The sequence below is a fragment of the Streptomyces griseiscabiei genome, from assembly GCF_020010925.1.
Lineage (GTDB): Bacteria > Actinomycetota > Actinomycetes > Streptomycetales > Streptomycetaceae > Streptomyces > Streptomyces griseiscabiei.
This window is the reverse complement of sequence record NZ_JAGJBZ010000006.1, coordinates 1-57,671: the sequence shown is the minus strand read 5'-3', so window position 1 is coordinate 57,671 and position 57,671 is coordinate 1. Positions and strand designations below refer to the sequence as shown.

Annotated in this window: 43 protein-coding genes, 1 tRNA gene and 1 riboswitch; of the genes, 19 read left to right on the top strand and 25 right to left on the bottom strand. The window is 71.5% G+C overall.

Annotation, left to right across the window (positions count from 1 at the left end):
- Positions 1–310 precede the first annotated feature (310 nt).
- Complete coding sequence (locus tag J8M51_RS44840) at positions 311–1,081, top strand: ABC transporter ATP-binding protein (protein WP_216590625.1); 771 nt, start codon at positions 311–313, stop codon at positions 1,079–1,081.
- A 90-nt stretch (positions 1,082–1,171) separates the two neighbouring features.
- Entirely contained in the window at positions 1,172–3,712 is a 2,541-nt protein-coding gene (locus J8M51_RS44835) for an ABC transporter permease (protein WP_267300059.1), read from the top strand.
- Positions 3,713–3,775: 63 nt separating this feature from the next.
- Here J8M51_RS44835 and J8M51_RS44830 read toward each other — a convergent pair whose 3' ends face one another.
- The 15 genes from J8M51_RS44830 to J8M51_RS44760 all read right to left on the bottom strand — a co-directional run bounded on the left by J8M51_RS44830 (position 3,776) and on the right by J8M51_RS44760 (position 21,824).
- A complete protein-coding gene (locus J8M51_RS44830) occupies positions 3,776–5,086 on the bottom strand; it encodes a class I SAM-dependent methyltransferase (protein ID WP_086760638.1) in 1,311 nt (436 codons plus the stop codon).
- Between the two features lie 284 nt (positions 5,087–5,370).
- On the bottom strand, positions 5,371–6,756 hold the full coding sequence (locus J8M51_RS44825; protein ID WP_086758149.1) for an NAD(P)/FAD-dependent oxidoreductase: 1,386 nt from the start codon (positions 6,754–6,756) through the stop codon (positions 5,371–5,373).
- 434 nt (positions 6,757–7,190) lie between these two features.
- Entirely contained in the window at positions 7,191–8,132 is a 942-nt protein-coding gene (locus J8M51_RS44820) for a Ppx/GppA phosphatase family protein (RefSeq protein WP_086758151.1), read from the bottom strand.
- Entirely contained in the window at positions 8,129–8,671 is a 543-nt protein-coding gene (locus tag J8M51_RS44815; protein WP_086758152.1) for a DUF501 domain-containing protein, read from the bottom strand. The genes J8M51_RS44820 and J8M51_RS44815 overlap by 4 nt, the downstream gene beginning before the upstream one ends.
- 64 nt (positions 8,672–8,735) lie before the next feature.
- Positions 8,736–9,233, bottom strand: coding sequence for an FtsB family cell division protein (locus tag J8M51_RS44810; RefSeq protein WP_086758154.1), 498 nt, complete (start codon positions 9,231–9,233; stop codon positions 8,736–8,738).
- A 160-nt stretch (positions 9,234–9,393) separates the two neighbouring features.
- A complete protein-coding gene (gene eno, locus J8M51_RS44805) occupies positions 9,394–10,674 on the bottom strand; it encodes a phosphopyruvate hydratase (protein ID WP_086758163.1) in 1,281 nt (426 codons plus the stop codon).
- A 402-nt stretch (positions 10,675–11,076) separates the two neighbouring features.
- Positions 11,077–11,781 carry a LysM peptidoglycan-binding domain-containing protein gene (locus J8M51_RS44800; RefSeq protein ID WP_086758156.1) on the bottom strand — a complete coding sequence of 235 codons (705 nt, stop codon included), beginning with the start codon at positions 11,779–11,781 and terminating at the stop codon, positions 11,077–11,079.
- 4 nt (positions 11,782–11,785) lie between these two features.
- A riboswitch (cyclic di-AMP (ydaO/yuaA leader) is annotated at positions 11,786–11,966 on the bottom strand.
- Positions 11,967–12,141: 175 nt separating this feature from the next.
- Positions 12,142–13,221, bottom strand: a complete 1,080-nt coding sequence (locus J8M51_RS44795; RefSeq protein WP_086758157.1) for a transglycosylase family protein — start codon at positions 13,219–13,221, stop codon at positions 12,142–12,144.
- Positions 13,222–13,426: 205 nt separating this feature from the next.
- A complete protein-coding gene (locus tag J8M51_RS44790) occupies positions 13,427–14,824 on the bottom strand; it encodes a cytochrome P450 family protein (protein WP_256965358.1) in 1,398 nt (465 codons plus the stop codon).
- The gene (locus tag J8M51_RS44785; RefSeq protein WP_086758159.1) at positions 14,821–15,366 is read right to left on the bottom strand and encodes a hypothetical protein; all 546 of its coding nucleotides are present in this window, start codon (positions 15,364–15,366) and stop codon (positions 14,821–14,823) included. The genes J8M51_RS44790 and J8M51_RS44785 overlap by 4 nt, the downstream gene beginning before the upstream one ends.
- Before the next feature lies 1 nt (position 15,367).
- Positions 15,368–16,348 carry a nucleoside triphosphate pyrophosphohydrolase gene (locus J8M51_RS44780; RefSeq protein ID WP_267300192.1) on the bottom strand — a complete coding sequence of 327 codons (981 nt, stop codon included), beginning with the start codon at positions 16,346–16,348 and terminating at the stop codon, positions 15,368–15,370.
- Positions 16,349–16,587: 239 nt separating this feature from the next.
- A complete protein-coding gene (locus tag J8M51_RS44775; protein WP_216591050.1) occupies positions 16,588–17,259 on the bottom strand; it encodes a SurA N-terminal domain-containing protein in 672 nt (223 codons plus the stop codon).
- Between the two features lie 206 nt (positions 17,260–17,465).
- A complete protein-coding gene (locus tag J8M51_RS44770; RefSeq protein ID WP_267300190.1) occupies positions 17,466–18,959 on the bottom strand; it encodes a serine/threonine-protein kinase in 1,494 nt (497 codons plus the stop codon).
- A 44-nt stretch (positions 18,960–19,003) separates the two neighbouring features.
- Positions 19,004–19,633 (bottom strand): hypothetical protein, encoded by a 630-nt coding sequence (locus J8M51_RS44765; protein WP_086759944.1) that lies wholly within the window; start codon positions 19,631–19,633, stop codon positions 19,004–19,006.
- 163 nt (positions 19,634–19,796) lie between these two features.
- Positions 19,797–21,824 carry an N-6 DNA methylase gene (locus J8M51_RS44760; RefSeq protein WP_086759946.1) on the bottom strand — a complete coding sequence of 676 codons (2,028 nt, stop codon included), beginning with the start codon at positions 21,822–21,824 and terminating at the stop codon, positions 19,797–19,799.
- Positions 21,825–22,034: 210 nt separating this feature from the next.
- Here J8M51_RS44760 and J8M51_RS44755 point away from each other — a divergent pair, with 210 nt between their 5' ends.
- Positions 22,035–22,781: a hypothetical protein gene (locus J8M51_RS44755; RefSeq protein WP_086759948.1), complete on the top strand. Its 747-nt coding sequence runs from the start codon at positions 22,035–22,037 to the stop codon at positions 22,779–22,781.
- Positions 22,782–22,814: 33 nt separating this feature from the next.
- Here the strand turns inward: J8M51_RS44755 and J8M51_RS44750 are convergent, their stop codons facing one another.
- Both J8M51_RS44750 and J8M51_RS44745 read right to left on the bottom strand, forming a co-directional pair.
- Positions 22,815–23,534 carry an HNH endonuclease family protein gene (locus tag J8M51_RS44750; RefSeq protein WP_086759950.1) on the bottom strand — a complete coding sequence of 240 codons (720 nt, stop codon included), beginning with the start codon at positions 23,532–23,534 and terminating at the stop codon, positions 22,815–22,817.
- Between the two features lie 122 nt (positions 23,535–23,656).
- A complete protein-coding gene (locus J8M51_RS44745) occupies positions 23,657–24,577 on the bottom strand; it encodes an SCO6745 family protein (RefSeq protein ID WP_086759952.1) in 921 nt (306 codons plus the stop codon).
- A gap of 137 nt (positions 24,578–24,714) precedes the next feature.
- Between J8M51_RS44745 and J8M51_RS44740 the strand changes: the two genes are divergently transcribed.
- Positions 24,715–25,377 carry a TetR/AcrR family transcriptional regulator gene (locus tag J8M51_RS44740; RefSeq protein ID WP_086759954.1) on the top strand — a complete coding sequence of 221 codons (663 nt, stop codon included), beginning with the start codon at positions 24,715–24,717 and terminating at the stop codon, positions 25,375–25,377.
- A 48-nt stretch (positions 25,378–25,425) separates the two neighbouring features.
- On the opposite strand, the gene mfd is transcribed toward J8M51_RS44740, so the two are convergent.
- Positions 25,426–28,983 carry a transcription-repair coupling factor gene (gene mfd, locus J8M51_RS44735; protein ID WP_086759956.1) on the bottom strand — a complete coding sequence of 1,186 codons (3,558 nt, stop codon included), beginning with the start codon at positions 28,981–28,983 and terminating at the stop codon, positions 25,426–25,428.
- Positions 28,984–29,362: 379 nt separating this feature from the next.
- Here mfd and J8M51_RS44730 point away from each other — a divergent pair, with 379 nt between their 5' ends.
- Entirely contained in the window at positions 29,363–30,826 is a 1,464-nt protein-coding gene (locus J8M51_RS44730) for a DUF2079 domain-containing protein (RefSeq protein ID WP_216591056.1), read from the top strand.
- Positions 30,827–30,943: 117 nt separating this feature from the next.
- Here the strand turns inward: J8M51_RS44730 and J8M51_RS44725 are convergent, their stop codons facing one another.
- Positions 30,944–33,523: an ABC transporter permease gene (locus J8M51_RS44725; RefSeq protein WP_086761165.1), complete on the bottom strand. Its 2,580-nt coding sequence runs from the start codon at positions 33,521–33,523 to the stop codon at positions 30,944–30,946.
- The gene (locus tag J8M51_RS44720) at positions 33,520–34,308 is read right to left on the bottom strand and encodes an ABC transporter ATP-binding protein (RefSeq protein WP_086761167.1); all 789 of its coding nucleotides are present in this window, start codon (positions 34,306–34,308) and stop codon (positions 33,520–33,522) included. Before J8M51_RS44720 ends, J8M51_RS44725 begins: the two co-directional genes overlap by 4 nt.
- A 500-nt stretch (positions 34,309–34,808) precedes the next feature.
- Here J8M51_RS44720 and J8M51_RS44715 point away from each other — a divergent pair, with 500 nt between their 5' ends.
- The 3 genes from J8M51_RS44715 (at position 34,809) to J8M51_RS44705 (ending at position 38,728) form a co-directional block, all read left to right on the top strand.
- Positions 34,809–36,356, top strand: a complete 1,548-nt coding sequence (locus J8M51_RS44715) for an MFS transporter (RefSeq protein ID WP_267300189.1) — start codon at positions 34,809–34,811, stop codon at positions 36,354–36,356.
- 168 nt (positions 36,357–36,524) lie between these two features.
- Positions 36,525–37,082: a DUF485 domain-containing protein gene (locus tag J8M51_RS44710; protein WP_267300058.1), complete on the top strand. Its 558-nt coding sequence runs from the start codon at positions 36,525–36,527 to the stop codon at positions 37,080–37,082.
- Entirely contained in the window at positions 37,079–38,728 is a 1,650-nt protein-coding gene (locus J8M51_RS44705) for a sodium/solute symporter (protein ID WP_086763046.1), read from the top strand. The genes J8M51_RS44710 and J8M51_RS44705 overlap by 4 nt, the downstream gene beginning before the upstream one ends.
- A gap of 198 nt (positions 38,729–38,926) precedes the next feature.
- On the opposite strand, the gene J8M51_RS44700 is transcribed toward J8M51_RS44705, so the two are convergent.
- From J8M51_RS44700 to J8M51_RS44690, 3 genes are all read right to left on the bottom strand, one after another.
- Positions 38,927–39,802 carry a cellulose-binding protein gene (locus tag J8M51_RS44700; RefSeq protein ID WP_216588793.1) on the bottom strand — a complete coding sequence of 292 codons (876 nt, stop codon included), beginning with the start codon at positions 39,800–39,802 and terminating at the stop codon, positions 38,927–38,929.
- Positions 39,803–40,023: 221 nt separating this feature from the next.
- Positions 40,024–42,828, bottom strand: coding sequence for an SUKH-4 family immunity protein (locus tag J8M51_RS44695; RefSeq protein ID WP_086757086.1), 2,805 nt, complete (start codon positions 42,826–42,828; stop codon positions 40,024–40,026).
- 7 nt (positions 42,829–42,835) lie between these two features.
- Positions 42,836–43,870: an SMI1/KNR4 family protein gene (locus J8M51_RS44690; protein ID WP_086757087.1), complete on the bottom strand. Its 1,035-nt coding sequence runs from the start codon at positions 43,868–43,870 to the stop codon at positions 42,836–42,838.
- A gap of 334 nt (positions 43,871–44,204) precedes the next feature.
- Here J8M51_RS44690 and J8M51_RS44685 point away from each other — a divergent pair, with 334 nt between their 5' ends.
- Both J8M51_RS44685 and J8M51_RS44680 read left to right on the top strand, forming a co-directional pair.
- Entirely contained in the window at positions 44,205–44,705 is a 501-nt protein-coding gene (locus J8M51_RS44685; RefSeq protein WP_086757089.1) for a YwqJ-related putative deaminase, read from the top strand.
- Between the two features lie 139 nt (positions 44,706–44,844).
- The gene (locus J8M51_RS44680) at positions 44,845–45,339 is read left to right on the top strand and encodes an SUKH-3 domain-containing protein (RefSeq protein ID WP_086757090.1); all 495 of its coding nucleotides are present in this window, start codon (positions 44,845–44,847) and stop codon (positions 45,337–45,339) included.
- A 141-nt stretch (positions 45,340–45,480) separates the two neighbouring features.
- Here the strand turns inward: J8M51_RS44680 and J8M51_RS44675 are convergent, their stop codons facing one another.
- Positions 45,481–46,830: a sensor histidine kinase gene (locus J8M51_RS44675; protein WP_216588795.1), complete on the bottom strand. Its 1,350-nt coding sequence runs from the start codon at positions 46,828–46,830 to the stop codon at positions 45,481–45,483.
- Positions 46,831–46,997: 167 nt separating this feature from the next.
- Here J8M51_RS44675 and J8M51_RS44670 point away from each other — a divergent pair, with 167 nt between their 5' ends.
- The 7 genes from J8M51_RS44670 to J8M51_RS44640 all read left to right on the top strand — a co-directional run bounded on the left by J8M51_RS44670 (position 46,998) and on the right by J8M51_RS44640 (position 52,590).
- Complete coding sequence (locus tag J8M51_RS44670; RefSeq protein WP_086759030.1) at positions 46,998–47,705, top strand: helix-turn-helix domain-containing protein; 708 nt, start codon at positions 46,998–47,000, stop codon at positions 47,703–47,705.
- Positions 47,706–47,728: 23 nt separating this feature from the next.
- Positions 47,729–47,803, top strand: a tRNA-Gln gene (locus tag J8M51_RS44665).
- 121 nt (positions 47,804–47,924) lie between these two features.
- Positions 47,925–49,373 carry a bifunctional UDP-N-acetylglucosamine diphosphorylase/glucosamine-1-phosphate N-acetyltransferase GlmU gene (gene glmU, locus J8M51_RS44660; protein WP_086759027.1) on the top strand — a complete coding sequence of 483 codons (1,449 nt, stop codon included), beginning with the start codon at positions 47,925–47,927 and terminating at the stop codon, positions 49,371–49,373.
- A 110-nt stretch (positions 49,374–49,483) separates the two neighbouring features.
- Positions 49,484–50,458 carry a ribose-phosphate diphosphokinase gene (locus J8M51_RS44655; RefSeq protein ID WP_086759025.1) on the top strand — a complete coding sequence of 325 codons (975 nt, stop codon included), beginning with the start codon at positions 49,484–49,486 and terminating at the stop codon, positions 50,456–50,458.
- Positions 50,459–50,693: 235 nt separating this feature from the next.
- On the top strand, positions 50,694–51,287 hold the full coding sequence (locus J8M51_RS44650; protein WP_086759024.1) for a 50S ribosomal protein L25/general stress protein Ctc: 594 nt from the start codon (positions 50,694–50,696) through the stop codon (positions 51,285–51,287).
- A gap of 86 nt (positions 51,288–51,373) precedes the next feature.
- Positions 51,374–51,976 carry an aminoacyl-tRNA hydrolase gene (gene pth, locus J8M51_RS44645; protein ID WP_086759022.1) on the top strand — a complete coding sequence of 201 codons (603 nt, stop codon included), beginning with the start codon at positions 51,374–51,376 and terminating at the stop codon, positions 51,974–51,976.
- A gap of 92 nt (positions 51,977–52,068) precedes the next feature.
- Positions 52,069–52,590, top strand: coding sequence for a hypothetical protein (locus J8M51_RS44640; protein WP_398858141.1), 522 nt, complete (start codon positions 52,069–52,071; stop codon positions 52,588–52,590).
- 203 nt (positions 52,591–52,793) lie between these two features.
- Here the strand turns inward: J8M51_RS44640 and ppc are convergent, their stop codons facing one another.
- Positions 52,794–55,526, bottom strand: a complete 2,733-nt coding sequence (ppc, locus tag J8M51_RS44635) for a phosphoenolpyruvate carboxylase (protein ID WP_086761478.1) — start codon at positions 55,524–55,526, stop codon at positions 52,794–52,796.
- A 386-nt stretch (positions 55,527–55,912) separates the two neighbouring features.
- Between ppc and J8M51_RS44630 the strand changes: the two genes are divergently transcribed.
- Positions 55,913–56,944, top strand: a complete 1,032-nt coding sequence (locus tag J8M51_RS44630; RefSeq protein WP_086761476.1) for an acyl-CoA desaturase — start codon at positions 55,913–55,915, stop codon at positions 56,942–56,944.
- The gene (locus J8M51_RS44625; RefSeq protein ID WP_086761473.1) at positions 56,941–57,618 is read left to right on the top strand and encodes a TetR/AcrR family transcriptional regulator; all 678 of its coding nucleotides are present in this window, start codon (positions 56,941–56,943) and stop codon (positions 57,616–57,618) included. Before J8M51_RS44630 ends, J8M51_RS44625 begins: the two co-directional genes overlap by 4 nt.
- The last annotated feature ends 53 nt before the right edge of the window (positions 57,619–57,671 follow it).

The window sequence follows — 57,671 nt, the reverse complement described above, 5'->3', positions numbered from 1 at the left end:
CACGGAACACGCCATCCGCACTTGCCAGTAGCCTTTCGGACGGCTCGACCGGGCGTGTGCGGAATGACGGAATTTCACCGCCCGAACGAGCGCCCACACCGGACCCACACGCGGTGACGCGGTGACTCGTGTCGGTGATGACCCCCCGCGGCGGGTCGGACTCCCCCGTCATCCCCAGGTATGACGCGACGCCCCCCGGTCCGTCAGAAGTCTGCCCCCGGAACCGGAACAGCGGCTGACTACACGGCGCCCCCGCGTCGCGACGATGGAGGCATAGCAAACGCCGTCGCCCCGCTAGGAGTTCCCACCCGTGACCACCACTCCCCTCGCCGACCGGGCCACCGCCGTGGCCGCCCGCGCCACGGAACTGTCGAAGGTCTACGGACAGGGCGAGACCCGGGTGGTCGCGCTGGACCAGGTCTCCGTCGACTTCCGGCAGGCCCAGTTCACCGCGATCATGGGCCCCTCGGGGTCCGGCAAGTCCACGCTGATGCACTGCGTCGCGGGTCTGGACACCTTCTCCTCGGGCTCCGTCCGTATCGGCGACACCGAGCTGGGGTCCCTGAAGGACAAGCAGCTCACCAAGCTCCGCCGCGACAAGATCGGCTTCATCTTCCAGGCGTTCAACCTGCTGCCGACCCTCACGGCACTGGAGAACATCACCCTCCCGATGGACATCGCGGGCCGTAAGCCCGACAAGCAGTGGCTGGACACGGTGATCGGGATGGTGGGACTCGCCGACCGGCTCGGCCACCGGCCCGCCCAGCTCTCCGGCGGCCAGCAGCAGCGCGTGGCCGTGGCGCGGGCGCTCGCCTCCCGGCCGGACATCGTCTTCGGCGACGAGCCGACCGGAAACCTGGACTCCCGTTCGGGCGCCGAGGTGCTGGGCTTCCTGCGCAACTCCGTACGGGAGTTGGGGCAGACCGTGGTGATGGTGACGCACGACCCGGTGGCCGCGGCCTACGCGGACCGGGTCGTCTTCCTCGCCGACGGACGGATCGTGGACGAGATCCACGAGCCGACGGCCGACTCCGTCCTGGACCGCATGAAGAGGTTCGACACCAAGGGGCGTACGAGCTAGGGCGGTTCGCCCCCGAGGCGCCCGCCGCCCCGACGCGCCCGTCCGCACCACCCCCAACTCCCACCCCGACCCCGAAACAGGGACCCCTTCATGTTCCGTACCGCCCTGCGCAACGTGCTCTCGCACAAGGCCAGGCTGCTCATGACCGTGCTCGCGGTGATGCTCGGCGTCGCCTTCGTGTCGGGCACGCTGGTCTTCACCAACACCATCTCGGACGCGCTCCAGAAGAGTTCGGCCAAGGGCTTCGACCACGTGGACGTCTCCATCGGGCCGGGGTACCGCCCGAACGAGGGCGACACCGTGGCGGAGCAGCCGAAGCTGACGCCCGAGGTGCTGAAGAAGGTCGAGAGCGCGCCCGGCGCCGAGTCGGCGATCGGTGTGGTGAGCGGGTTCACCGCCCTCGCCGACAAGAACGGCAAGCTGATCGGCGGCGGATTCCAGTCGCAGGGCGGCAACTTCTGGGGGAAGGACGACCCCCGGTACCCGATCCGGGACGGCGGTCGCGCGCCCGAGGGCGCCGACGAGATCGCCATCGACGCGAAGACCGCGAGCCGCGCCGGGTACAAGGTGGGCGACACCGTCCGGATGTCCGTCGACGGCCCGGTCCTCACCCCCACCGTCAGCGGGATCTTCACCACGGACGACGGCAATGTCGCGGCCGGCGGCAGCCTCGCCCTGTTCGACACGGCGACCGCGCAGAAGCTCTTCCACAGTGACGGCGAGTACGACGAGATCGCCGTGACGGCGGCGCCCGGCACCAGCCAGGCCCAGTTGCGGCAGGCCATCGACCGGATCCTGCCCGAGGACACCGCGTCCACGATCACCGGGCAGCAGCTCGCCGACCAGCAGGCCACGCAGATCGCCGCCGAGATGAGCGGTCTGAAGAACGGACTGCTGGTCTTCGCCGGCATCGCCCTGTTCGTGGGCACGTTCATCATCGCCAACACCTTCACGATGCTCGTCGCCCAGCGCACCAAGGAGCTGGCGCTGCTGCGCGCGGTCGGTGCCTCCCGCCGTCAGGTGACGCGGTCCGTGCTGATCGAGGCGCTCGTGGTGGGTCTGGTCGCCGCGGTCACCGGTCTGGCCGCCGGTGTCGGCATCGGCGCCGGGATGCGGGCCCTGATCGGCACCCTCGGCGAGACCGTCCCCGAGGGCCCGCTGGTGGTCTCCCCCGGCACGGTCGCCACCGCCCTGCTGGTCGGCGTGCTGATCACCATGCTGGCCGCCTGGCTGCCGGGCCGCCGCGCGGCGAAGATCCCGCCGGTCGCCGCGATGAGCAGCGTCCACGCGAAGGCCACGGCCAAGTCGCTCGTCGTACGGAACACGATCGGCGCGCTGTTCTCCGGCGCGGGTGTCGCCACCGTCCTGTACGCCACCACGATGGACGGCTCGGACGGTCAGGCCCCGATGGGCTTCGGCGCGGTCCTGCTGATCATCGGCGTCTTCGTCCTCACCCCGCTCCTCTCCCGCCCGATGATCGCGGCGGCTGCGCCCCTGATGCGCGTCTTCGGGATCTCCGGCAAGCTCGCCCGGCAGAACTCGGTGCGCAACCCGCGCCGTACCGCCGCGACCGCCTCGGCGCTGATGATCGGTCTGACGCTGATCACCGGTATGACGGTGATGGCGGGCAGCCTGCAGCAGTCCATCGCCAAAATGGCCGCCGACGCGATCAAGGCCGACTACGTCGTCTCGATGGCCAACGGCAACTTCCTCTCCCCCGATGTGGAGAAGAAGCTCTCCACCACCGAGGGCGTCACCGCCGTCTCCCCGCTGCGCAACGCGGAGTCCCGGATCGGCGACGAGACCGAGTACCTCACCGGCGTCAACGGCTCGGCCATCGGCAAGCTCACCGACTTCCCCATCGACAGCGGCACGTTCAAGGTGGACGGCTCGGACGTCGTCGTGGACGCGGAGACCGCCGACCGGCGCGGCTGGAAGGCCGGTTCGGAGTTCACCGCCGCGTTCGAGGGCGGGGAGAAGCAGAAGCTGACGGTCGCCGGGGTCTACCAGAGCAACGAACTGATGCGGGGCATCCTCCTGGACAACGCCACGCTCACCGGGCGGCTGCCGGCCGCCGCCGCCCCGGCCGACATGATGGTCATGGTGAAGACCTCGGCCGGTGCCTCCGACGCCACCAAGGACCGGCTGGAGAAGGCCCTCGGCGAGAACCCGGCGATCAAGGTCCAGAGCGGGCAGGACCTCTCCGACGACATCGCGAAGATGTTCACGCTGATGCTGAACATGCTGTACGGCCTGCTGGCCATGGCCGTGATCGTCGCCGTCCTCGGGGTCATCAACACCCTGGCCATGTCGGTGTTCGAGCGGTCGCAGGAGATCGGCATGCTCCGCGCGATCGGCCTCGACCGGCGCGGCATCAAGCGGATGGTCCGGCTGGAGTCCCTGGTCATCTCGCTCTTCGGCGGAGTCCTCGGCATCGGCCTCGGCGTCTTCTTCGGCTGGGCCGCCGGCGAGCTCGTCGCCAGCCGTATGCCGACCTACGAACTGGTCATCCCCTGGGCCCGGATGGCCGTGTTCCTGCTGCTCGCCGCCACGGTCGGCATCCTGGCCGCGCTGTGGCCGGCCCGCCGCGCGGCGAAGCTGAACATGCTGGCGGCGATCAAGTCGGAGTAGCCGCGGGCGCATCGGCGTACGTACGGGGGCGTGTGCATGCCGCACACGCCCCCGTACGGGCGTTCAGGCCCCCCGGGTCCCCCAGGTCCGGGCCCTGAGCGGGAGGCCCGACGCGCCCCCTTCCGGGGGCCGTACGGCCAGGACCTGGTTGACGCCCAGGTGGTTGCGTTCGAAGCCGAGGGCGGAGGCGGCCATGTAGAGGCGCCAGACGCGGGCGCGGCCGGGTCCGGCCAGGGCGACCGCCTCGGCCCACCGGGCTTCCAGGCGGGTGACCCAGGCGCGCAGGGTGAGGGCGTAGTGCTCGCGCAGGGACTCCACGTCACGGACCTCGAACCCGGCGCGTTCGAGCTGGGTGACGGTGGTGCCGACCGGGGCGAGTTCGCCGTCCGGGAAGACGTACGCGTCGATGAAGCCGTCGACGGAGTACGTGCTCTCGTCGCGCTGCGGGCGCCGGGAGATCTGGTGGTTGAGCAGCCGTCCGCCGGGGGCGAGCAGCCGGTACAGGTCCTCGGCGTACGCCAGGTACCTGTCGGCGCCGACGTGTTCGGCCATACCGATGGAGGAGATCGCGTCGTAGGGCCCGTCGGTGACGTCTCGGTAGTCCTGGACGCGGATCTCGACGCGGTCGGTCAGGCCCTCCTCGGCGACGCGTTTACGGGCGTACGCGGCCTGCTCCTGGGAGAGGGTCACGCCGACGACGCGGACGCCGTACTCCCGGGCGGCGTGCACGGCCATGGAGCCCCAGCCGCAGCCGACGTCGAGGAGCCGGGTGCCCGGGGCCAGACCCAGTTTCCGGCAGACGAGGTCGAGCTTGTCGTGCTGGGCGGCTTCGAGCGTGGCGGTGCCGTCGGCGGCCGGCCAGTAGGCGCAGGAGTACACCATCGACGGGCCGAGGACCAGCTCGTAGAAGTCGTTGCCCACGTCGTAGTGGTGGCTGACGGCCCGTCTGTCGGTGCGCCGGGTGTGCCGATGGCGGCTGCGGACCTCCTCGCGGGGCGGTTCGGGCGGGACGAGGACGGCGGGCCCGGCCAGCTTCAGCAGCTCCTTGACGGCCGCCCGCGCCTCCGGCTCGCGCAGGGCGTCGGTGAGGCTCCGGGCGTCCTCGTCCCGCTCCCACACATGGCCGGCCATCAGGTCCAGTACGGCGTACAGGTCCCCCTCGACGCCGAGGTCACCGGCGACCCAGGCACGGGCGAGGCCCAGCTCGCCGGGCTTCCAGAGCAGCCGGCGCAGGGCCCTGCGGTTCCGTACCACCAGGGCGGGGGCCTCCGGCGGGCCGGCCGTCGATCCGTCCCAGGCCCGCAGCCGGACCGGGAGCGGGGCCCCCGACACCTGCTCGAACAGGGTCTTCAGCCGCGACGCGGCGTCCTGCATGGCGCACACCTCCGTGACAAGAGATCCCGGAATGTCCAACGCCAAACGTAAACATGTGCGGGTGCCTGTCGTAGTCCCGCTGCGGGGTGTGTTGTCCGGGTGCGGGCGGGGCGGGCTGAGAAGCACGGGGCGCAGCCCCTGCTTCTCAGGGGCGCGGGGAACTGCGCGAGAAGCCCCACCGGACGCGCACCCGCCGAAGAACCCGCACCCCCGAGTTCTCCCGCGCACACCGAAGGGCCCCCCGCACCACGGATGGCGGGAGGCCCTTCGGATGGATCAGCGGGTCAGGAGGCCTTGGCCTTCTCTTCGGTCTTGGCCGGAGCGGCAGCGACCGGCGCCGGCTTCGCCGCCTCGTAGAACTCCTCGCGGGGAGTCTCGATGGCGCCGAGGGAGACGACCTCGCGCTTGAGGAACATCGCGAGCGTCCAGTCCGCGAAGACGCGGATCTTGCGGTTCCAGGTCGGCATGGCCAGACCGTGGTAGCCACGGTGCATGTACCAGGCCAGACGGCCCTTGAGCTTGATCTTCATCTTGCCCATGACGATCATCGCGACGCCCTTGTGGAGGCCGAGGCCCGCCACCGCACCCTTGTTGGAGTGCGCGTACTCCTTCTGCGGGAAGCCCCGCATGCCGGAGACCACGTTGTCGCCGAGGACCTTGGCCTGACGCAGCGCGTGCTGCGCGTTCGGCGGGCACCAGGCGTTCTCGACGCCGGCCTTGCGGGCGGCGACGTCCGGGACCTGGGCGTTGTCGCCGGCGGCCCAGATGTAGTCGGTGCCGGTGACCTGGAGGGTCGGCGAGGCGTCCACGTGACCGCGGGGGCCGAGCGGGAGGCCGTAGCGGGAGAGGACCGGGTTGGGCTTGACGCCGGCGGTCCAGACGATCGTGTTGGAGTCGACCTCCAACCCGTTCTTCAGCACGACGTGGCCGTCGACGCAGGAGTCCATCGAGGTGTTGAGGTAGACCTCGACCCCACGGCCCTCCAGGTGCTCCTTGCCGTAGCTGCCGAGCTTCGGGCCGACCTCGGGGAGGATCTTGTCGGCGGCGTCGACGAGCACGAAGCGCATGTCCTCACGGGACACGTTCTTGTAGTACTTCGCGGCGTCGCGCGCCATGTCCTCGACCTCGCCGATCGTCTCGGCGCCGGCGAAGCCACCGCCCACGAAGACGAAGGTCAACGCCTTGCGGCGGACGTCCTCGTCGGTCGTGGAGTCGGCCTTGTCGAGCTGTTCGAGGACGTGGTTGCGCAGGCCGATGGCCTCCTCGATGCCCTTCATACCGATGCCCTGTTCGGCGAGGCCGGGGATCGGGAAGGTGCGGGAGACCGCGCCGAGCGCGATCACCAGGTAGTCGAAGGGCAGCTCGTACGCCTCGCCGACCAGCGGGGCGATCGTGGCGACCTTCCGGTCCTGGTCGATGGTGGTGACCCGACCGGTGAGGACCTCCGCCTTCGGCAGCACGCGTCGCAGCGGGACGACGACATGCCGGGGGGAGATGCTGCCGGCGGCGGCTTCGGGGAGGAAGGGCTGGTAGGTCATGTACGACCGGGGGTCGACGACCGTGACGGTCGCCTCGCCGTAGCGCATCTTCTTGAGGATGCGCCGAGCTGCGTACAGGCCTACGTACCCACCGCCTACTACGAGGATCCTGGGACGCTCCGTGGTGCTCATGCCATCGAGTATGTACCCGCCATACGGGGGTCGCTCGTGCGCCCCTTCACAAGCTTCCCCACCCCCTCTGCTACACTGCGCGACCCCCTTGGGCGAGGGCCCGCTCCACCAGGGGACCGGCCGGGGGGTTTGACCGTTGTCAAGGGCGCGTGAACTGCCGTTCCGGCCTCTCGAAGGCTCTGGACCACCCTTCGGTTTCACACGGACGAGACCCCCGCGAAAGCCCGCCGGGGACGCCCTGTTGACCCCCCGGAGCCCCGGAACCCTCCGTGAAGCCTCAAAACATCGCTCAACAGGGGCGATTCTCTTGTGAAGAACTTCACGAAGTTTCTCGGCGCCGGGTCCGCGAGAGGTGCCGGAGCACCCCTCGGGCGCGCTCATACGTTATCCGCACAGCTCAAGCGAGGCTACCGGCGAGTAGTAAATTCTCGGTCTCAGGTCAGGGACCAGGCGATCCCGTCGAGGATGTCGTGCTCGCTCACCACGACCTCCGCCGCCCCGATCCGCTCCATGATCGACAGGAGCACCAGGGCACCGGCGGCGATCACGTCCACCCGGCCCGGATGCATCGACGGGACCGCCGCCCGCTCGGCGTGCGTGGACCGCAGCAGCCACTCGGTGATCTCGCGGACCCGGTCGTGGGAGATCCGGGAGTGGTGGATCGCGACCGAGTCGTACGCGGGCAGGTCCTGGGCGATCGAGGACAGGGTGGTGACCGATCCGGCGAGCCCGACCAGGGTGTGCGCCTCGCCCAGCGGCACGCTCCGCTCGGCGAGGTCGAGCGCGGCCTCGATGTCGGCGCGGATCGCGGCGATCTGCTCCGGCGCGGGCGGGTCGACGACCACGCCGTCCCGGACGAGATGCCGCTCGGTCAGCCGGACGCAGCCGATGTCCACGGACCGGGCGCCGCGCACCCGGTCGTCGCCGACGACGAACTCGGTGGAGCCGCCGCCGATGTCCACGACCAGATACGGCCGGGCGAGGTCGGTGCGGCCCGTCAGCTCCTTGGTGGCACCGGTGAAGGAGAACGCCGCCTCCTGGTCACCGGAGATCACCTCCGGCTCGACGCCCAGGATCTCGAACACCCCGCGCACGAAGTCGTCCCGGTTCTCGGCGTCACGGGAGGCGGAGGTGGCCACGAAACGGACCCGCTCGGCACCCAGCTCCTTGATGACGGCCGCGTACTCCCGGCAGGCCGCGAAGGTCCGCTCCAGCGCCTCGGGGGCCAGCCGTCCCGTACGGTCGACGCCCTGGCCGAGCCGGACGATGGTCATCCGCCGGTCCAGTTCGAGGAGTTCACCGGTCGCGGGGTCGGCGTCGGCGACGAGGAGCCGGATGGAGTTCGTACCGCAGTCGACGGCGGCGACCCGGGTCACGCGTCCTCCCCCTGCGCGGACTCCGCCGCCGGCACCACGCACGGGCCCTTGGCCCACCACTCCGGCAGCATCGCGATCGCCTCGTCGCCCAGCGGGTTGACGCCGGGACCGGCGGCCAGCGAGTGGCCGACGAGGACGTGCAGGCACTTCACCCGGTCCGGCATGCCGCCCGCGCTCGGGAAGCCCTCCAGGACCTCGATCTCGTCGCGGCGGGCGATGTAGTCCTCGTGCGCGGCCCGGTAGGCGGCGGCCAGTTCGGGGTCGGTCGCCAGGCGTTCCGTCATCTCCTTCATCACGCCGTTCGCCTCCAGCGTGCCGATCGCGGAGGCCGCGCGGGGGCACGTCAGGTAGTACGTCGTGGGGAAGGGCGTACCGTCCGGCAGGCGCGGCGCGGTCTCGACGACGTCCGGCTGTCCGCAGGGGCAGCGGTGCGCGATCGCGCGCAGGCCGCGCGGCGGGCGGCCCAACTGCTGCTGGAACGCCTCGACATCGGCGTCGGTCGGCTCGGTGCGCGGGGTGGGCGGCGGAGGGGTCTGCATAACCTGCTACTCAAGTCCTCGGTGTGGCTCAGCGGTTCATCGGTTCACGGTCACGGGGTGACGATCACGGGGTGACCGTTCGGCTGTCGGCGGCGTCGGCCTTGTCGACCCCGTCCCAGACATTGGTGTACCAGGGGCGGTCGGCCGCTCCCTGCGTCGTACGGGACTGCTTCGCCGCGTCCGGGTCGATCATGGTGTAGCCGGTCTCGCCCGGCATCACATAGTGCAGCCGCTCCCGGATGCGCTGCTCGGCGTACGCGTCGTCCTGCCAGCGCGCCTTGAGGTCGCGCAACTCCTCGACCCGCTCGCGCGCCTCCTGGCGCTGTTTCCGCGTGTCGGCGATCTCGGCGCGCTGGGAGACGTACTGCCTTATGGGATAGGCGAGCGCCACGATCATCGAGCAGAGGACGAGGGCGAGGAGCGCGGCCCGGCCGGTCAGCCGGGAGCGCCGGACCTGGCGCTTGGCCTGGGAGCGGTAGACCCGCGCGGCCGTCTGCTCACCGAGCACCTTCAGCCGGGTCGCGGTGGAGAAACGGTCCCGGTCCCGGTCCTTCACGGCCATGTCCCGCTTCCCCTTCTTCTGCTGCCTTCTGCTGCTGCCTTCTTCCGCGTGTACGTGTCTCCCACGCGCGTACGTCCCCGCACACGGTACGGGACCGGTACGGGGACGTACGTACGACTGGCGCGGGCCGGGCCCTTAACGGCTCAGCCCTTGGAGCGGCTCAGCCCTTGAAGCGCGGGAAGGCGCTGCGGCCGGCGTAGACCGCGGCGTCGTCGAGGATCTCCTCGATGCGCAGCAGCTGGTTGTACTTGGCGACGCGGTCCGAGCGGGCCGGGGCGCCGGTCTTGATCTGGCCGCAGTTCACGGCGACGGCGAGGTCGGCGATGGTGACGTCCTCGGTCTCGCCGGAGCGGTGGGACATCATGCACTTGAAGCCGTTGCGCTGGGCCATCTCGACGGCGTCCAGGGTCTCGGTCAGCGAACCGATCTGGTTGACCTTGACGAGCAGGGCGTTGGCGGAGCCCTCCTCGATGCCGCGGGCGAGGCGCTCGGGGTTGGTGACGAAGAGGTCGTCGCCGACGATCTGGACCTTGTCGCCGAGCTTCGAGGTGATGGTGTTCCAGCCGGCCCAGTCGTCCTCGAACAGCGGGTCCTCGATGGAGACGAGCGGGTAGGCCGCCACGAGCTCCTCGTAGTACTCGGTCATCTCGGCGGCCGAGCGGGACTTGCCCTCGAACTCGTACTTGCCGTCCTTGTAGAACTCGGACGCGGCGACGTCGAGCGCGAGCGCGATCTGCTCACCGGGGACGTAACCAGCCTGCTTGATGGCCTCGATGATGAGGTCGAGCGCGGCGCGGTTGGACTCCAGGTTCGGGGCGAAGCCGCCCTCGTCGCCGAGACCGGTGGACAGGCCCTTGGTCTTCAGCACCTTCTTGAGGGTGTGGTAGACCTCGGCACCCCAGCGCAGGGCCTCGGAGAAGGACTCCGCGCCGATGGGGGCGATCATGAACTCCTGGATGTCCACATTGGAGTCGGCGTGCGAGCCGCCGTTCAGGATGTTCATCATCGGAACGGGCAGCAGGTGCGCGTTCGGGCCGCCCAGGTAGCGGAAGAGCGGGAGGTCGCTGGCCTCGGAGGCGGCGTGGGCGACGGCGAGGGAGACGCCGAGGATGGCGTTGGCGCCGAGGGAGCCCTTGTTGTCGGTGGCGTCCAGGTCGAACATGGCCTGGTCGATCAGGCGCTGCTCGGTGGCGTCGTACCCGACGAGCTCCGGGCCGATCTGCTCGATGACCGCGAGGACGGCCTTCTCGACACCCTTGCCGAGGTAGCGGTTCGGGTCACCGTCGCGCAGCTCGATGGCCTCGAAGGCACCCGTGGAGGCGCCGGACGGAACGGCGGCACGACCCGTGCTGCCGTCGTCGAGGCCGACCTCGACCTCGACCGTGGGGTTGCCTCGGGAGTCCAGGATTTCCCGGGCTACGACGACGTCGATGGACGGCACGAGCATCTCCTTCATGGGATGTGACGCTGAAAGTGCGGGGCCCGCGGGCCTTGCGACTAGAGCCTAACCGCCCCCGGGCCGTCGGCAGCCGACCGACCGTCCCGTGGACAGACAGACGGTACCCATTGTTCCCTGCCGGAACAAAGGGGGGTGGGCGAGAAAGTGAACAGAAGGGGGAACGGCCCTCTCTCCGGACAGAGAAAAGCCCCGCCCCGGTGCGTACGGGGGAATGCGCACCGGAGCGGGGAGCCCGTGGGGACGGGGGGACGGCCCTCACGAGGCCTTCACTATGGAGGACACGGATGTGAGCGGGCTGTGGTTCAGCTGGGGAGCGGCCGGATTTTTCGGCCCAGCCCGACCCGCCCTCACCGAGCCGGATCCGTCCCCACCGGCTTCGACGGGTCAGCTCAGGTGGAGCTGCTGGCCCGGGTAGATGAAGTCGGCGTCGTCGATGATGTCCTTGTTCAGCTCGAAGAGCTTCTCCCAGCCACCCTTGACGTTCTTCTTCTCGGCGATGCCGCTGAGGGTGTCGCCCTTGACGACCTTGTACTCGCCGTCGCCCTTCTTGACCTTCTTGCCGGTCGGGGTCTCGACGGTGGCGCGCTCGGAGGAGCGGGAGGCGCGGGTGTCCTCGGTGCTCTTCTGCGCGCTCTTCTCCGTGCTCTTCTGCGTGTTCTGCTGCGTGGAGCCGGAGTTCGTGTTGCCGCCGGAGGCGGCGGCGCCGTCGTACGAGGCGCCGGACAGGCCGGTGCCGCAGACCGGCCAGGCACCCTTGCCCTGGCCCGCGAGGACCTTCTCGGCGACCGCTATCTGCTGGGCCTTGCTCGCCTGGTCGGCGGTGGAGGCGTACTGCGTACCGCCGTAGGCGGCCCAGGTGGAGGCGGAGAACTGCAGGCCGCCGTAGTAACCGTTGCCGGTGTTGATGGACCAGTCGCCGCCGGACTCGCACTGGGCGACGGTGTCCCACTCGGAGGCGGTGGCGGCGGAGGCGCTGCCGGCGGCCATCAGCGGGGCGGCGATGGCGGCGGCGCCGGTGACACCGGCGACGGCGATGGCGCGAGCGGCCTTGGACGGGCGACGGTGCTTGCCCTTGCTGGAGAACAGCATGGAGAGATCCCCTCACCGACGCCTGCGAGGTGAGCTGTCGGGTTCGGGCCGGTTGAGTTGCCCGGCCGCGCTCGCTCGCCTTCCGGCTCGCTTCACGCGGCTTCACCCCGAGCCGGTCCAGCGTGAACCGCTGGGCCCGGCACTTACCTTGGGTCCCCCGCTCCTGCCTACGGCGCTTGACGCGACGACTGTTCCTTGCGGCCGTTGGCAGGATTCGGCGTACGACCGCAGGGGCCCGCTGTGGCGAGCGGTCACGACCGTAAACAGGTGATTGCCCGAATTTCAAAGACGATCACGGGGTCTGTGATTCATCTCCCATGTAGATCAAAACGGGCATTCAGGGGCGAACCATGACCCGAACTACCGCTGCTTTTCGCCCGTTTCGGCACCGACTTCGAGGGTCTGACCGGGAAGGATAAGGTCCGGGTCAGTTCCGACCGTGTCCTCGTTCTCGGCGTACAGCCCGCGCCACCCGCCGTCCAGGCCGAGCGAGTTCACGATGCCCGTCAGACTGTCGCCCGCCTGGACGGTGTAGGCACCGTCGGCGGCCTCGCGCGCCGTGTCGCCGCCGCGGGAGGCGTGCCGGCCGGAGGACTTGGAGTCGGCGGCACGGGAGCCGTCGTCGGCCGCGTCCGCGCCGGTACCGGCCCCCGTGTCGGCGCCGGCGCTCTCGTCGGCGCTGGCGCCCCGGTGACGGCCGGTACCGCTGTCGCCGTCATCGGGAGCCGTGGAGCTGTCACTCTGGGGCGACTTGCCCGATTCGGTACCGTTCTCGGTCTTGGCGGAGCCCTCGGAGGCGTCGGCGTTCGAGTCGCCCGACGCACCGGAGTCGGCCGAATCGCCCGAACCGGCCGACTGGGTCGAGTCGGCCCCGTCCGCTGCGCCGGACCCGTCGACCCCGTCGGCCTCGTCGTCCCGATCGGTCGAAGCGGATGAATCCGATGAAGCGGATGAATCTGATGATTTCGATGAGTCAGACTTTTCGGACGAGCCGTCCGACCCCGACCCCGACCCCGACTTCGTCGAGTCGTCCACGACCCCCGTGTCCACGTCGGCGGAACCGGAGTCGCCGCCGAGGTTGTGGAGCAGTCCGCAGGTGGCCCAGACGCCGACGCCCTGGTCGGCGAGCACCTTCTCGGCGACCGCGATCTGCTGGGAGCGGCTGGCCTGGTCGGCGGTCGTCGCGTACTCGAGACCGCCGTACTTCTCCCAGTTGTCCTGGGTCAGCTGAAGGCCGCCGTAGCGTTCGTTCCCGGTGTCCGCGCTCCATGAGCCGCCGCTCTCGCACTCCGCGACCTGGTCCCAGGTGGTTCCGCTGGCCGCGCTCGCGCCGGTGGCGCCGAGGAGTGGGATGGCGATGGCCGATCCGGTCACTCCGGCCGCGACGAGGAGGGCCGGAGCCTGACGGGGGCGACGGTGACGACCGTTCCCGGAGAGCATGCGGTTGCCTTTCACACGACAGCAGTGACCTGTGCGAAGGGTGTGGTGCCCCCTTCGCACTGACGTGTGAACGTAGCCGCAGTCGATCAGTTGTCACAAGTTAATGCAGCGCAGATCACGTGAAGATCACAGACTTGAGGGAGCGTCATCTTCCTTCGCGGAATGGGGTAGTGCTACAGGCTGCCTGGGTACTACTACGTACCGCTCATGCCGGGCTGCTCACAGACCGCTCTCGCGGGGTGAATTCGACCGGAAGCGTGCGCAACCCCCGCATGATGAGCCCTCCTCTCCATCTCAGATCGGCCGGATCCACCGCGAGTCGCAGGTCGGGGAGGCGGGTGAGGAGCGTCGCCAGCGCGGTCTGTCCTTCGAGGCGGGCGAGGGGGGCGCCGAGGCAGTAGTGGATGCCGTGGCCGTAGCCGAGGTGCTGGTTGTCACGGCGGGAGAGGTCGAGGGTGTCGGGGTCGTCGAAGCGGGCGGGGTCGCGGTCGGCCGCGGCGAGCACGACGAGGACGGGGTCGCCGGGGGCGATGTCCTGGCCGCCGATGGTGAGGGGCTCGGTCGCGAAGCGCCAGGTGGCGAGTTCCACGGGGCCGTCGTAGCGGAGGAGTTCCTCTACGCCGGTCTCCAGCAGCTCGGTCTCGCGGGCGGCCAGGGACGCCTGGAGGCGGGCGCGCTGCTCGGGGTGGGTGAGGAGGGCGTAGGTGCCGTTGCCGATGAGGTTGACGGTGGTCTCGAACCCGGCGAACAGCAGGATGAACGCCATCGCCGCGGCCTCGTTCTCGGTGAGGTGCTCACCGTGGTCGGAGGCGCGGATGAGCGCGGAGATCAGATCCTCGCCGGGGGCGGGGTGTTCGGTGAGACCCTCGCGCTTGCGGTGGATGAGGTCGGCGAGATAGCCGCGCATCTTCTTGACCGACCGGGCGACGCCTCCCCTCGGCCCACCGCCGTGCCGGATCATCATCCCCGCCCAGTCCCGGAAGTCGTCCTGGTCCTCCCGGGGGACGCCGAGCATGTCGCAGATCGCGTAGATGGGCAGGGGGAAGGCGAACTCGTGGATGAGATCGGCCTCGCCCTTCTCCGCGAACCGGTCGATGAGCTGATCGGTCAACTCCTGGACCCGGGAGGCGAACTCGGCGACCCGGCGGGGTGTGAACGCCTTGGAGACGAGCCGGCGCAGCCGGGTGTGGTCCGGCGGATCGATGTTCAGCAGATGCGTCATCAACTCGGCCTTGCGCTCACCGGGGATACCGGTCTTCCCCTTGGCGTGCGCGGGCTCGTCGTGATGCGCGGGGTTCTTGGACAGCCGCCCGTCGGCCAACGCCTGCTTGGCGTCCCCGTACCGGGTGACCAGCCAGGCCTCCACCCCACTGGGCAGCCGCGTCCGGTGCACGGGCGCGTGCTCCCGCAGCCAGGCGTACGCCGGATACGGATCGGTGGCGAACTCCCAGGTGAAGAGCTCCGGAGCACCGGTTCCCGTGGGGGTGTCTTCGGGGGTGCCGGTGGGTGTTCCGGTGGATGTTCCGGTGGATGTTCCGGTGGGTGTGTCTTCGGAGTTGCCTGTGGGGCTGCCGGTCGGCGGGGGTGCGGGCTGGTTGGTCACGCGTCGACGGTATCCGGCCGCCGCGGTGCTCCTCCGTCCGTCCCCGGTGCGGGGTCGGGGAGGAGGACGACCCGGTCGAGCGTGGGGTCGAAGCCCAGCACCGGACGGTCGTACGCGCCCTCCGGACACATCAGCACCGGCTTGCCGAGGCGGCGGCCGATGGAGCGCAGGAAGTGGCAGAACGCGTCGAGCCGGTCCTGGTCCTGGATCTCCCGCAGGTCCACGTCGAAGTCGATCTCCTCGTCCGAGAGGAAGCGGAAGATCGCCAGCAGGTCCCCTGTCGGCCAGACCCTCAGTCGGGGGCATTCCGCGTCGAGCGGTCGCGTCAGTATGTGGACCGCGCTCGGCACCGCGAGACGTGTGGCTCCCTCCTCGTACTCGTGGTGCCAGCCGCTCTCCTCGACGAGGTCGAGCAGGGCCTGCCAGTCGCCCGGTGCGGTGTCCGGGACGTAGAGGTCCGGCAGTGAGCCCATCAGGTCGGGGTCGAAGTCGTCCTTCGCCTCGTCCCACAGCAGGTCGGGAGTGGCCCGGCTCCGGTGCATGTCAGTCGGCGTCCAGGCCCTCCGCGGCGCGGATGGCGTCGCGGTAGGTGCGGGCCGCCGCTCTCAGTGCGGCTTCCGGGTCGATGCCCTCGGATTCGGCCTGGGCGGCGAGGGCGAGGAGTCGGTGGCCGATGTCGTCGGCGGACGGCAGGGCGACGGTGAGGCCGGCGGTGCGGACGCGGGAGGAGAGCTTGGCGGCGAGGGCGAGGCCGGGCTGGCCGAGGGGGATGCCGTCGGTGACCGACTCGCGCCGCTTCTCCACGGCCTTCGTGCGGAGCCAGTGCGCCTTGACCTCCTCCGGGGTCGTGGCCGTGGCGTCGCCGAAGACATGGGGATGGCGGTGGATGAGCTTGGTGACGATGCCGGCGGCGACGTCGTCGACGGAGAAGGGGGTGTCGGGGTCGTCCTCGGCGATGCGGGCGTGGAAGACGACCTGGAGGAGGACGTCGCCCAGCTCCTCGCGGAGTTCGTCGCGGTCGCCCTCCTCGATGGCCTCGACGAGTTCGTACGCCTCCTCGATGCCGTACTTGGCGAGGCCCTTGTGGGTCTGCCGCGAGGACCAGGGGCATTCGGCGCGGATGCGGTCCATGACCTGGACGAGGTCGAGGAGGCGGGCGCCGGGGAGGTCGTAGGAGGCGGGGAGCAGCTCCAGGGACGGCATCCGGACGCGGCCGGAGCCGGCGAGGCGGGCGAGGCCGTCGGTGAGGCGGGGTTCGCCCTCGGCGGTGGCCAGGACGACCACCGTGCGGTCGCCGGCGCAGGCGTCGACCAGGTCCTCGGCCGTCGGAGTCGCCCGCTCCACCACTATGCCCGCCTCGCGGAGATAGGGGAGCTGGGGATGCGCCTCGTCCGCGCAGAGGACGCGGTCCGCCCCGTGCAGCGCCTGCCAGGCCGGCCAGGAGAGCAGGCCGGGCGCGACCCGGTGGCTGGTGGTGAGCAGGACGACTCGGCCCGGGGAGGGGGAAGGGGTCTCGGGGGCCATGGGGGCGGGGGCGCCGGCGGGGCGGTGTGCGTTCACACGACGAACGTAACCCACGTCACGGACGACCCCCGAAGTTATCCACAGGCCGACGGACGGACTCGCGCCACATCCACAGGCGGGGCCCGCCCGTCCACATCCACAGGCCCGCTCGTCCGCGTCCACAGGCGGGGTCCGCCCGTCCGCGTCCACGGGCCGGGGCAACGCGCGCCCCGCGCCCGGGCGCGGGGCGTGTCCGCCCGCTACGCCGGCTTCTGCGAGGCCGGCGCCGTGACCTCCTTCAGCCAGGGCGTCTTCGCGTCCAGCAGGCCGACCCTGCCGGACGTCGGGTCGACGCCCCAGCTGCCGTAGCGGGGGTTGAGGTCCACGTCGAGCTTCTTCGAGGCCTCGGAGAGGGCCTTCCAGAAGACGACGCCTCCCTCCTGCGTGTTCAGGTCGGCGCCCACGGCGGTGGAGAGCTTCTGGACCTCGACGTCGCTGCGGAGGCTCTCGTCCAGCTGCTCGGGGGCGACGCTGTAGCGCTGCAGATAGGCCGTCTCCAGTGCCTCGGCCCCACCGGCCTGCGCCTCCAGGTCGGCACGGTACTGCTGGACTTCCTTGCGGGTGACGGTCACACCGGCGTCGACGAGCGCCTGGTCGAGGACCTTCTCCAGGACCATGCTGTTCAGGGTGTTCCGGGTGAGGGCGCTGCTCTGGGCGACGGCCTGCTCGTACTGGCTCTCGTCCGTGCTGGCGGCGCGCTGGGCGGTGCGCACCTCGTTCACCCGGTTCTCCAGCTGCGCGACCGTGATCCGGTCGTCGCCGACGACGGCCGCCGCGCCGGGATGCGCGTCGTTCCCGCAGGCGGTGAGGAGCGGCGCCGCGGCGGTGATCGCGGCGGAGAGGACGAGCGCGGTGCGACGGCGGCGGTGCAAGTGGGCCTCCCGAGGAGATTGTGCGGCGGTGCACAAAGTCTTGCGGTGATCGATGGTAGGCAGTGGCCCTGCTCTCGGCCAGCCATTCGACCAACGATTCACGCCGACTTCGGGCACCGCCCTCCGCCACGTCCGGCTCAGCCCACGGCCGGGGACGGCCGCCGCCGTCGGCCGGGGTGGTGCGGACAGGCGGCCCGGCGGGAGCGTCAGCCGCGTACCTGGCCCAGCCACTGCAAGGTCCGCCGGACCTCGCCGACCAGCGGGTGGGCCGGTCCGCGCAGTCGCTCCACGTCGAGCAGCAGCCGGCCCAGGGTCTCGTGGGCGGCGCCGCGGTCGCCGAGGGCGAGGAGCAGATGGCCGATGCGGCGGCGGACGTCGAGGGAGAGCTCGGGGTCGCCGCCGACGTACTGGTTCTCGTAGTACGGCAGCAGGGAGCGGTACTCGGCGAGGGCCGCGGCCGGTTCGCCGAGCTGTTCGAGGCACTGGGCGGAGTCGTAGCGGTAGCGCAGCGCCTGGGGGTCGGCCTGGCCCGCCTCGGCGGCCCGCTCGTCGGCGAGGCGGCGCAGCTCGGGCAGGGCGCGGCGGTACTGGCCGTCGTCCATCAGCGTGGCCGCGTACTGCTTGCGCAGGGTGCGGACGACGGGTGAGTGCTCGCCGTGCTGGGCGGCGGCGGCCGGGAGGATCGCGCCGAGGATGTCCACGGCCTGGGTGATGCGGCCCTCGCCGAGGAGCCGCTTGACCTCGTCGACGGCGCCCGCGACATCGGGCTTGTCGGCGGCGGGCGCGGGGTCGGGCGCGGCGGACGGCTGCGGCGCGGGGATGCGGGCCCGGTCCGGCCAGGGGGCGTGCGGGCGCAGGAAGGGGCGCGTGGGGTCGAGCGGGGAGCCGGTGGGCATCCCGCGCGCGGGGAGCAGTGGCAGGAGCTGTTCGTAGGTCTCCTGCGCGGAGGACGGGCGGTGCTGCGGGTCCTTGGAGAGCAGCCGCAGGACCAGGGCCTCCAGGGTCTCGGGGACCTCGGGGCGCAGCCGGCGGACGGGGACCGGCGGCTCGTAGAGATGGCGGTGGAGGACGCCGAGGGCCGTGGAACCGGTGAACGGGACGTTCCCGCTGAGCAGTTCGTGGATCAGCACACCCAGCGCGTACAGGTCGGTGTACGGGCCGACCGCGCCGCCCATGGCCTGCTCGGGGGCCATGTAGGCGGGGCTGCCGATGGGCGAACCGGTGTGGGTGAGACGGGTGGTGTCGGTGTCCATCACGGAGGCGACGCCGAGGTCGAGGACGGTGACCGTGCCGTCCTGCTTGACCATCACGTTCCGCGGCTTGAGGTCGCGGTGGACGATCGGCACCGCGTGCACGGCGGACAGCACGGCGCACAGCTGCGCGGCGACCGACACGGTCCACTGCCACGGGTACGGGTCGTGCTCGGCGAGATGGTCGGCGAGGTCGGCCCCGTCGACGTACTGCATGACGAGGAACAGCTCCTCGCCCTCGCTGCCCGCGTCGTGCACGGTCACCAGGCCGGGGTGGTCGACCTGGGCCGTGACCCGGCACTCGCGCACGAAGCGGCGGCGCAGCTCGTCGGCCTCCTGGCCCGCGACCTTGTCGGGGCGCAGCAGCTTGACCGCCACGCGCCGGTCGAGACGCTGGTCGTACGCCGTCCACACCTGGCCCATGCCGCCCTGGCCGATGAGCGTGGACAGTTCGTACCGTCCGGTGATCAGGCGTCCGGTGCCCGGTCCCTGGGTCACCGGTCTCCCTCGTGCTTGCGGAGGTAGTCGCTCAGCTCGTCCAGCTCGGCGCGCACCTGGTCGATACGGGCCGGCCCGGGACGCTGCGGCTCGGGCGCCTGCCGCGGCGGGGGCTGGTGCTGCACGGGCGGCTGCGGGGCCGGCGGGGCGGGGGTGTGCGGAGCCGGTGTGTAGGGCTGCGGAACCTGGACCGGCGGGTAGCTGTATCCGGTCTGCTGGGGGTTGTACCCGGTCTGCTGGGAGTACGCCGTGGTCTGGGCGTACGGCGACGGCTGGACCCGGCGGCGGCTGAAGTGGCGTATGTCCGCGGCCAGGTAGTACGCGACGATCGCTATCAGGCCGCCGAACAGCAGCGACATGCCGACATTGCCCCTCCAGGTGGTGAACTCCTCCTTGCCCGGGTCGGAGCCGATGATGTACACCGTCACGACGATGTGGACGACCGCCAGGGCGAACAGCCACCAGTCGAGGGTCTTGCGGGTCACCGAGGCGAGCCGCAGCAGGCAGGCCCAGGCGAGCAGGCCACAGCTCATGACCGCGACCACCACGAAGATCACACGGAGTGTGACCTGGCCCCCCTGGTCGGGGCCGGGGGGCGGTGTCGGCGCATAGCCGTGGCCTTGCATGGCTGCTCCTGAGGGCCTGGTGAGAGCGGATGTGCGATGTCGTCCCGAGGGTATCGGTCGACCACGACATGAGGTCCAGGGTTGTGGACAACCGTTGTAGTACCGCAGTGCTGGTCACGCCGCCGCGGGCGGAGCGGTTCCGTCCGGTAGGGGTGGTGCGGGCTCAGTCGGGGGCGACCGAACCGTCCGTGAGCCCGTCGTACATGCCGCGCACCAGACGTTCGCCGAGGCGGCCGGCCTGGCGGAGGGCGTCCTCGAACGCGGCGAGGGCGCGGAACCGTTCGCCGTAGCGGCGCTGCTGGTCCAGGGGGAGCCGGGGCAGTTGGAGGCGGCGTACGTCGAGGCGGGTCGCGGTGGAGGCATAGCTGGTGGCCTGGCGGCTGTTGGCGGTGGAGCGCAGGAAACCGGCGACGAACCACGCGTCCAGCGCGGCCCCGTCGGGGCGCAGCAGGGTGAGGTTGCGGCCGAGTGCGGCGCCCGCGGTCTCCTCGTCGATCACGCGCGCGACCCCGCCGCCGCCGAGGACGGGGACGACGACATCGCCGGCTTCCACGAGCACGGCGGGCTCGCCGGTCTCCGGGAGCGTGCCCGAGGGGGCCGTACCGGACAGGACGTCGTGGTCGGTGAGCACGCGCGCGTGAGGGCCGCTCCCGCCCGTGCGCAGCACCAGGGCTCCCCCGCGCGCGAGTTCGCCGACCGTGGTGAGCGGCCAGCGCGCGGGGTGCTCCTCGTCGGCGAGCGGAGGCGTGAGGTCGGCGGCCAGCCGGAGGGTCTCGCCGAGGCGTTCGCGTACGGCCGTCAGTTCACCGGCGCCGCCGCCCGCGGCCGGGGGCGGCAGATGCCGGGCCGGGGCCAGGTCCACATCGTCGTCCAGCAGTTCGATGACCGGCAGCGAACGGCTCAGCCCCGGCCGCTGCGCCACCTCGCCCTTGCGGTCGAAGGGCCGCCAGGCGTCGAGGACGGCGGAGCGCACCGCCGTCCAGTCGAACCCGCTCCGCCCCTCGTGCACGAGCCGCCCGGTGTCGATGAGCAGCAACTCGGGCGGCACCGGCGTCTTTCCGGGCCGGCGCAGCACCCACAGGTGCAGCGGGATGTTGTACGGGGGTGCCGCGCCGACCGGCAGGGCGATCACGGCGCGCAGGGCGCCCCGGCGCAGCAGATCGGCGCGGATCCGGCGCCCCGAGCGACGGCTGGCGGCGGCGGGCGGCATCAGCAGGACGGCCGTGCCGCCGTCCTCCAGACGGGCCAGCGCGTGCTGCACCCAGGCGAGTTCGGATTCCGTGCGGGCCGGGAAGCCGTACTCCCAGCGGGGGTCGTAGGCGAGTTCGTCATGGCCCCAGTTGCGCTCGTTGAACGGCGGGTGGCACAGGACGGCCTCGGCCCTGAGGTGTTCGTGGGCGTCGGCGCGGAGGCTGTCGCCCGGGGCCGTGCGGACGGTGCTCGTGGTGCGCAGGGCGAGGCGGAGCGCGGTGAGGGCGGCCAGTTCGCGGGAGGTGTCCTGCCCGTACAGCTCCTGGCCGGGGCGGGCGGCGACGGCGCGCAGCAGGGCGCCGGTGCCGCAGGCCGGGTCGAGCACCGAGCGGGCGGGACCAGCGAGTTCGGCCATCAGCTCGGCCAGTTCGCCCGGAGTGAGCGTGTACTGGCGGGGGTTGGCGTCGAGGTGCCGGGCGAGCAGGAACTCGAAGGTCTGCTTCGCCCCCAGGTCCGCCGCCAGTTCGGTGGCGCCGCGCAACAACGGGATCGAGGGCAGCAGTTCGGCGGGCGTGGGCGGCGCGACGGCGGGCTGGCGGGCCGGGCCGAAGCGCGGGGCGAGGACCTCCCCGAGCGCCTCGGGCAGCAGCCGGGACAACTGCTCGTCGTCGCCGCGGGCGCTCAACTCCAGCCAGGCCAGGGGCCGGTCGTGGAGGTGGAGCAGGGCGCAGCCCGCGTGCACGAGCGCGGTGACGGGGCCCTCCGGGTGGCCGGTGACCTGCTGCCAGACGCGCTCCCTCAGGGGCACTTCGGCGAGCTTGCCCTGAGCGCGCAGCCACTCCTCGACCTCGCCGAGCGCGAAGGCCGGGCTGGTCTCGGTGCCGCCGACCGGTCGGGGGAAATCGGCGTGCCGTCGGCGCCAGTTGCTGACGGCGGCGCGCCCCACCCCGGCGAGCCGCGCGATGTCCGCGGCCGTGACCTCTGTCCCGTTCCCCTGCACGCGCCCGGCTCCCCTCGTACCTGGTGGTGTGACGTCGAGCATACCGACGCACGCAAGATCTACCCATACACATCGTGTACACACTCGACTCCGTGAATCGTGTTGACTCGGTTCACAAGCTCTGCTGTCATTGACCCATCGAACGACGTGCCGCCCGATCCGGGTGGTCACACGTCGGCAGCGTTGTCACATTCCCAGGGGGGAACTCTCATGCGTCGCACCAGCCGCACCGCACTCGCCGCTCTCTGTGTCGCCGCCGCGGCCACGTTCTCGCTCACCGGCTGCCTGCCGGGCGACGACAAGGCCGACGGCCCGTTCGCCGGACTGACCGGCGGAGAGATCGCCGACAAGGCCGTGAAGGCCACCGCCGAGGCCGACTCGCTCCGGATGAAGGGCGAGATGCAGGACGAGTCCGCCGGCGGCACGGTCCGGATGGACATGGCGATGAACAAGAAGGGCGACTGCGCCGGCACGCTGAGCATGAACGGCGAGGGCGAGGCCGAGCTGATCAAGGTCGGCGACACCCTCTACATGAAGTACGACGAGGCGTTCCTGCGCGCCCAGTCGAAGGACTCCTCCAAGGAGGAGGCAGACATGGTCGTCGACATGCTGGCCGGCAAGTGGACCAAGACCTCCGCGAAGGCCGCGGACTCCAAGGACATCGCGGGCTTCTGCGACCTCGACACCGTCCTCGCCGACTTCGAGGACGTCAACTCCGACGCCACCCGCGGCAAGACCACCGAGACCGGCGGCACCCCCGCGATCGTCCTCGACGAGAAGGACGGCAAGGACCGCTACACCCTGTACGTCGCGACCGAGGGCAAGCCGTACCTCCTGCGGGTCGTCAGCAAGTCCGCGAAGGAGCCCGGCGACCTCACCTTCACCGACTTCGACAAGCCGGTCCCGGCCGAGGCGCCCAAGGGCAAGGTCATCGACCTGGACAAGGACTTCAGCTGACGCGCTCTCCCGCCGGGCGGCACCACGGCCGCCTCAGTCCGCGTGGAAGCGGGCCGGGGCCTCGGTCGGGTTGCCGCCCGTCGGCAGTTCCTGCCCGGGGCAGGTGGTCAGGACCCGCTTCATCGCGGTCTGTTCGGCGGAGGTGACCCAGAGGCCGTACTTCGTCTTCACCGCGACCTGGGCGGCCACGTACGTGCAGCGGTACTCCTTGTTGGGCGGGAGCCAGGTGGCCGTGTCGCCGTCCCCCTTGCCGCGGTTGGTGCCGGAGTCCACCGCGAGGAGGTTCAGCGGGTCGTTGGCCAGCGCTATGCGCTTGCTGTCGTCCCACTTCTGGGCGCCCTTCTGCCAGGCGTCGGAGAGGGCCACGATGTGATCCACGTCGATCTTGCTGCGGCCCCGGACGTACGGCACGTCCTCGCCGGTGTACGGGTCCGGGTCGAGCACCCCGGAGACGACCGTGCAGTCGCCGTCCCGGAACTTCACGTCGTCCAGGTCGCGTTTGAGTATGTCGTCGCGGGTGTCGCAGCTGTTGGAGTCCGTGTCGGCCCAGGGGCTGCCGAACTCGTCCCGGTCGTAACCGGTCCTGGGCGCCCTCCCCTTCACGGTCAGCGCCTCCGCCGCGGCGAGCGCGGCGCCGCCCCCGCCGGGGCTCTCCTGCGGTCCGGCCGAACCGTCCGTGCCGTCCAGTTCGCAGCCGGTCGCGGTGACCAGCACCAGAGCGACGACGGCGACCCCACCCCTCCAACGCACCACGCGACACCCCTTTCCTCTGTCCGTGCTTCACGCGGTCCCGCGTGGGTTCCCCGTCCCGTCCGCTCAACACCGTAACCGCCGACGGGCGCGGCCCCCTGCCGTGCGGGACCGTCAGGAGCCGTTCACACCTTGCCTATACCCAGGGTCGTCTCCGCCGGCAGCAGGCCCGAGCCGATGACGGCGACCCAGAACTCGCCCAGCAGATCGGCGAGTCGGGCGGTGCCGTCGGCGCCGAGGAGCCGCCAGGGCGTGGCGGCCAGCCGGTCGGTGCGCTGCTCGACCTCCCGGCGCAGACTCCGGCCCGCCTCCGTGGCCGTACCGTCCGGCAGGGTCAGACCGCGGGCCGTGAGGCGGTCGAGGGCGGCCGTCCACTCCTTGGGGCTCCACCCACGGCTCTCGAAGCGCTCCACGGAGGCGGCGCCGATCGCGGCGAACGAGACGAGGGACTCGACGGGGTCGAGGTCCGCCGTCAGCAGGGCCGCGAGGTGGCCGTCGCCCCGGTGCTCCCGCAGGATCGTGGCCGCCCGCCAGAGCTGGAGAGGGGCGGGCCCGGGCCAGGGCAGCTCGGCATTGGCCGCGGCGAGGGGGCGGCCCTCGGTGTTCACGGACTCCGCGGCGCGGCGGGCCAGGGCCGCGGCCTCCGCCAGCTCGGCACTGTCGACGCGGTCGCCGAACAGCGCGCGGTAGGCCCGGTCGACCGCCCGGTCCCGGGCCGCCAGCACGGCGTCCGGTGTCGCGGTCCGCCAGGCCGGCCCGATGTGCTCCGCGACCATGCGGGGGCTGAAGCTGTAGAAGGCGGAGGCCGTGCGCCCGACCCCCACGGCGCCCAGGGGTGCCGCACGGAACGGGAAGTAGCTCGGCCATCGCTCCGCCACGTCGTACCCCAGCGCGGACGCCTCCTCGAAGGCCTCCGGCGCGTAGTAGAGGACGGCGTGCAAGGGCTCCAGCAGGTGCCACATCCGGCGCACCTCGCCCTGGTCGACGGTGTCGCGCTCGGCTTCGCTTCCGGTGTCGATGCCGGTGCCGGTGCCGTACTCGGACATGACGCATCCTCCCTGCCGCTCCTTCCGGCCGCCGCCGACGACGACCGGAGCGCAACTTGTCACTGACTAGATTGCCGGGCCCGGGGCGAACTTGTCAACGACTAGATGGAAGCCTCCGAGGGACCTACGCTGTCTCCATGCCTCGCGACACCACGACCGATCGACAGCCGGATCAGGCCGCGCAGCCCTCACCGACCCCGCGCGCCGACCGGCCCGACCGCCCCTACCACCACGGCGACCTCCGCCGTGCGATCCTCCACGCCGCGCTCGACGTCATCGCCACCGACGGCCCGTCCGCGCTGAGCCTGCGGGATCTGGCGCGGCGCGCGGGGGTCTCCCATGCCGCGCCCGCCCATCACTTCAAGGACCGCACGGGTCTGCTGACGGCCATCGCGGCGGAGGGGCACGCGCTGCTGGCGGCCGCGCTCGCGGAGGCCGGCGACCTGCGGGACTCGGGCGTGCGCTATGTCCGGTTCGCGCGCGAGCACCCCGCCCACTTCCAGGTGATGTTCCGGCCGGAGCTGCTCCGCGAGGACGACCTCGAACTGACCACCGCCCGCGCCCTGTCACGCGAGCGGCTGCGCACCGCCGTCACCGACGCCCGCCCCGGGACGCCGGGCGCCCTCGACACCGACCCGCGGCTGGCCGGGATCGCCGCCTGGTCCCTCTCCCACGGCTTCGCCACGCTGCTGCTCAGCGGCAACCTCACCGGGGTCGTGGGCGACCAGGACCCCGAGGAGGTGTTCCGCACGGCCACGGAACTGCTGTTCCCGGCCGCGCCTCCCGCACCGACGTCCTGACCGCGCAGCCACCCCCGGCCCCGTTCCCGGACCCGTTCCCGGACCCGGCTACGACCCGAGAATCGAAGCGAGGAACTCCCCGGTCCACCCCAGCAGATCCCGCCCGACCAGCGGCTTCCCGCCCACCTTCGCCGTCTTCGGGCGGGGCACCAGCACCTGGTGGACGGCCGGCTTGATGACCGTCCCCGGGTACAGCCGCTTCAGCCGCAGCTCCTGCGACTCCCTCAACTCCACCGGTGCGAAGCGGATGTTGGTGCCCTGGAGGACGATCTCGCCGACCCCGCAGGCCCGGGCGAGCATCCGCAGCCCGGCCACCAGCAGCAGGTTCTCCACCGGCTCGGGCAACTTGCCGTAGCGGTCGACGAGTTCCTCGCGCACGGCGGCGATGTCCGCCTCGGTGTTGACGGAGGCGATGGCCCGGTAGGCCTGCAGCCGCAGCCGCTCGCCCGGCGCGTAGTCGTGCGGGACGTGCGCGTCGACCGGCAGCTCGATCTTGACCTCGAGCGGCGGCTCCTCCTCGATCTCCCCGGTCTCCAACTGACGGCGGTAGTCGGCGACGGCCTCGCCGACCATCCGGACGTACAGGTCGAAGCCGACGCCCGCGATATGGCCGGACTGCTCGCCGCCCAGCAGGTTGCCCGCGCCCCGGATCTCCAGGTCCTTCATCGCCACGTACATACCGGCGCCCATCTCCGTGTGCTGCGCGATGGTGGCCAGCCGCTCGTGGGCGGTCTCCGTCAGGGGCTTCTCCGGCGGGTACAGGAAGTACGCGTAGCCGCGCTCGCGGCCTCGGCCCACCCGCCCCCGCAGCTGGTGCAGCTGCGACAGACCGAAGGTGTCGCCGCGCTCCACGATCAGCGTGTTCGCGTTGGAGATGTCGATGCCCGACTCCACGATCGTCGTCGAGACGAGGACGTCGAACTTCTTCTCCCAGAAGTCGACGACGACCTGCTCCAGGGCCTGCTCCGACATCTGGCCGTGGGCCGTCGCGATCCGCGCCTCGGGGACGATCTCGCGCAGCCGGGAGGCCGCGCGGTCGATGGACTCCACCCGGTTGTGGATGTAGAAGACCTGGCCCTCGCGCAGCAGTTCGCGGCGGATCGCCGCCCCGATCTGCTTCTCCTCGTACGGGCCGACGAAGGTCAGGACCGGGTGGCGCTCCTCCGGGGGTGTGGTGATCGTGGACATCTCACGGATGCCGGTGACCGCCATCTCCAGGGTGCGCGGGATCGGGGTCGCGGACATCGTCAGCACGTCCACGTTGGCGCGCAGCTTCTTCAGCTGCTCCTTGTGCTCGACGCCGAAGCGCTGCTCCTCGTCGACGATGACGAGCCCGAGATCCTTGAACTTGGTCTCGGAGGAGAACAGACGATGCGTGCCGATGACGATGTCGACCGCGCCCTCGCGCAGTCCCTCCAGGGTGCCCTTGGCCTCGGTGTCCGTCTGGAAGCGGGACAGGGCCCGGACGTTGACGGGGAACTGCGAGTACCGCTCGCTGAACGTGCCGAAGTGCTGCTGCACCAGCAGGGTCGTGGGCACCAGCACGGCCACCTGCTTGCCGTCCTGGACGGCCTTGAAGGCGGCCCGCACCGCGATCTCCGTCTTGCCGTAGCCGACGTCGCCGCAGATCAGCCGGTCCATCGGGACCGTCTTCTCCATGTCCTCCTTGACCTCGGCGATCGTCGTCAGCTGGTCCGGCGTCTCCGCGTACGGGAAGGCGTCCTCCAGCTCGCGCTGCCAGGGCGTGTCCGCGCCGAACGCGTGTCCGGGGGCCGCCATTCGCGCGGAGTACAGCCTGATGAGGTCGGCGGCGATCTCCTTGACCGCCTTCTTCGCGCGCGCCTTGGTCTTGGTCCAGTCGGCGCCGCCGAGGCGGTGCAGCGTGGGCGCCTCGCCACCGACGTACTTGGTGATCTGCTCCAGCTGGTCCGTCGGGATGTAGAGGCGGTCGCCGGGCTGGCCGCGCTTGGCGGGAGCGTACTCGACGACCAGGTACTCGCGGGTCGCGCCCTGCACCGTCCGCTGGACCATCTCGATGTAGCGGCCGACGCCGTGCTGCTCGTGGACGATGTAGTCGCCCGGCTCCAGGGTGAGCGGGTCGATGGTCTTGCGCCGGCGCGCGGGCATCCGCGCGCCGTCCTTGCCGGCCGCCTTCTGGCCGGTGAGGTCGGTCTCGGTGAGGACCGCGAGCTTGAGGGCGGGGTCGATGAAGCCGTAGTCGATCGAGCCGCAGGCGACATGTACGACCGACGGGGTGATCCGCCCCAGCTCGGCCTCCAGCCGGGCCGCGATGCCCTCGCCGCCGAGCACCTCGACCGTGCGGGCGGCCGGGCCGTGGGCCTCGGTCACGAACACCGTGCGCCAGCCGTCGGCGAGCCAGCCCTTGGTGTCGGCGAGCGCCTTCGCGGTGTCGCCGCGGTAGGTCTCCGGGGCGTGCATGCCCAGCTTGAGCGTGTCGGCGTCCCCCGCCGCGGCAGCGGCTGATGTCCAGGTCTCGTCGGCCGCGAACGGCGACACCGACCACCACATCATGTCCAGCTCACGGGCCCGGTCGCGGACGTCCGCGATGGACCGCAGGGAGGCCGCGCCCACGTCGATGGGCGCCTCGCCGCCACCGGCGGTCGCCGCCCAGGACGCCTCGAGGAACTCCTGCGAGGTGGCGACCAGGTCCGCCGCGCGCGTGCGCACCCGCTCCGGGTCGCACACGATCGCCATCGCGCCCTTGGGCAGGACGTCGATCAGCAGTTCCATGTCGTCGACCAGGACCGGGGCGAGGGACTCCATGCCCTCGACGGCGATGCCTTCGGCGATCTTGTTGAGCAGCTCGCCCAGCTCCGGGTGGCGCTCGGCGAGGGCGCGTGCGCGGGCGCGTACGTCGTCCGTGAGGAGGAGTTCGCGGCAGGGGGGCGCCCACAGACCGTGCTCGGCGACCTCCAGCGATCTCTGGTCGGCGACCTTGAAGTACCGGATCTCCTCGACGTCGTCGCCCCAGAACTCCACCCGCAAGGGGTGCTCCTCGGTCGGCGGGAAGACGTCCAGGATGCCGCCGCGCACCGCGAACTCGCCGCGCTTCTCGACCAGCTCCACCCGCGAGTACGCCGCTGCCGCCAGCGCCTCGACCGTACGGTTCAGGTCGGCCGACCCGCCCGTGCGCAGCGCGACCGGCTCCAGGTCGCCGAGCCCCTTGACCTGGGGCTGGAGGACCGAGCGGACGGGGGCGACGACCACCGAGACCGGGCCGGTCTCCGGGTCGTCCGGGCGCGGGTGGGCCAGGCGGCGCAGGACGGCGAGGCGGCGGCCGACGGTGTCGCTGCGCGGGCTGAGCCGTTCGTGCGGGAGCGTCTCCCAGGCGGGGTACTCCACCACGCCGTCCGGGGGGAGCAGCGAGCGCAGGGCCGCCGCCAGGTCCTCGGCCTCGCGGCCCGTCGCCGTGACGGCGAGTACGGGGCGGCCGGCCTCCCGGGCCAGGGCGGCCACCGCGAAGGGGCGGGCCGCCGGGGGGCCCACCAGGTCGATGTGGGTGCGGTGGCCGTCGGATGCCGCCCTGATCGCTTCGGCGAGGGGGGCGTCCTGGATTACGGCGTCTAGCAGGCCGTGGAGGCTCATTCGGGGCGTTTCCCGTCCGGGTGGGCTCGGCTGTGGGGCGGCGGATTGGGGGTGCGGGTCGGCTGCGGGTCGGTTGCCGGGGCAACACGAACGCCCGGACTCGTGGGAACGGCCGGGGGTGTCCAGGGTACGACGAGCGGTGTGGGGGGTGCGGGTGAGTTCTTTCGCCCCCGCCGCCCCTACCCGTCCCATCCTCAAAGGGCTGCGCCCCTTCGACCCCCCTTTCGCGCTCCGCGCGGGGGTGCGTGGTCGGGTGCGGATGCGTCGTGGTTACTCGCGCAGTTCCCCGCGCCCCTGAAATGCGGGGGCTGCGCCCCCTGCTTTCCGGGCCCGCCTAGTCTCTAGGGGCACCCCTGCCCCCACCCGAACGTGAGTACCCATGGCCTCGTCGAGCACCCAGACCCCGGCGGTCATACCGGCGCCGGTCGCGGCGGCGGGCCCGGTTTCGCCTCGTGGCCGGTGGTTTCGTCTCGCGGGCCGGGAGCCGTATCTGCTGGCGGTCGGGCTGTTCGTGGCGTACGCGACGGTGTCCGTCGGGCGGTATCTGAGGCTGGGGACGCGCTCGTACGACCTGGGCATCTACGAGCAGGCGATACGGGCGTACGCGCACTTCCAGGCGCCGATCGTGGAGCTGAAGGGGCCGGGGTACAACGTGCTCGGGGACCACTTCAGCCCGGTCACCATGCTGCTCGCGCCGTTCTACCGGGTGTTCCCGTCCCCCGTGACGCTGCTGGTGATCCAGGCCGCGCTGTTCGCGCTGTCGGCGGTGCCGGTGACCCGGGCGGCGACACGGGCGCTGGGGCGGGCCCGGGGGCTCGCGCTCGGGGTGGCGTACGGGCTGTCGTGGGGGCTGCAGAACGCCGTGGACTTCGACTTCCACGAGATCTGTTTCGCGGTGCCGCTGATCGCGTTCTCCCTGGAGGCGCTGCTCCGGCGCCGATGGCGGGCGGCGCTGCTCTGGGGGCTGCCGCTGGTGCTGGTCAAGGAGGACCAGGGGCTGACCCTGGCGATGATCGCGGTGGTCGTCGCGCTCCGGGCCCGGCGGCACGGCGCCCCTCGCGCGGTGCCGTACGCCCTCGGTGTCGCGGCGTTCGGCGCGGTCGCCACCCTGCTCGCCTTCACCCTGATCATCCCGGCCTTCAACACCACCGGTTCCTCCGACTATCTGACCAAGGTCGGCGGTGCGGGCCCTCTCGACGGCCTGGACATCAAGATCCGTACCGTTCTCTGGCTGCTGATCCCGACCAGTGGGCTGCTCGCCCTGCGCTCCCCGCTCCTCCTCGCCGTGCTGCCCACCCTGGGCTGGCGGTTCGTCTCCGCCGACGACAACTACTGGAGCACGTCCTGGCACTACAGCGCCGTACTGATGCCGATCATCACGCTCGCGCTCGTCGACGTGCTCCCGGCCGTCCGCCACAGCGCCCGCCCCTGGCTGCGCTCGTACGCGCTGCACCTGCCCGCCGCCGTCCTCGCGGCCTCGCTGGCGCTGACGACCTCGCTGCCGCTGGCCAACCTGACCAGGGCCGACGCCTATCGGGTGCCGGACGCGGTCAAGGCCGTGGAGAAGCTGATCGCCACCATCCCCGACGGGTCGACCGTCGAGGCCAACATCGCCCCGATCGCCCGGCTGACCTCCCGCTGCCGGGTCTTCTGGATCGGCCGGACCAAGGGCCTCGCCCCCGACTACATCGTGTTCAACAACAACTCGCGCTGGGTGAAGGACGTCCCCGCGTTCGCCCGTCAGCTGCATCCGCGTGACACGTACGTCCTGCGGGGTGTCATCCAGGGATTCGTGCTCCTGAAGCGCACGTCTCCGGCGACCGGCGGGCCCGCGCCGTCCTGAGACGGGTGGAGCCCGGCGCCCGGAAGCCTCCGCCTCCGGACGCCGGGCTCTCCCCCGGTTTCCCCCGTGTCCCCGTTCCCCCGTTCGTTCCCCCGTGCTCGGTGGTCTCGCCGGTTGCTACTCGGTGGCGATCGCGTTCAGGACGTTCATCCGGCCCGCCCGGAACGCCGGGACCAGCGCGGCGAACAGGCCCACGAAGGCCGAGCCGACGAAGACGCCGAGGATGGTCGGCCAGGGGATGTCGAGGACGTTCAGTCCCTCCAGGGCGAGCAGCTGCTGCGCGGTGGCGCCCCAGCCCATGCCCAGTCCCAGGCCGAGGAGCGCGCCGAAGAGGGCGATGACGACCGACTCCAGGCGGATCATGCGGCGCAGCTGGCGGCGGGAGAGGCCGATGGCGCGCATCAGACCGATCTCACGGGTCCGCTCGACGACCGAGAGGGCCAGCGTGTTCACGACGCCCAGGATCGCGACGATGATCGCCAGGGCGAGCAGGCCGTAGATCATGTTCAGGAGCTGGTCGATCTGGCCCTTCAGGGCTTCCTTGTAGTCGGTCTGGTCGCGGACCTCGTACTGCGGGTAGTCGTGCAGCGCGTCCTTGAGGGACTTGTACGCGGCCGCGTCCTGGCCCTCCTTCGCCGAGGCGAAGAGCAGCTGGTCGAGGGGCATCTTGTCGGCGGGGACGTACCTGGCCATCGTGTCGATGGAGGTGTACATCGCGCCGGCGTCGATGACGACGTCGCTGCTGGTGATGGCGCGGACGGTCAGGTCGGCCGTGCGGCCGTCCTTGAAGGCGACGGAGATCTCGGAGCCGAGCTTGATGCCGTGGTCCTCGGCGAACTTCTCGTGGACGGACATCGAGTCGGGCTTGTAGGCGTCCGGCAGCTTGCCCGCGACGACCTCGGTGGCGAGGTCGGTGGCGTAGCTCGGGTCGGCGGCGGTGATCGCCGTGTCCTTGAGCGTCTTGCCGTCGGGGGTGGTGAAGTCGGCCTTGGTCCACTTGTACTCGGTGACGTTCTGGACGCCCTCGGCGGACTTCGCGGCCTTCACCGCCTGCGGGGTGATCAGCTGCCCGGTGTCGGACTGGATGATGAAGTCCGTGCCGACCGTCTTGTCGAGCTGCTCGGTGGCCGAGGCGACCATGGAGGAGCCGACGACGGAGAGACAGGCGACCAGGGCGAGGCCGATCATCAGGGCCGCGCCGGTGGCGCCCGTACGGCGGGGGTTGCGCAGCGCGTTGCGCTCGGCCATGCGGCCCACGGGGCCGAAGGCCCGCAGGACGACCGCGCCCAGCACCCGCACCACCGCGCCGGCCAGGAGCGGGCCGATGACGACGAAGCCGATGAGGGTCAGGACGACCCCGCCGCCCAGCCACATCGAGCCCTCGCTCGCCTTGTCGGCGGCGGAGGCCAGGTAGAGGCAGTAGCCGCCGGCGCCGGTCAGGACCAGACCGATCACGGCCCGGACGATGCCGGCCTTGGCGTCCAGCGGGGCCCCGGCGTCGCGCAGGGCGGCCATCGGGGAGACCTTGCCGGCGCGGCGGGCCGGGACGTAGGCGGCGAGGACGGTGACGACGATGCCGAGGAGCAGACCGACCGCCGGGGTGGTCCAGGCGACGGTGAGGTCGTCGGTGGACAGGTTCATGCCGGTGGCGCTCATCAGCTTCATCAGGCCGATGGCGAGCCCGACACCGCCCGCGACACCGAGGATCGAACCGAAGACACCGAGGAGCAGCGCCTCGACGAGGACCGAGCGGTTGACCTGGCCCCGGCTGGAGCCGATGGCCCGCATCAGACCGATCTCGCGGGTCCGCTGGGCGACCAGCATCGAGAAGGTGTTGATGATCAGGAAGATGCCGACCAGGAAGGCGATCCCGGCGAAGCCGAGCATGGCGTACTTCATCACGCTCATGAACTCGCCGACGTCCTTGGCGTTGGCGTCCGCGACCTCCTTGGCGGTCTGCACCTTGTAGGCGGAGCCCAGTTCGGCGGAGACGTTCTTCTTGACCTGCGCGTCCGTGAAGCCGCTCGCGGCGGTGACGTTGACGTTGGTGTAGACACCGGTCTCGCCGACGAGGGTCTTCTGCGCAGTCTCGGTGTCGAGGTAGAAGATCGCGGCGCCCGGGTTGGTGACCTGGAACTCGGCGATGCCGGAGATCTTCGCCTCGTGGGTGCCGACGGCGCTGATGACGCCGATCCCGTCGCCGAGCTTCAGGTCGTGCTTGTCGGCGGTGTCCGCGTCGACCACGATCTGGTCGGGGCCGCGCGGCGCGTTGCCGGACGAGATCCTCATGGTGCGGGCGTCGTTGGCGTTCCAGTTGCCGACGATGGTCGGGGCGCCGCTGGTGGGCGAGAGGCTGTCCTTGTCGGCGTCGACGACCGTCACCGAGGTGGAGAAGACCGTCCCCTCGGCCGACTTCACGCCGTCCGCGCCGCCCACCTTGTCGACGACCGCGGCGGGCATGACCGGCGGCTTGCCGGTGTCGGACTGCGTCTCGCCGCTGTCCGAGGCGCCCTTGGCGCTGACCGTGACATCGGAGGAGGTGGCCGCGAACAGCTTGTCGAACGTGGTGCCCATCGTGTCGGTGAAGACCAGCGTCCCCGTCACGAACGCCACCGACAGCATGACCGCGATGGCGGAGAGCGCCATGCGTCCCTTGTGCGCGAAGAAGTTGCGCATCGAGGTCTTCATGACGGTCATGACGTACGCCCCCGGGCGTCGAAGTCCTTCATCCGGTCCAGCACGGCGTCGGCGGTCGGCTTGAACATCTCGTCGACGATGCGGCCGTCGGCCAGGTACAGCACCCGGTCCGCGTACGAGGCGGCCACCGGGTCGTGGGTGACCATCACGATGGTCTGGCCCAGCTCGTCGACCGACCTGCGCAGGAAGCCCAGCACCTCGGCGCCGGCCCGGGAGTCCAGGTTGCCGGTGGGCTCGTCACCGAAGATGATCTCCGGCCGGGCGGCGAGGGCGCGGGCCACGGCGACCCGCTGCTGCTGACCGCCGGAGAGCTGGTTGGGCCGGTGCCTGAGCCGGTCGGAGAGGCCGACGGTGTCGACGACGCGGCCCAGCCACTCCTTGTTCGGCTTGCGCCCCGCGATGTCCATCGGGAGCGTGATGTTCTCTATCGCGTTCAGCGTGGGCAGCAGGTTGAACGCCTGGAAGATGAACCCGATCCGGTCCCGGCGCAGCTGGGTGAGCTTCTTGTCCTTGAGCCCGGTGATCTCGGTGTCGTCGAGGTAGATCTGCCCCGAGGTCACGTTGTCGAGTCCGGCGAGGCAGTGCATGAGGGTGGACTTGCCGGACCCCGAGGGGCCCATGATCGCGGTGAACCGACCCCGCGCGATGTCCACATCCACATGATCGAGGGCGACGACCCGGGTCTCACCGGACCCGTACGCCTTCACGACCTGCCGCGCCCGCGCGGCAACGGCCGTAGTCCCTCCAGTACCCCCGTGCCTGGTGATGGTCACAGCCGATGTCACGGTATGTCTCCTAAGTCGGGCGCCGGAAGGTTCCGCCGCTCTGTGGATGAGCCGGTGAGCCGTAGGAGCGGCTCGACTTGGTATGCCGATGAGTCTGGCCCCCGGACGGGGTCCGGCGCGCTGGTGCCCGGCGCAGTCTTCTGCGGGGGAAAACCCCACCCCCGCGGGTCCGGTTCGCCGCCCCCCAGCGGCGTAAAGCCAGGTTAAGGACGGACGGCGTCCCGTCTCGTCCTCCGGCGGTACGAACCCGCCCTTAGCCGTAGTACGGAGGTACCCCTAAGGGATCTCGCCCCCTGGGAGGAGACCGTCTCGGGGTTCGCCTCCTCCCGGGGCCCGCCGTCGCGTTCCCGTCCGCCCCGCGGCGCCCGGCCCGCGCGGTGCGACCAGGCTGCACCCTGCCGTGGCGTGAGGGTCAATGGCATGGTGGTCGGCGGCAGATAGGTGCAAGGGGAAGGCATCCGGTGGACGGCGAGCAGGCGGGCGGCGAACAGGCGGGCGGCATACGGTCCGCGGCACACGGCGCGGCAGGACCCACCGGAGGCACCGGGCGCCGAAGAGCCGTCACCGCCGCCCTGATGCTGGCCATGGGCCTGGCCGCGCTGGACTCCACGATCGTCTCCACCGCCGTCCCGCAGATCGTCGCCGACCTCGGCGGTTTCTCCGTCTTCTCGTGGCTCTTCTCCGGCTATCTGCTCGCCGTCACGGTGACCCTCCCGGTCTACGGCAAGCTCTCCGACACCTTCGGCCGCAAGCCGGTGCTGATCGTCGGCGCGGCCCTGTTCCTGCTGGGCTCGCTGCTGTGCGCGCTGGCCTGGGACATGGGGTCCCTGATCGCCTTCCGTGTCGTCCAGGGGCTGGGCGGCGGGGCCCTCCAGGGCACGGTGCAGACGCTGGCCGCCGACCTGTACCCGCTCAAGGAGCGCCCCAAGATCCAGTCCAAGCTGTCCACGGTGTGGGCGGTGTCGGCGGTGGCGGGCCCCGGGGTGGGCGGCGCCCTCGCCGCGTACGCGGACTGGCGGTGGATCTTCCTCATCAACCTGCCGCTGGGCGCGGTGGCGTTGTGGCTGCTGGTCCGTCATCTGCACGAGCCCGTGCGGGAGCCGACGGGCGGCCGGCCCCGGATCGACTGGGCCGGCGCGCTGACGATCTTCGCCAGTGGCGGCGCCCTGCTGATGGCGCTGGTGCAGGGCGGCGTGGCCTGGGCCTGGCTCTCCTGGCCGTCGGTGTCGCTGCTGGGCACGGGACTGGCCCTGATCGCCGTGCTGGTGCTGATCGAACGCCGGGCCGCCGAACCGGTCATCCCCGGCTGGGTGTGGCGCCGCCGTACGATCGCCGCGGTGAACCTGGCCCTCGGCGCGCTCGGTCTGCTGATGGTCGCGCCCACGGTCTTCCTGGCGACCTACGCCCAGTCGGTGCTGGGCCTGGCGCCGGTGGCCGCCGGTTTCGTGGTCTCCGTCTGGACGCTGAGCTGGCCGGTGTCGGCGGCCCTGAGCCAGCACGTCTACCGCCGCATCGGCTTCCGGAACACGGCGCTGATCGGCATCGCCGCGGCGGCGGCCCTCCTCTTCGCCTTCCCGCTGCTGCCCTACCCGGGCGAGGCCTGGCAGCCGATGCTGCTGATGCTCCTCCTCGGCGCCGCCCTCGGTCTCTTCCAGCTCCCGCTGATCATCGGCGTCCAGTCGTCGGTGGAGTGGGAGGAGCGCGGTACCGCCACCGCCTCCATCCTCTTCTGCCGCCAGACCGGCCAGACCCTGGGCGCGGCGGTCTTCGGCGCGGTCGCCAACGGGGTGCTGGCGTCCCGGCTCGGCGGCGCGGGCGACCTCGACGCCGTCACCCATTCCCTGGACGCCGGCACGGTCGCCGCCGAGCCCGTCCGCCGCGCCGTCGCCGACGCGGTCCACGCCGTCTACCTCGGCGCGGCCTGCGCGGCGACGGTCGCGTTCGTGGTGCTGCTGGTGGTGGCGCCGCGGCGGTTCCCGGTGCTCGCTTCGAGCGGCGCCGCCGAGCCCAGCCCCGATCCCCGCCCTGACCCTCGTTCAAAAATCTGAGTTAATCCGGGTAACACCCGAGGTCAGCGCCAGATCCTCCAAGTAAGCGCATACCGACCGATCAGTTTGCCGAAAGCCTCGCGTATCACCGAACCCACGAGTAGCGTTCACGCCCGCCCCCCTCCCTGCGGTCCGCACCGGACCCGAGCCGCGCAAGGAGACCAAGGGATGACCGACGCGTTCTCGTCACCCCCGCACCGCCCGCCGTACCCACCGCGGCATCAGCCGCCGTACCCCCAGCCGTACCCGCAGCCGCACCAGCCGTCGTACTCGGCGCACACCTCGTCGCCCTCGTACGCCACCGACCCCTGGGCGCCCCACGAACCGGCGCCCGCCCCCCGGTCCGCCCACCGCGCCCCCGCCGGCCACCACAGCGACCTCCGCGTCCTGCGGAGCGCGTACCGCTGGCAGCGGCGGGTGGCGACGCTGACGGCGCTCGGCTACTTCGTGCTGTTCCTCGTCCTGTCGGCGTTCGCCCCGTCGTTCATGACGAGCGAGGTCACCGGCGGACTCTCCACGGGCCTGCTGCTCGGCCTGCTCCAGGTACCGGTGACGTGCCTGGCCATCTGGCTGTACGAGTACACCGCGCGCCACCGGGTCGACCCGCTGGCCGACCGCATCCGCGAACTGGCCGCGGCGGACGCGAGGCGGGACGCCCGGCAGGGCGCGGGACAGGGCACGGGACACGGCTCGGGACAGGGCACGGGGCGGGGGCCCGCACGATGACACGCACCACCACGGCCGTCGGCGTCCTCGCCGAGTTCAGCGGCTCGGCCCAGGCCATGTCGCTCGTCGGGTTCACGGCGGTCGCCACGATCACCCTCCTCCTGTGTGTGATGACGGGCCCGGACCGGGACGACCTCGACGAGTTCTACACCGGCTACAGCTCGCTCTCCCCCATGCGCAACGGCCTCGCCATCGCGGGCGACTACATCTCGGCCGCCACCGTGCTCGGCACCGGCGGCGTGATCGCCCTCTTCGGCTACGACGGCGTCGTCCTCGCCCTCAGCACGGCCCTGTCCCTGATGCTGCTGATGTTCCTGCTGGCCGAACCCCTGCGGAACGCGGGCCGGTTCACGATGGGCGACGCGCTGGCCCGGCGGATGCCCGGCCGCTCGGTCCGCATCACCGCCTGCGTCGTCACGATCGCCGCGCTGATGCCGATGATGCTCGTCCAGCTCGCGGGCACCGGCGATCTGCTCGCCTTCGTCCTCGGCTTCTCCAACGACAGCCTCAAGACCGGTGTCGTGGTCGTCGTCGGCGCGCTCATGATCGGCTACGCGGCCATCGGCGGGATGAAGGGCACCGCCCTCATCCAGATCATCAAGATCGTGATGCTGCTCGGCTCCGGCGCGCTGATCGCCGTACTGATCCTGAGCAAGTTCGACTGGAACCCCGGCGCCCTGCTCGGCGCGGCGGCCGACCAGAGCGGCATCGGCGCCGGCTACCTCCGCTCGGGGCTGCAGTTCTCCGGCGGCCCGCACCCCGAACTCGACATGATCAGCGCCCAGTTGACGGTCGTCCTCGGCGGCGCCTGCCTCCCGCACGTCACCATGCGCATGTACACGGCCGACAACGCCCGTCAGGTGCGCCGTTCACTGTCCTGGGCGGTCCCCTCCGTCGCCTTCTTCGTCCTGATCATCTCGGTGATCGGCTTCGGCGCGACGGCCCTGATCGGCCGTGAGGTGATCGCGACGGCCGACCCGCAGGGCAACACGGCCTATCTGCTGGGCTCGATGGCCGCGTTCGGCGCGGAGGTGTCCACGGCGGAGACCCTGCTCTTCACCACGGTCACCACGGCGGTCTTCCTGACCCTCCTCGCCTCCGTGGCCGGCATGATCCTCGCCTGCGCCAACTCCCTGGCCCACGACGTCTTCGCGGCCCTCGCCACCCGCCCGCTCACCCCGCGCCGGGAGATGACCCTCGCGAGGCTCTCGGCGGGCGCGGTCGGTGTCACCGCGATCGTCCTCGCGACGCTGGTCCAGCACCGCAACCTCCAGCCGCTGGTCACGCTCTCCTTCTGCCTCGGCGCCTCCGCGATCGCGCCCGCGCTGGTCTACGGGCTCTTCTGGCGCCGCTACACCCGTACGGGGCTGATGTGCACGCTCGTCGGCGGCACGCTCTCCGTGCTCGTCCTCATGACCGGCACCAACCTCGTCTCCGGGGCCCCCTACTCGGCGTTCCCCCGCGCCGACTTCAACTGGTTCCCGTTCACCACGACCGGCCTCGTCTCCATCCCGCTCGGCTTCCTCGCCGGCTGGCTCGGCACGGTGGCCTCCGGCCGTACCAAGGCGGTGGAGCAGCGTCGGGAGTACGAGGCGGTGGAGGGCCGGATCCTGGCGGGCGCGACCCGGGGGGACCGGGGCGCCTGATCACTCGGGGGTGCGGATTTCGTCGGCGGGTGCGGGTCCGGTGGGACTTCTCGCGCAGTTCCCCGCGCGCCTTAAAGGACCAGGCCCCGCGCCCCTGAAAAGCAGGAGGCGCAGCCCCTGCTTTTCAGGGGCGCGGGGAACTGCGCGACCAGCCCCCACCGGACCCGCACCCGGCAAAGAACCCGCACCCCCCACCCCCTAATCCGTCAACGCCGACAGACTGTCCCGGATGGAGTCCATCTGGGCCCGCACCCCGTCCCACCTCTCCCCGTGCTCCCGCAACACCCGCTCCGTCTCCCGCACCACCCACTCCTCCCGCCGCCGCGCCTCGGCCAGCGCCTCCGCCGCCCGCTCCTCCGCGTCGTCCTGCATCCGCACGACATCGGCCTCGGCCTCGGCGAACTCCCGCTCGGCCTCGGCGAGAGCCGCCTCCGCACGGGCCACCCGGTCCGCCTGCCCCGCGTCGAACGCGGCCTCCCGCTCGGCGACCTCCCGCTCGATCCCGGCCACCCGCTCGTCGTACTCCTTGCCGAGTTCGGCGAGCATCCCCTCGGTGCGCTCCCGTACCTCGCGCAGCGCGGCCAGCGCCTCGCCGCGCTCCTCCTTCACCCCGCGCCGGGCCTCGATCCGCAGTTCGTCGGCCTCGGTCTGGGCGGCCAGCAGCAGCTGCCGGGCCCGCTCCTCGGCCTCCTCGCGCAACCCGTCGGCGTACGCCTGCGCGGCGTCCCGCAGCCGCTGCCCGGCCTCCTCCCCCTCGGCGACGATCCGCCGGGCGTCGTCCCGGCCGCCCGCGCGGACGGCCGCCGCCTCCTCGACACCGAGGGCGAACAACTGGCGGGCGCTCTCACCGAGCGCCTCGTACGTCTGGGGGGCCAGTCCGGCGACCGTCTCGCGCAGCTCGTCGAGGTCCGCGCCCATCTCCCGGGCCAGCACGGTCAGCCGGGCGGCCCGCTCCCACGCGGCGTCCCGGTCCCCGGAGAGCGCCGCCGTGTGGGTGTCGACCTGGTCGGGGCGGTACCCACGCCGTACGACGTCGTACTCGAAGTCAGGGGATGCCGTCGGTGCGCTGCTCATGCTGGGCCCTCTCCGCCGGACGCACACGAAATGATGATTTCGCGCACATCTTGATGTATCGGGCAGAAGTGTTCATAACGCGACACTCCGTGCGGGGGTCACGGGAGACGGCGGGCCCGCGCGGCGGACACGGCGAAGGGCCGGGCCCGGTCTCCTACGAGACCGGGCCCGGCCCTTGCGTCATGTGCGGGGCGGCCGACATGGACATCAGCCGCGACGGATCACAGCAGTCCGTCCCACATCTGCTCCAGCAGCACCGACCACCAGCTCTCCGGCGAGGCGAGCGCCGCCGGGTCGAGACCGGCGAGCTGCGCCTGGAAGTCGACGGTCCAGCGGCCCGCCTGCTCCTGGTTGAGGCCGAAGCGAAGGCGCCACATCCGGCCGAGGAGCGCCAGACAGCGCGCGAACTCGGGCAGCCCGGTGTTCACGAACTGCGGCGGCACGGGAGCGCCGCCCGGCCCCGCCTCCACGGGTACGGCCACGATGTTCGCCGTGCCGTACTGCACACAGAGCGCCTTGCCGAAGTCGCTGCCCATCACCAGGTACGAGCCCGCGTCGGCCGCCGGCTGCACACCCCGCTCCTGGGCCAGCTCCGCCAGCGTCGGCACCGGGCGGCCCGGCTGGGCCTGAGCCCAGAAGAACGGGCCCATGTCGACGGGGAGTCCGGCCACGACGAGCGTGTGCGCCACGATCGGCGGGACGCCCTGCCGCGACACCGCCTGCTGGTCGAAGCGGAACACACCCGGCCCGAACGCCGCCGCCAGCTCCTGCCCGATCGCCTCCGGCGGGATCGGCGGCGCGGGCTGCACCGGATGCAGCGGCGCCCGCACCGGCGCGGGCCGGGCCGGACCGTCCGCGACCTGGTGCAACTCGCCCTGGTGCGCGATGAGCTGGGCCATGCCCTGCTGCCGGCTGGCGTGGTCCTTGCCGTACGGGGCGATGGACGTGATGCGCGCGTTCGGCCACTGCTCACGGATCATCCGGGCGCAGTACGCGCCCGGCAGCTCGCACGACTCCAACTCGGTGTGCAGCTCCAGCACGGCCTCCGGCGGGATGTTCATCCCCCGCAGCTCATGGAAGATCTGCCACTCCGGGTGCGGGGTGCCCGGCTGCGAACGCCGGATCACCTGCTGCTCGGAGCCGTCCGGCGCCCGGAACCGCAGCACGGCCTGGTAGCCGGGGCCGACGGTCGGCTGCCCGGCGGGCGGCTGCGGATAGCCGTACGCCGGCGGAGCCCCCATCGGCGGTCCGGGCTGACCCGGCATCGGCTGACCGGGCATCCCGTGGGGCGCCCCCGGCGGCATCCCGGGCGGACCGGGCGGCACACCGGGACCACCGACGGGCGGCCCGGCCAGCATCGTCTCGGCGTGGTGCACGGGGCCGGGGGCGGCCGGCGGCTGTCCCGGAGCCCCGGGCGCACCCGGAGCGACCGGACCGCCGACGGCGGGACCGGCCAGCATCGTCGCCGCGTGGTGCACACCACCCGCAGGCGTACCCCCCGGCGGATTCGGCGCACCAGGAGCCCCGGGAGCCCCCGGGGCGCCGGGAGGCCCCGGCGGAAGCGGCGCGCCCGGACCGCCCACGGCAGGCCCGGCCAGCATCGTCGCCGCGTGGTGCACACCACCCGCAGGCGTACCCCCCGGCGGATTCGGCGCACCAGGAGCTCCCGGGGCGCCCGGGGCGCCGGGGAAGCCCTCCGGCCCGTTCGGGCCGAGGGAGGAGACCAGTTGGGTCGGCACGTACCCGCCCGCCGGGGTGCCCGGCGCGCCGGGCCCGGACTGCGGCGGAGGCGTGGCACCGGGCCGGGCGCCCGGTGTCCCCGGGGTGCCGGGCGGAGCCGGGGGCGGCGGCGCGCCCGGCCCACCGCCCCGGCGCGGGGGCGGCGCGGCCTTGCTCGTGGCGGCGTCGGCGATGTCACCGGCGTGCGGCGGCAACGGCCGCCCCGGCGGCGGCGTACCCGGACCCTGCGCACCACCGGGACCCTGCGGATAGCCGTACGACGACGCACCGGGCGGCGGCGTACCGGGACCCTGGGGGCCGCCGGGACCCTGGGGGTAGCCGTACGACTGCGCGCCCGGCGGCGTCCCCGGACCCGCGGGCGGTTGCTGCTGCTGTTGCTGTTGCTGTTGCGAAGGGCCGGCCGGTGCGCCCGAGTCGGGGCCGGGGCCGCCGAGGGCCGGGGCCACCGTCGTACGCGGGAGCTGGCTGCCGCCGGAGATCAGCGCGGTCCTGGCCTCCGGCAGGACACTGGGCGGCGGGGTGTCGTCGTCCTCGCGCACCTCGGAGAGCTGCGGCGCGAACACGGTCTCCGGCAGCGGCACCGAACGGTCGTCCTCGGCATCCGCGTTGGTGTCCGTACCGGCCCACGGGGTCGCCCCCGGCGGCACGGCGTCCTGGGCGTCCGTGTGCCTCGGCGGCACCGCGTCCCGTACCTCGTCGTCCACCGACGCGGCGGCCGGCCACGGTGTGGCGTCGGCCGGCGTGGCGGGCGTCCCCTGGTCGGCCGAGGGCGCCTGCCCCACCGGCCCGGCCAGCGTCTCGGGCAGCGCACCACCACCGCCCCCGGACGCCCCGTTGGCACCCGAGGCGGCGGCCGGACGCGACCCGGCACCGTCGGACGCGCCGGCACCGGCGCTCGCGCGGTGGTCCGGGATGCCCAGCTTGTCCGCCGCGTCCTGCAGCCACTCCGGTGGAGTCAGCAGGAACGACGTCTGGTTCAGATCCACCCGGGCGGGGGGCGCCGGCGCGGCGGCCGGCGCCTCGTCCGCGCGGCCGTACTCCTCCTCGAACCGGCGGATCACCTCACCCACCGGCAGCGACGGCCACAGCGTGGCCTCCCCGCTGTCCCGGGCGATGACCAGCCGCTGCGCGCCGCCGTCGGACCGCGGGCCGTCCGCCCGGTCCTCCGCCCACACCACGAACCCGAGGTCGAACTCCCGCACCCGCACCTCACGGTGCTGATAGGCCGGAAGATCCCCGTTGATCCACTCCTCGGCGCGCTCCTGCGCCTGAGCGAACGTCACCATCGAAAACTCACTCCCCCACCGACGCGGCGCCCGCGGCGACCGGCACGGCGCGTGCGAAGCCACCGTCCACCATCAGATTGGCGACCGTCTCCAGCTCCGGCGGATTGCCCGCCAGCCTGGACAGGAACACGTCGAAGTCCTCACCGGCGGGGAGCAGCAGCCGCTCCACCCGCTCGGCCGGCGGCCACGACGGGTCGACGTCACGGGCGTCGTCGTACGCGCAGAACCAGACCGACCCGATCCGGTCGCCCTTCGCCTTCACCGCGAGGATCCCGCCCTGCGCGAACGCGACGGCCAGGTAGTCCTTGGTGAGATGGTCCCGCAGGCACTTGTTGACATACACGAGGTCGTTGACCGCGGCCTCGTCACGCACCGTGAAGAACGGCTGGTCGACCAGCAGCCCCAACTCCGCGTCCAGCGCCGCCCCGACGGGGGCACAGCCGCCCGCCGCCTTCAGGAACGACCGGTAGGCGCCCGGCAGCCGGTACCCGAGGTCCTCCTCGACCCCCTGGACCTGCGCCTCGGTCACCGCCACCGCCGACGACTTCGGCAGCCCGAAGTGCGCCGGACGGGTCTCCTGCAACGGCCGCGTGCCCCGCTTGTGCTGGTCCACGCGCGCCGTCGCGATGCCTCCGTGATGCCGCAGCAGCGCCTTCACCTCGACCGGCACCAGCTCCAGCCGACGCCCGCCCGGCGCGTGATGCCACGTCCAGCCGTGCGGCGTCGCCACCGGCGGGATCGTGTCCCACAGCTCGTGCCCGCTCGCCGCCAGCGCCGCGTTCGCGGACACATAGTCCGTCAACCGCAGCTCATCGACCCCGAAACCCTCCGGGGGATCGGCGATCTCCGCGGCCGCGCGCGCGTAGGGCGAGAAGTCCGGATAGCCGTGCGCGTCAACACGGACACCTCTCGGATGACGCGCGGCCCGGACGGGGTCCGGGAACTGCACGACCTGCCCGGCGTAGGCCGCGTTCGGCGGCACGGCTTGTCCCCCGGCCTGGCGGCCGGGAGGTGCCCCCAGCCCGAGCCGACCTGTCGTCATGGCGTTAGCCCCCTGCGGCATTCTGTAAGACGTGTTCTGGCTGCTTCTGGCTGCGCTGTCGCTGTGTCGCACCGTTCTCCGGCAGCAGAAAAAGCCCCGTTACGGCCTGTTCTGTCCGCCCTCGATCGCAAGACCGAACGGATCGCGGTCGTCGACAGCCTATGCGGTACGGCGGCACCGGTCACCGGGCCTCCGCTTCCGTGACCAGCCGTCACACCACCCTTACGGAACGCCGAAGCCCGGGCGTGTCGTACTGCCCCAGCTTCCGCACGGGCCACGCCGTTTGGCACTCTGTGTCCGCTGGCGGGGGATGTAACAGGAGGGGATCACGACCATGAGCGCGACGCAGGCGGGACCTTCGGGAGACCCCCGCATCGGCTGGAGCACCGCGGAACAGCCGCACGCCCCCGCCCTCCTCCACCGCCGCGACGGCATCCTGCCGACCGTGGCCGCCGCCCTGTCCGTACGCGGCGAGACCCTCACCGGCACCGCGGCCCGCGGCGACCAGGCGCCGCCGCTGCACCCGCTGGTGCAGGAGTTCCTCGACTCCCTCGCCACCGCGCAGCGCGACCGCTTCACCGGCCGCTGCGCCGAGGCCATCCTCATCTCCCGGCACATCACGAGCGCGGACGCGACCCGCAGCAGGCGCGCCGCCCGCAGACCCATGTCCAACGGCGAGGCCCGCAAGGTCCTCAAGCAGGCCAAGCTCACCACCCGCCACATCCGCGAGGACGGCGACCCCCTGCACGGCGCCTTCGCCACGCCCTGCCGCTCCTGCACCGCCCTCAGCGCCCACTTCGGCGTCCGCATCGTGGACCCGGCACAGGAGAACTGAGCGGGCCGCGGAACGCGTCCCACCACAGGACACGCCCCGAACACACCCCGCACGCACCCCGGACCCGGTCCGACCCGAGTTCGAACGACCCACGAACCACCGCCGAACCACCGACCGACCACCGACGAACAAAGGGCAGATGCACACCGACCGCACCTCCACCACGCGCTTCTCCGTCCCCGTCGACGCCGCGCTGCGCGCCGCCGGATGGCAGCCGGGACGCTGGGACATAAAGCAGGCCGAGATCTGGGCCGACACCCTGCGCGAGCACGTCTCCCCGGCCGGCCACCGCCACGCGGTCTTCCCGGCCGCGGTCGAGGCCTGGGCCGAGTTCGGCGGCCTCCGCCTCACCGCCCAGGGCCCCGGCCGCCGGCTCGCCCCCGCCGACCTCGACCTGGACCCGCTGCACGGCCTGCACATGGCCCGCACGCTCGGCGACCTCGGCCGCGCCCTCGACACCGAGGTCTGCCCCCTCGGCCACGAGACCGCCACCGGCTCCCTCCTCGCCATCGACACCGAGGGCCGCGCCTACGCCCTCGACCACACCGGCGACTGGTACCTCGGCCCCAACGTCGACACGGCCCTCACGACCCTCCTCGCGGGCACGACCCCGGTACGCCTGACCGCGCTCTGAGACCACGGACCCCGACCGCCCCGACCGCCCCGGGCGCCGTCCCGTCGCAGGGGCGCAGGACGTCTGCGGACACCGGTCGCCCGTGGCCGGTCGCGCCGTTCCCCGCGCCCCTCGCCGGGACGCTCCCCTCACCGGGGCGCCCTACGCCGCCGGGATGACCGCCGACACCCGGAAGCCGCCGGCGTCCGTGGGCCCGGACACGAAAACGCCCCCCAGCTCGGCCACCCGCTCCTTCATCCCGAGCAGGCCGTTCCCCCCGCTCGGCAACCGCACGGCCCCGGCCGCCCCCGGCTCCGGCGGCGCGCCGTTCTCCACCTGCATCGCGATCTCCGCCGTCCGGTGCGCGAGCCGCACCTGCGTCTTCGCCCCCGCCGCATGCTTGTGGACGTTCGTCAACGCCTCCTGCACCACCCGGTACGCCGTCTGCTCCACCTCGGCCGCGTACACCCGCACCTCCCCCTCCACCGACAGCTCGACGACCATCCCCGCCGCCGCCGACTGCCCCACCAACACCTCCAGCTCGGTCAGCCGGGGCCCCTCGCCCGCCTCGTCCTCGGCCCGCGAGGCCGCCGCCGCGGCAGCCGCACCCACCGCCGCCAACGGCACCGGCGCCGGCCCCGACACCGCGTCCACCCGTGCCATCGAGGAGAACCCCTCCCCCGACCGCAGCACCCCGAGCATCTCCCGCAACTCGGTCAGCGCCTGCCGGCCCATGTCCCCCACGAGCGCCGCGTTCCGCACGGCCTTCTCCGGGTCCTTCCGCGCCACCGCCTGCAACGCGGCGGCGTGCACGACCATCAACGACACCCGGTGCGCGACCACGTCGTGCATCTCCCGCGCGATCCGGGTCCGCTCCTCGCCCCGGGCCCACTCCGCCCGCTCCTCCGCCCGCTCCGCGAGCAGCTGCAGCTCCCGCTCCAGCGAATCGGCCCGCTCCCGCAGGCTCTCCATCAGCCGCCGCCGCGCGCCCACATACAGCCCCAGCAGCACCGGCGGCGCGGTCAGCCCGATCGCCATCGTCAGCGCCAGGAACGTCGCGAACGCGTCCCCGCTGCCGACCGCCCCGCCGCCCTCCAGATCGCTCTGCGTCGCCTGCACGAACCACACGATGAACACACCGGCGAACGCCATCCCCGACAGCGCCGCGATGATCCGCCGGGGCGCCTCCGACGCCGCCAGCGTGTACAGCCCGACGAGGCCCATCAGATACCCCATCTGAGCGGGCGCCACGGCGATGAAGACGAGCACGACCGCGACGGGCCACATCCGCCGCACCAGCAGCACGGACCCCGCCAGCGCCCCGAAGACGACCCCCACGCCCTCCGGCAGCGCGGCGTTCCGCGCGAACTCCACACCCTCGATCGAACACTCCACGGCCGACACCAGCGCCAGCCCGCCGTCGAGAACCGCCCCCCGCCACCGCTCCCACCACCACGGCCCGGCCCTGCCCCCTGCCTCGGCCCCGGTGCGGTCTTCCCCCGTCGTGGTCATAACCCAAGCCTACGTTCGAGCGCCCCCGCTTTTCCGGCGAGTTTCCCGTACGGGCCCACACCACGCCCCACCCTCGAACAGAAGCGAAACCACCCACAATCGCTCGAACTGCTGAATCGCCCACCGTTCGACCCCGGAACCCCTCATTCCGCCCGGACGGTATGCCCATGGCACATCCCCACAGCAAATACGCCGACTTCGAGGGCCTCCGCGAAAGGGCACGAGACCTTCGACGACAGGGCTGGACGTACAACCAGATCCAAGCCGAGCTGGGCTGCTCGAAGAGTTCGGTGTCGCTCTGGGTACGGGATCTTCCGGCTCCGGCGCCACAGTGCACGCCCGACGAGCAGCTCGCACGCATGAACGCGGGACTCGCACGACTACGAGCCGCACAGAACCTTGAACGCGAAGAAGTCAAGCAGGTCGCGGCAGCCGCGGTCGGCGCCCTTTCCGACCGAGAGTTGTTCCTTGTGGGAGTCGGCTTGTACTGGGCCGAGGGCACGAAGGACAAACCGCACGCCCGCCGCGAAACCGTCGAGTTCGTGAACAGCGACCCCAATATGATCGCCATGTTCCTCGCCTGGCTGGACCTCGTCGGGGTCGAGCGGGATCGCCTCCACGTCCGCGTCATGATCCACGAGACCGCCGACGTGGAAGCCGCCGAGCGCTACTGGGCCCACCTGGTCGGCATCGACAGATCCCTCCTGGGCCAGACCGTACTCAAGAGGCACAACCCGACGACACATCGCAAGAACGTGGGCGAGACCTATCACGGCTGCCTGGGGATCAAGGTCCGCCAGAGCGCAGACCTATACCGTCGCATCGAGGGCTCATGGTGCGGCATAGTAGAAGCCATCACTCGACAGACCAGTTAAATGTCCGGTTTAGTCGAGATTGGTCCCCTGTGGTGTAATTGGCAGCACTGTGGCTTTTGGTGCCATATGTCCGGGTTCGAGTCCTGGCGGGGGAGCCAAGCTCAGTTCGGGTCCTGACTCAGCCCCACGGGTCAGGACCCACTCACATTTCCCCCTCACAACGCCCCGGTATCCTGCGGATGACAACCCCCTCCTCATCCACAGCCGAAGGGCATCCCCGTGAGCGCAACCCGCCCGGCAGCCGTCGTCGTCCTCGCAGCGGGTGAGGGCACCCGTATGAAGTCGGCCACACCGAAGGTCCTGCACAGCATCTGTGGCCGTTCGCTGGTCGGCCATGTACTCGCCGCCGCGCGCGAGTTGGACCCCGAGAACCTGGTCGTCGTCGTGGGGCACGCCCGCGAGAAGGTCACCGCGCACCTCACCGAGGTCGACCCCGGCGTACGCACCGCGGTGCAGGCGGAGCAGAACGGCACGGGGCACGCCGTACGGATGGGGCTGGAGGAGTTGGGCGGGGTCGTGGACGGGACCGTGGTCGTCGTCTGCGGTGACACCCCGCTGCTGACCGGCGCCACGCTCCAGGCCCTCGCCGCCACCCACTCCGCCGACGGCAACGCCGTGACCGTGCTGACCGCCGAGGTCCCGGACGCGACCGGTTACGGCCGGATCGTGCGGGACGGGGCGAGCGGCGCCGTCACCGAGATCGTGGAGCACAAGGACGCGACGGAGTCGCAGCGTGCGATCCGTGAGATCAACTCGGGCGTCTTCGCGTTCGACGGCCAGCTGCTCTCCGACGCCCTCGGGAAGGTCAGGACCGACAACAGCCAGGGCGAGGAGTACCTCACCGATGTGCTGGGGATCCTGCGCGAGGCCGGGCACCGGGTCGGGGCCTCCGTCGCCGGTGACCACCGTGAGATCGCCGGGATCAACAACCGGGTCCAGCTGTCCGAGGCCCGGCGCATCCTCAACGACCGGCTGCTGACCGACGCGATGCTCGCCGGGGTGACCGTGATCGACCCCGCCACCACCTGGGTCGACGTGACCGTGACGTTCGAGCAGGACGCCGTCGTCCACCCGGGCACCCAGCTCCTGGGCGCCACGCATCTCGCGGAGGGCGCGGAGGTCGGGCCGAACTCCCGGCTGAAGGACACCCGGGTCGGGGCCGGCGCGCGTCTCGACAACACCGTCGCCGACGGTGCCGAGGTGGGCCCGCAGGCGACCGTGGGGCCGTACGCGTATCTGCGTCCCGGCACGCGGCTCGGCCTGAAGTCGAAGATCGGCACGTACGTCGAGACGAAGAACGCGAACATCGGCGAGGGGACGAAGGTCCCGCATCTGTCGTACGTCGGCGACGCGACGATCGGTGAGTACTCGAACATCGGCGCGGCCAGCGTGTTCGTGAACTACGACGGGGAGAGCAAGCACCACACCACCGTCGGGTCGCACTGCAAGACGGGTTCGGACAACATGTTTGTGGCGCCTGTCACGGTCGGGGACGGCGCGTACACCGCCGCCGGGTCCGTGATCACCAAGGATGTGCCGCCCGGTTCGCTGGCCGTGGCCCGTGGCCAGCAGCGGAATATCGAGGGTTGGGTGGCCCGTAAGCGTCCCGGGAGCGCGGCGGCCAAGGCCGCCGAGACGGCTGCCCGGGAGGGCGAAAGCGAAAGCTGACCGGAAACAGGTGCGCCAAGGACGTCGTACCGTGATAAGTGCACACCCGCACCCCAGCTGAGCCAGCGACTTCCGCCTGCCCGGCTGAGAACCTCTGAGGAGACAGTGCTGTGACCGGGATCAAGACGACCGGCGAGAAGAAGATGATGTTCTTCTCCGGCCGCGCCCACCCCGAGCTTGCCGAGGAGATCGCCCAGCAGCTGGGTGTCGGGGTCGTCCCGACGAAGGCCTTCGACTTCGCCAACGGCGAGATCTACGTCCGCTACGAGGAGTCGGCACGTGGTGCGGACTGCTTCCTGATCCAGAGCCACACGGCCCCGATCAACAAGTGGGTCATGGAGCAGCTGATCATGATCGACGCGCTGAAGCGCGCGTCGGCCCGCTCGATCACCGTCATCGTGCCGTTCTACGGTTACGCGCGCCAGGACAAGAAGCACCGTGGTCGTGAACCGATCTCGGCGCGTCTGGTCGCGGACCTGATGAAGACGGCGGGCGCGGACCGGATTCTGGCCGTGGATCTGCACACGGACCAGATCCAGGGCTTCTTCGACGGCCCCGTGGACCATCTGTTCGCGCTGCCGCTGCTGGCGGACTACGTGGGCGCCAAGGTGGACCGGAACAAGCTCACCGTGGTCTCGCCGGACGCGGGCCGGGTGCGGGTGGCGGACCGCTGGTGCGACCGTCTGGGCGCGCCGCTGGCCATCGTGCACAAGCGGCGTGACAAGGACGTGGCGAACCAGGTCACCGTCCACGAGGTGGTCGGTGAGGTCGAGGGCCGGGTGTGTGTCCTGGTCGACGACATGATCGACACGGGTGGCACCATCTGTGCCGCGGCGGACGCGCTGTTCGCGCACGGCGCGGAGGACGTGATCGTGACGGCGACGCACGGTGTGCTGTCGGGTCCGGCGGCGGACCGGCTGAAGAACTCGAAGGTGAGCGAGTTCGTGTTCACGGACTCGCTGCCGACGCCGGGCGAGCTGGAGCTGGACAAGATCACGGTGCTGTCGATCGCGCCGACGATCGCGAGCGCGGTGCGTGAGGTGTTCGAGGACGGTTCGGTGACGAGCCTGTTCGACGAGCACTGAGGGTCCTCGTCCGGCTTCGTGCCTGGCCATGCCCGGCGTCCATGCCTGGCTTCCTTGCCCGGCGTGATGTAGATCGATTTCTTGTACGGCCTTCCCGCTGCGTAAGCTGTCACAGTTGCTCGGCGAGGGAGGCCGTACCTGTGTGTACGGCGGTCCGTTATCGACGCGCTCTTCGTAGCAGGCCGACGGTGTGGCCGGGTGACCATGTTTCCCCAGTTCTCTACGAGGAGTGATCATGTCCGAGGTGAAGCTCGCCGCGTCCACCCGTACCGAGTTCGGCAAGGGTGCCGCCCGCCGTATCCGCCGTGACTCGAAGGTTCCCGGTGTTCTCTACGGCCACGGTTCCGACCCGCTGCACCTGACCCTGCCGGGCCACGAGCTGCTGCTCGCGCTGCGTACGCCGAACGTCCTGATCTCCCTGGACATCGACGGCAAGACCAGCGAGCTGGCGATCCCGAAGTCGGTGCAGCGCGACCCGATCAAGGGCTTCCTGGAGCACGTCGACCTGCTGCTCGTGAAGAAGGGCGAGAAGGTCAACGTCGAGATCCCCGTGCACGCCGAGGGTGAGCTGGCGGCGGGTGGCAACCTGCTGGAGCACGTCCTGAACGCGCTGCCGGTCGAGGCCGAGGCCACGCACATCCCCGAGTCCGTGACGGTCTCCGTCGAGGGCCTGGAGGCCGGTGCCTCCATCCTCGCGAAGGACATCGCGCTCCCCAAGGGCACCACGCTGGCCGTCGACGGCGACGCCGTCGTCCTCCAGGTGCTGGCCGCCCAGGCGGAGGAGCCGTCGGAGGAGTCCGCCGAGGGTGACGAGGCCGCGGAGGCCTGAGCCCCGGCTCTGTCATCGGTTCGTCAGCCGCTGCTTCCCTCCGGGGGGCGGCGGCTGGCGCGTATCCGCCCGCGTATCAAGGAGACATGCACGTGACGACCGATCCGAGTGCCCCCTGGCTCATCGCCGGACTCGGCAATCCCGGGCCCGAGTACGCGGCGAACCGGCACAACGTGGGGTTCATGGTGGCCGATCTGCTGGCCGAGCGGATCGGGGGGAGGTTCAAGCGGGCCGGGAAGGCGCAGGCGCAGGTCGTCGAGGGGCGGATCGGTCCGCCGGGGCCGGCGAACCGCCGGGTGATCCTGGCGAAGCCGATGTCGTACATGAATCTCTCGGGCGGTCCGGTGACGGCGCTGCGGGACTTCTACAAGGTGCCGGTGGCCAACATCGTCGCGATCCATGACGAGTTGGACATCGACTACGGTGTGCTGCGCCTGAAGTTCGGCGGTGGTGACAACGGTCACAACGGGCTGAAGTCGATGACGAAGGCGATGGGCTCGGACTACCACCGGGTGCGGTTCGGGATCGGTCGTCCGCCGGGCCGGATGCAGGTCGCGGACTTCGTGCTGAAGGACTTCTCGGCCGCCGAGCGCAAGGAGTTGGACTACTTCGTGGACCGTGCGGCGGACGCGGTGGAGTGTCTGGTGATCGAGGGGCTGGAGCGGGCGCAGGGGACGTACAACTCCTGAGCTGTTCCCCGTAAATGTCCGGTTTCGTCCGTCATCTCGCGCTGGCCTGCGGGAGTTGACCGACCGCAGTGCCATGGCCAATGATCCCCGCCATGCCTGCCAGCAAAGCCCCCGCTCCCCGTTCCCGGCGCCGTGCGCGCCCGGGCGGCGGCGGCACGTCGACCGCGCTGCGGTACGGGCGGCTGGGGGCCATGGGCGCGATCGCGCTGCTGATCCTGATCGCCGGGGTGTGGGGTTCCTGGGGCTGCGCGCAGCACGTGATGCTGAGCAAGGGCCGCGAACAGGGCACGATCACGGTGTCCCGGTGCGAGGACGAGACCTGCTGGGGGCCGTACGAGCCGGTGTCCACGGGGTCGCGGGCCCGGGAGCGGGTCGACATCGAACGGTCGGTGGCGGTGGAGACCGGACAGACCTACGACGTGGTCGTGAAGCCGGGCAGCAGCGATGTCGTACGGACCGGTCCCGCGGGTCTGCTGCACGCGTGGGTGCCGCTGGGTGGGGCGCTGTTGTTGGCGGCGGTCGTCGTGGCCGGTGGGCTGCGGCTGGTGCGGGTGGCGTGGGTGCTGGGCGGGCTGGGGGTCGCGCTGATCACGGCGGCGTGGGTGGCGCTGTGACGCTGCGGCGGATGTGCGGCTGACGGCCGGTGGGGGCTGGCCGCGCAGTTCCCCGCGCCCCTGAAAGCTTCAGGCCCCTGCGGGCCTGAAGGACCACAACCCCGCGGGCCTGAAAAGCAAGGGGCGCAGCCCCTGCTTTTCAGGGGCGCGGGGAACTGCGCGAGAAGCCCCACCGGCCGTCAGCCGCCATCGAACCCCCGAAGTCAGCCCGTGTTGCGCAACCCCGCCGCCACCCCGTTGACCGTGAGCAGCAACGCCCGCGCCAGCAACGGATCAGCCGCCTCGCCCCCCGCCGCAGCGTCCCGCTGACGCTTCAGCAGGGCGACCTGGAGATACGAGATCGGGTCGAGATAGGCGTCGCGGATGGAGAAGGTCTGCTGCAGAACGGGGTTCGCGTCGAGCAGCGCACCCTCACCGGTGACACGCAGCACCTCCCGGACGGTCAGCTCGTGCTCCGCACGGATCGTGTCGAAGACGTGCCTGAGCTCGTCGGGGACGAGCGTGTCGACGTAGTGCTGGGCGATCCGCAGGTCCGTCTTGGCCAGCGTCATCTCGACGTTGGAGAGGAAGTTGCGGAAGAAGTGCCACTGCTCGTGCATCTCGTCGAGCACGGTGTCGAGCCCCGCTTCGCGCAGCGCCTTCAGACCGGAGCCGACGCCGAACCAGCCGGGCACGATCTGCCGTGACTGGGTCCAGCCGAAGACCCAGGGGATGGCGCGCAGCCCGTCGAGCGAGACGCCCGAGCCGGGGCGGCGGGAGGGCCGCGAGCCGAGGTGCAGGTCGGCGAGCTGGTCGACCGGCGTGGAGGCGAGGAAGTACGTCGGCAGGTCGGGGTCCTCGACGAGCTCGCGGTAGGCCGCGTGGGCGGCGTCGCTGACCAGGTCCATGGCCGCGTCCCAGCGGGCCAGCGCCTCCACCGACTGGCGGGGGGCCGTGTGCAGGGCGGAGGCCTGGAGCGTGGCGGCGACCGTCAGTTCCAGGTTCTCCCGGGCCAGGGAGGGGACGAGGTACTTGTCGGAGATGACCTCGCCCTGCTCGGTCACCTTGATCTCGCCCTCCAGCGTGCCCCACGGCTGCGCGAGGATCGCGTCGTGCGAGGGGCCGCCGCCGCGGCCGACGGTGCCGCCGCGGCCGTGGAACAGCCGCAGCCGCACTCCGTACCGGTGCGCGACGTCGCGCAGCCGCCGCTGCGCCCGGTGGATCTCCCACTGCGACGTCGTGATGCCGCCGAACTTCGACGAGTCGGAGTAGCCGAGCATGACCTCCTGGACGTCACCGCGCAGGGCGACGAGCCGCCGGTAGGAGGGGTCGGCGAGCATCTCCTCCAGGATCGTGTCGGCGGCCTTCAGCTCGTCGGTCGTCTCCAGCAGCGGGACGATGCCGATCTTGGCCCAGCCGGCGTGGAGGTCGATGAGCCCGGCCTCGCGGGCGAGGACGGTCGCGGCGAAGACGTCGTCGGCGCCCTGGCACATCGAGATGATGTACGACTCGATGACCTCGGGGCCGAAGACGGCCAGCGCCTTCTTCACGGTCTCGAACACACCGAGGGTCTTGGCGCCGTCGGCGTCGAGCGGCGCGGGTGTGGGTGCCAGCGGCCTCCTCGACCGCAGCTCGCGGGCGAGGAGCTTGTGGCGGTACTCGCGGGGCATGTCCTCGTACCGCCAGGACTCCTCGCCCAGGCGGTCGAAGAGCTGGCCGAGGGCGTGGTGGTGGGCGTCGGCGTGCTCGCGGACGTCCATGGTGGCGAGCTGGAGGCCGAAGGCGGAGAGGGTGCGGATCGTGCGGTTCATCCGGCCGTCGGCGAAGAGGCCGCCCCGGTGCTCGCGCAGCGAGGTCTGGATGAGGGTGAGGTCGCGCAGCAGTTCGGCGGTGCCGAGGTAGTCGCGGCCGTCCTCGTGCGGGGTGCCCTTGGCCAGGCGCTGCTTGGTGTTCTCCAGCTTCTGCCGGATGCAGGTGGCCTTGAGGCGGTAGGGCTCCTCGGCGTTGAGGCGCTTGTAGCGGGGGCTGATCTCGGGCAGCGCTTCGAGGTCGGCCCTCAGGGACGTCAGCAGCTCGTCCGTGGCACCCGTGTAGCGGATGGAGTTGGAGAGGAAGCCACGCAGCTCGTCGATGAGTTCGAGGGCGTCGTTGATGCCGTGCTCGTGCTGGAGGATGAGGACGTCCCAGGTCACCTGGGGGGTGACATTGGGGTTGCCGTCGCGGTCGCCGCCGATCCAGGTGCCGAAGGTGAGGGGGCGCGTGGCGTCGGGGAGCTTCACGCCCACGCGCTCCAGCTCCGCCGTCAGATCCTCCAGGACGTCGCCGACCGCGCCGGCGTGCAGTTCGTCCAGGTAGTAGATGGCGTTGCGGGCCTCGTCGGCGGGCTCGGGGCGCACGACGCGCAGTTCGTCCGTCTGCCACACCAGGTCGATGTTCTCGGCCAGCCGGACGTCGTAGCGGCGGCGGTCGGACTCGATGACCGGGGTCTCCAGCAGCGCGGCGATCCGCCGGAGCTTGTTGAGCACGGACCGGCGGGCGGCCTCGGTGGGGTGGGCGGTGAAGACGGGGCGGACGTTGAGATTCCCGACGGTCTCGCGCAGGTGTTCGGGGTCGGCGTCCTTCAGGCGATCGGCCGTACGGGCGAGAAGTCCGCCCTCGGCGGCACGGCGTGCCCTCAGCTCGCGGCCACGGTGCACCTGCTCGGTGACGTTGGCCAGGTGGAAGTAGGTGGAGAAGGCGCGGACGAGCTTGGCGGCGGTGTCCAGCTCGGTGCCGCGCAGCAGGTCGGCGGCGGCTTCGCCGTCCTCGCGGGTCAGCCGGCGGACGCGCTCGACCAGCTCCAGGAGTTCGGGGCCCTCCTGGCGTACGAGGGTCTCGCCCAGCAGGTCACCCAGGCGCCGGATGTCGGCGCGCAGCTCGCTGCTGACCGTGGTGGTCTGGTCGTCGGCACTGCTCACAGGTGCGGCTCCTTGCAGTGTTGAAGCTCGTCTGAAGGGGAACCCGGGTGGGGGCCCCGGCGGCCCGGGCCGCTGTCGCGGGCCCTGGCTTCCGGGCTGGATTCAGAGCGGACCGCGCTGTCCGACCGAGTCCAGGATAGGTGGCCTTTCGGGCACCTCCGGCGACAGGTGCCACTTTTGCGGCACTGAGTGCCACCTGTCCACCGGGCCCGCCCGCTACACCCGTGACGCGCAGATCGGCGGGCCCTTGCCGCCCGGCACCGCGCTGCCATACTTACGATGCCGTAGGTTACGGAACCGTAGGGAAAGCCGACAGGTAGCCCCCGCACGCTGTTGCCGCAGGCACTTCCCCCCTCTCTCCACCCTCGACCCCACAGGGGACGCCCATGAGCACAAGGTCCGATGTGATCGAAGACGCCCCGAACGCGAACGGTTCCCCAGGCTCCGCGGCGACCGACCCCGCAGGTCCCTCGGCCACCCTGGGCGGCGAGAAGAAGCGTTCGATCGAGCAGATCAGTCTGCTGCTCTTCATCATCGTCCCGTTCCTCGCGCTCCTCGCGGCCGTGCCGCTGGCCTGGGGCTGGGGCGTGAGCTGGCTGGACCTCGGCCTGCTGGTGTTCTTCTACTACCTCGGCTGCCACGGCATCACCATCGGCTTCCACCGGCACTTCACCCACGGTTCGTTCAAGGCCAAGCGCCCGCTGAAGATCGCGCTGGCGATCGCCGGTTCGATGGCCGTCGAGGGCCCGCTCGTCCGCTGGGTGGCCGACCACCGCAAACACCACAAGTTCTCCGACGCCGAGGGCGACCCCCACTCGCCGTGGCGGTTCGGCGAGACGCTCCCCGCGCTGATGAAGGGCCTGTGGTGGGCGCACATCGGCTGGATGTTCGACGAGGAGCAGACCTCGCAGGAGAAGTACGCCCCGGACCTGGTCAAGGACCCGGCGCTGCGCGCGATCTCCCGCCAGTTCATCTACTGGACGATGCTCTCCCTCGCCCTCCCGCCGCTGATCGGCGGTCTGGTGACGATGTCCTGGTGGGGCGCGTTCACGGCGTTCTTCTGGGGCTCGCTCGTCCGGGTGGCGCTGCTGCACCACGTCACCTGGTCGATCAACTCGATCTGCCACGCGGTCGGCAAGCGCCCCTTCAAGTCCCGCGACCGCTCGGGCAACGTGTGGTGGCTGGCGGTCCTGTCCTGCGGCGAGTCCTGGCACAACCTGCACCACGCCGACCCCACGTCCGCCCGGCACGGCGTGGAGCGCGGGCAGCTGGACTCCTCCGCGCGGCTCATCCGCTGGTTCGAGGTGTTCGGCTGGGCGTACGACGTCCGCTGGCCGTCACGCTCGCGTATCGATTCCAGGCGTAACACGGGTGAGGACGGCTCCGGGCACCGGAAGGCGCCCGCCGAGGCGGCATGATTGACGGCGTGGCGACCGACTCCAGCAGCACCCCGAGCAACGAGAAGCCGCGGCGTGTGCGCCGCACCCGGATGACGGGCGCCGAGCGCCGGGCACAGCTGCTGGAGGTCGGCCGGGCCCTCTTCGCCGCGAAGGGCTTCGAGGCCACGTCGGTGGAGGAGATCGCGGCGAAGGCCGGGGTGTCCAAGCCGGTGGTGTACGAGCACTTCGGCGGCAAGGAGGGCCTGTACGCGGTGGTGGTGGACCGTGAGATGAGCCGGCTGCTGGACATGGTGACCAGCTCGCTGACGGCGGGGCACCCCCGGGAACTGCTCGAACAGGCCGCGTTCGCGCTGCTCGACTTCATCGAGGAGTACACGGACGGCTTCCGCATCCTGGTCCGCGACTCCCCCATCCCGCAGTCCACGGGGTCCTTCGCGTCCCTCATCTCCGACATCGCCACGCAGGTCGAGGACATTCTCGGCCGCGAGTTCAAGAGCCGCGGCTTCGATCCCAAGCTCGCGCCGCTGTACGCCCAGGCGCTGGTCGGCATGGTCGCCCTCACCGGGCAGTGGTGGCTGGACGTGCGCCGGCCGAAGAAGGCGGAGGTCGCGGCGCACCTGGTGAACCTGGCGTGGCACGGCCTCGACGGCATCAACCAGAAGCCGCGGCTGATCGGACACCGGAAGTTCTGAGCCGGGGGGGTGCGTGGGGGGTCCCTGTTTCGTCGTCGGGTGCGGCCCGGTGG

Coding starts and splice junctions, on each gene's coding strand:
- J8M51_RS44835 (WP_267300059.1), top strand. CDS start 1,172: ATGTTCCGTACCGCCCTGCGCAACGTGCTCTCGCACAAGGCCAGGCTG.
- J8M51_RS44830 (WP_086760638.1), bottom strand. CDS start 5,086: ATGCAGGACGCCGCGTCGCGGCTGAAGACCCTGTTCGAGCAGGTGTCG.
- J8M51_RS44825 (WP_086758149.1), bottom strand. CDS start 6,756: ATGAGCACCACGGAGCGTCCCAGGATCCTCGTAGTAGGCGGTGGGTAC.
- J8M51_RS44815 (WP_086758152.1), bottom strand. CDS start 8,671: ATGCAGACCCCTCCGCCGCCCACCCCGCGCACCGAGCCGACCGACGCC.
- J8M51_RS44810 (WP_086758154.1), bottom strand. CDS start 9,233: ATGGCCGTGAAGGACCGGGACCGGGACCGTTTCTCCACCGCGACCCGG.
- J8M51_RS44800 (WP_086758156.1), bottom strand. CDS start 11,781: ATGCTGTTCTCCAGCAAGGGCAAGCACCGTCGCCCGTCCAAGGCCGCT.
- J8M51_RS44795 (WP_086758157.1), bottom strand. CDS start 13,221: ATGCTCTCCGGGAACGGTCGTCACCGTCGCCCCCGTCAGGCTCCGGCC.
- J8M51_RS44785 (WP_086758159.1), bottom strand. CDS start 15,366: ATGCACCGGAGCCGGGCCACTCCCGACCTGCTGTGGGACGAGGCGAAG.
- J8M51_RS44780 (WP_267300192.1), bottom strand. CDS start 16,348: ATGGCCCCCGAGACCCCTTCCCCCTCCCCGGGCCGAGTCGTCCTGCTC.
- J8M51_RS44765 (WP_086759944.1), bottom strand. CDS start 19,633: ATGCAAGGCCACGGCTATGCGCCGACACCGCCCCCCGGCCCCGACCAG.
- J8M51_RS44755 (WP_086759948.1), top strand. CDS start 22,035: ATGCGTCGCACCAGCCGCACCGCACTCGCCGCTCTCTGTGTCGCCGCC.
- J8M51_RS44745 (WP_086759952.1), bottom strand. CDS start 24,577: ATGTCCGAGTACGGCACCGGCACCGGCATCGACACCGGAAGCGAAGCC.
- J8M51_RS44740 (WP_086759954.1), top strand. CDS start 24,715: ATGCCTCGCGACACCACGACCGATCGACAGCCGGATCAGGCCGCGCAG.
- mfd (WP_086759956.1), bottom strand. CDS start 28,983: ATGAGCCTCCACGGCCTGCTAGACGCCGTAATCCAGGACGCCCCCCTC.
- J8M51_RS44730 (WP_216591056.1), top strand. CDS start 29,363: ATGGCCTCGTCGAGCACCCAGACCCCGGCGGTCATACCGGCGCCGGTC.
- J8M51_RS44725 (WP_086761165.1), bottom strand. CDS start 33,523: ATGACCGTCATGAAGACCTCGATGCGCAACTTCTTCGCGCACAAGGGA.
- J8M51_RS44710 (WP_267300058.1), top strand. CDS start 36,525: ATGACCGACGCGTTCTCGTCACCCCCGCACCGCCCGCCGTACCCACCG.
- J8M51_RS44705 (WP_086763046.1), top strand. CDS start 37,079: ATGACACGCACCACCACGGCCGTCGGCGTCCTCGCCGAGTTCAGCGGC.
- J8M51_RS44700 (WP_216588793.1), bottom strand. CDS start 39,802: ATGAGCAGCGCACCGACGGCATCCCCTGACTTCGAGTACGACGTCGTA.
- J8M51_RS44695 (WP_086757086.1), bottom strand. CDS start 42,828: ATGGTGACGTTCGCTCAGGCGCAGGAGCGCGCCGAGGAGTGGATCAAC.
- J8M51_RS44690 (WP_086757087.1), bottom strand. CDS start 43,870: ATGACGACAGGTCGGCTCGGGCTGGGGGCACCTCCCGGCCGCCAGGCC.
- J8M51_RS44685 (WP_086757089.1), top strand. CDS start 44,205: ATGAGCGCGACGCAGGCGGGACCTTCGGGAGACCCCCGCATCGGCTGG.
- J8M51_RS44680 (WP_086757090.1), top strand. CDS start 44,845: ATGCACACCGACCGCACCTCCACCACGCGCTTCTCCGTCCCCGTCGAC.
- J8M51_RS44675 (WP_216588795.1), bottom strand. CDS start 46,830: ATGACCACGACGGGGGAAGACCGCACCGGGGCCGAGGCAGGGGGCAGG.
- J8M51_RS44670 (WP_086759030.1), top strand. CDS start 46,998: ATGGCACATCCCCACAGCAAATACGCCGACTTCGAGGGCCTCCGCGAA.
- J8M51_RS44650 (WP_086759024.1), top strand. CDS start 50,694: ATGTCCGAGGTGAAGCTCGCCGCGTCCACCCGTACCGAGTTCGGCAAG.
- pth (WP_086759022.1), top strand. CDS start 51,374: ATGCACGTGACGACCGATCCGAGTGCCCCCTGGCTCATCGCCGGACTC.
- J8M51_RS44640 (WP_398858141.1), top strand. CDS start 52,069: ATGCCTGCCAGCAAAGCCCCCGCTCCCCGTTCCCGGCGCCGTGCGCGC.
- J8M51_RS44630 (WP_086761476.1), top strand. CDS start 55,913: ATGAGCACAAGGTCCGATGTGATCGAAGACGCCCCGAACGCGAACGGT.
- J8M51_RS44625 (WP_086761473.1), top strand. CDS start 56,941: ATGATTGACGGCGTGGCGACCGACTCCAGCAGCACCCCGAGCAACGAG.